Here is a 57,671-nt window from a genome sequence, read left to right as displayed (position 1 = left end):
GTTAGTTACGCGCTGAATCTGGCAGGTCTGCCACCAGGCGCAAAGAGATAGTGAGTTCGTCGAGCTGGAAGTGCGGCTTCAGAAACGCAACGGCACGGTAAGCTCCGGGCTTGCCAGGCACATCCGACACCTGGATTGCCGCTTCGCGCAAAGGAAGCTTCGCTTTTGCGGCCTGCGACGCCGAATCATCAGACAGGACGTACTGGCTTATCCAGCGGTTAAGAAATACTTCGCATTCATCGCGGCTCGTGAAGCTGCCGATCTTGTCGCGCATCATTGCCTTGAGATAGTGCGCGAATCGCGACATGGCAAAGATATAAGGCAACTGCGCCGAGAGACGTGCGTTCGCGTTCGCAGATTCCTGGTCATACAGTCGCGGTTTGTTTACAGACTGCACACTGAAGAAGGCCGCATAGTCGCTTCCTTTGCAATGCACGAGGGCTACTAAGCCCTGGTCAGCAAGCTCTTTTTCGCGACGGTCCGTAATCTGGACCTCCGTAGGACACTTGAGTGCGACATCGCCTTCGTCCGTCTGGAAGTTATGCGTCGGCAGATCTTCAACCAGGCCTCCGCCCTCGACGCCGCGGATGGCCGCGCACCAGGAATAGTTTGCAAAGGCATCGCTCAAACGGGCGCCCATCGCATATGCGGCATTGCTCCACAGGTATTTGGAGTGGTCCTTGCCATCGACATCTTCCTCGAAGTCAAATCCATCTACCTGATTCGTCTCTGAGCCGTAAGGCAAGCGTGCGAGAAAGCGCGGTAGCGCCAGACCGACATAACGGGAATCGTCCGACTGACGGAACGACTTCCATTTTGCGTACTCGGTTGAGTCGAAGATCTTGGCAATATCCCGGGGAGCGCTCAGTTGGGTGAAGCTTGTCAGGTTAAGCAACTCCGGAGAGGCAGCGGAGAGGAATGGCGCGTGAGCAGAGGCCGCAACCTGCGCCACTCTGCGAAGAAGGTCCATGTCCTCCGGTCCACGCCCAAACTCGTAGTCGCCGATGAGCGCAGCGAATGGCGCTCCACCGAAGACACCAAATTCTTCCTCGTACACTTTTTTGAAGAGAGCGCTTTGGTCGAACTCCGGTGCTCGCTGCAGATCGCGCAGCAACTCACGTTTGGAGACATTGAGAACCTTGAGTTTGAGCATGGTGCCGGTCTCGCTTTGATCGAGCAGGTAACGGACGCCACGCCATGAGCCTTCGAGTTGCTGAAACGATGCGTGGTGTAGCACCAGATTGAGTTGCTTCGAGATCAATTGGTCGATCTGCGCGATGCGTGCCTGGATCGATGACTCCGCATCGCGTGTGATGGCCATGTGGCCTTTCAATACCTGGTCGACAAACTCCTTCACCAGGTCACGTCCTCGCGCTTGCATGGAGGCGTCCCGCTGAAATCGCCCTTCGCTCACGATCTGATCGAGCAAGGGAGTTTCGCTCGGCGTTTCAACTGCCGCCGTCATGATTGCTGTTTCCTGTTGGACTGCCATCTAGTTTTCTCCGTGATTTCCGAGTTCTTGCAGCAACTTCTCGCGTGTGTCTGTATCACTCACCGCTGCGTACAACGCTTCGTCCAGCTTGTCGTTGCCCTGCAAGCTGCCTTGCAGGTCCGCCAGTCTGGTGCGAAGCTCGAGCAATTGCCGGAGGGGTTCGATCTGCGTCGCTAAGCGTGCTGGCGAGAAGTCCTCCAGCGACTCAAAGTTCAACTCCACGGCTAGCTGCCCCCGCTGCGGGTCGTCGCTCAGAACGTTTTCTGTCGAGAATGCGAGACGCGGCTTCAAATTCGCGAGAACCGCATCGAAGTTGTCCGGAGTAATTTCAGTGAACTTACGCTCTTTCAATGGAGCGAGAGGTTCACTAGCCTGGCCGGTAAGGTCGGCGAGCACTCCCATCACAAAAGGAAGCTCCTTCTGCTCAATGGCCTCACCTACTTCGACGTCATAAGTAATCTGCACGCGTGGGGGACGCACGCGGCTTAGTATGCGTTGTGTACTTTCCTTCGCCATATATCTTCTCCTCAAGAGAAAGGTGCCGCGAGATCTGCGGGCCGCCTTCACTGCTCTACTGGAATAAACACACCGCTATGCGTGTCTATTCCCATGTGTGCGGAATTTCCTGAGTGATTCTTTGGAGATTCTGCTTAAGGTAAGAAACGCTGCTAAATTGCGCGAATTCACAAAGCAGGGAGTACAGATATGCGGCACCTTCAATCTGTCGTTTGGTCCAAGGGAGTCTTTCTCACACCACAGCATCTACAGGCACAGGATCATTTCTTTGAGGAGTCGTTCCGTTTTCTACTGACTTCGCTCTCATCGTGCTCGTGGGGATTGAGTGTTCTGGCCTTTGATCTGGCGGGCCTGAACGATGGCAGGTTGCAGATCACGGACATGCAGGGCCTGTTCCCGGATGGCCTGGCGTTCGACACGACAGCGATTGACCTGCCACCTGGCTCACGGATGTTGGACGAGTGCTTCACGGTGGAACAGAAGTCCTGCATGTTCTACCTGGCGGTGCCACAACACCGTCATGGGGGAATCAACGTTGCGCTCAAGGGAGGCAATGGATCTGGCGCGCGCTTCCGTTCAGAGATACGCATGATGCGAGATGAGAGCGGCTCGGGGATAGAAAAACCCGTCGCTCTTGCACGCAAGAACTTTGAAATACTCGCTGAGGGAGAAGATCTGGAAGGCATGGTGACGCTGCCTGTTGCGCGTGTTGTCCGAACAGAGGCAGGAACGTTTGCGTTCGACCAGGACTTCATCCCTCCGATGCTGAATGTCCATGCCAATGAGCGCCTGCGCGGTGTGCTCCGCGGCCTGGTGGAAGTGATCTCGTCGCGTAGCGCTCAACTTGCCGGAAGCCGCCGGCAACGCAATCAGTCACTCGCGGATTTCAGCGCCTCGGATGTTGCAAGATTCTGGCTGCTGTACACCATGAATACGAATCTGCCTGTGCTGCTGGAGTTGTTCCGTGCGCCCTACGTTCATCCAGAGACTTTGTATGCCAGGATGCTCTCTCTTGGAGGCGCGCTCACGACCTTTTCGCATACGGCTGGCCCCCTTGACTTTCCACGGTATGAACACAAAGCGATGGGTGAATGTTTCCTGAAGCTGGGTTCACAGATCCTTGCTCTCCTGGACACAGTCATCCCGACGCGATTCATCGCTCTACCGTTACGCCGTGCCACGGACTCCGTCTATATCGCTGAGATTGAAAAGGACGAATATCTCAGCGGTGCAGCTTACGTTGCCATTGCTGCTGACATATCGAGTGCGGAACTCATTGAGCGAACCCCCGCGCTGGTAAAAGTGTGCTCCGCCACCCATCTTGAGACGCTGATCCGGCAAGCGCTGCCGGGCGTCCCACTGACTCACATGGCCGCGCCGCCGCAGGCGATCCCCGTCAAACTCAACTACCAATACTTCTCGCTCGATCGCTCAGGGGCTGCATGGGAGACGATTCTGCGGTCCCGCAACTTCGGCATGTATGTTCCAGGCGATATCGCCAACGCATCTATGGAGCTTATCCTTGTCCCAGCCGAAGCCTCGGCCAGTCGAGCAGGATGAGGTATCGAAGCTCAGGTGCTTGCCAAGCTTCAATGATGCGCAAGCATCACCATGAGCATGATTAACGCGACCGCGGTCAGGAATAGATTCGCGATCAATAGCAAGGGCAGGTAGCGCTGCAAGCTGTCGCCTTCAACTGGCTGCGAAGGTTGAATTCTGCTGGGCGTAGCCTGTGGAGCAATATTCGCTTCCGGCGCGATGGATGGCGCAGCAACAGCGGTACTGGATGCCACGGCAGAGAAGGTTGCCTCCGATAAAGAGCGTGCCTTGGACGCGTTCTCAACAGGTGCAGGGGTGGTCGCTCCTTCGGGGGGCGGCTGCACATGGCCTCGCAGGCTTGCCTCGCGCATAACGGACCGCGAGACAATCCGGGTGTACTCGCCCTGCTCCTGTGGCAGGAGCTGGGCTGCGGGGAGCGGCCGCACCTCCACGCGCGATTCAACTTCTTCTTCGCTCGAGAGTGTGCGCAAGAGCTGGGTAAAGCCGCCGATCATGGACGAAGGCTGAGGCGAAGCGGCAGGCCGTCCAAGCGAAATAGGCTGGCGCTCGACCACCCGTTGGGCCGGCTGCAGCGCTTCATACATCCGGGTAAATTCTCCCGGAAGAGGATTTGAGATGTTCTTTGGACGATCGCTGCCACCTGGATTCTCAGTAACCAGATCGGACGCTCTCCACTCAGGTTGCTTGTTTTCCTCGAAGGATGAAGGTGCCTGAGATAGATCTTGACTCTTTGGAGTCAGCGATTGAAACAACTGTGTGAACCCAGCCTGATCAGCTGCGGCGTTTGGCAGCCTATCTATTTGCGAGGCTGGGCCTATGGAGTTTCGACCAACCGGAACCTGGCGAAAGATCCCGCTTAGATCGACAGGTTGCCGCGTGCTCTGTAGGTTGTCTGAATCTGCATTTCCACGCAAGCTGCCAAATGGAGGTGTACTCAGGCGGTCCTTGTCTACTTGCTGCTCTATCGGCTCTTCACTCATCGAAGCCCTCCTTCTGCTTAATGTCTGCCTAAGGAATAAAACAGAATGCGTCTTGTTATTCCCATTAGTGGTGGAGAACTAAGTGAATCTCTCTTCCGCAGTAGGAAATGGCTGACTATGAAAATGTTGTCGCGCGTGGTGTGGTCAGAGGGCATGTACCTTGCTCCACATCATTTTCAAACCCAAAGCCGCCTCTTTGAAGACTCACTCTCGTTTGTCGCATCGAGTCTCTGGCGAGAACCCTGGGGCATGTTGCATCTGCTGATGGACCAGGAAAGTCTTGCGAACGGAACGATCGCCGTGCGGTACGCAGCGGGCATCTTTCCCGATGGACTTTGTTTCGATATGCCGGGAGCTGACGCTTTGCCTGCTCCCGTCGCTGTCTCGTCTATTGCTGAAGCTACAGACTCCGAATTGACGCTATATCTTGCCATTGCGCCTCGAAGAGACAACGGCGTTAACGTCACGTCTGACGAGAATGAACAGCGTGGCGCGCGATTCAGTGTGGTGGACCGCACACTGCGCGATGAGACAAACGGCGTGGACGAACAGCGGGTCGGCCTTGCGCAAAAAAATATACGCATCGTCTCCTCGCGTGAGGTGGCCGATGGCACTCTGACTATTCCAATCGCGCGGATCGCCCGCGACACAACGCGAGGTTTCCGTTACGATCCTGATTTCATCCCGTGCCTGTTGCACACCGATGCCAGCGAGGTGTTGCTCCTTGCAATCAAGCGGCTAATCGAAGTCGTAGCGGAAAAGAGCACCACCATCGCTCGGCCAGTGGAAGTCTCCCGGAAGCTCCAGACCGGAAGCCTTCCGATGGACATTGCGAACTATTGGTTTTTACATGCTCTGCATAGCGCGATTCCAGCGCTCCGTCACCTGGTGCTGCATTCTCATGCCCATCCATCGGAGTGTTTCCTCGAACTCTCTCGTCTTGCCGGCGCGCTCTGCACATTTGCATTGGACTCCGATCCGCGTGAGCTTCCGGTCTATGACCATGTCGATCCCGGACCAGGCTTTCGCGCCTTGTGTGCCCATATCTACAGGCATCTGGAAATCGTCGTTCCAACCAGCACAGTTGCGCTGAAGTTCCATGCAACGGCGCCCTATCTGTACAGCGCGGAGGTTGAAGATGAGCGTTGCCTGCGACGCTCGCGATGGATACTGGGTATCCGGTCTTCGCTCGGTGAATCCGAACAGCTTCGTCTTGTGCCGCGGCTCGTAAAAGTCTGCTCTACCCGTTTTGTTCAGGAGCTGGTCAAACGTGCGCTGCCCGGAATGACGCTCACCCATCTGCAAGTTCCTCCCGCGGCTCTGCGGGCGGCGGCGGATATGCAGTACTACGCAATCGACACGGCAGGCCCATGCTGGCAACACATTCTCAACTCTCGCTCGGTGGGCGTATACATCCCGGGCGAAATCGCAGATCCGGATTTCACTTTGTCCGTAGTCACTGAACCTACTTCATGATCACGACGCGCAGTAACAGTCTCGCATTCGTCTTCCAGGAGGCACTCACAGCGATCGTGCGTGTGCGATTCCGCTTGCAGACCGTAGCCGATGCCGACATCTTTCGCAGGCAGATGCGCCAGCTCTTACAGGCTCCCATGCAAGAGGCGCGCAACCTCGGGTATGACAATCAGAAGATCCAGGGCTGCGTGTTTGCAGTCGTTGCGCTGTTGGACGAAAGCGTCCTGAACCTGCAGGATCCAGTTTTTGCGCAATGGGCAAGGCGGCCGCTTCAGGAGGAACTCTTCGGTGGACATCTTGCTGGGGAGACGTTCTTTCAAAATCTTCGCAGCTACTTGTCTGAGCAGGATTCACAACAGCTTGCCGATGTGCTCGAGCTTCACTGCATCTGCCTCCATCTCGGATATCGCGGCCGCTATGCGCTCGGTGATAGCGGTGAGCTCTATGACATGCTGCGTCAGGCCCGCGCCCGCATTCAGCGAATTCGCGGCGATGCAAGGATTGGTGCAGGCGTAATAGTCCTGCAGGCCAACCAGGCCGGAGGGCGAGCGGATACCTTGACGCGATCATTGTGGTGGGCAACTGGTGCCTTGGCCTTCGTTCTGTTGATTGCTTTCTGTGTTTACTCCATCCTTCTCACCTCGGGCGCGGCTGCCCTCCACAGCGCCGTCGCTGGCGCCATGTAAGGGGCTTGTGTGACTAATTTTCTTGTGCCCGGATTATTTTTTGTCTTTGCGATTGTTGTCGGCTGGCTTGCCGGCCCGCTCTTTCATCTTGCAGGAACAACGCTTCTGGCGTTGAGGGCGGGGCTCGCCCTGTTCGGTCTGCTTGCCGCATACCTTGTCTACTGGCTTTGGTCACGGCACCAGGGCGCTGCAACCCGCACTGCAACTGCTCGCGAGGCCTCCGAATTCTCGATACTGATCCGCTCTGGGGTCCAGCGTTTGCAGATGGCACAGCGCACCAGCGGCAGCGCGCTGACCACCATGCCCCTGCTGTACGTCCTGGGAGCGCCCAACAGCGGCAAGACCACGGCGATCAGCAAGTCCGGCCTCGACCCCGAGCTGCTCGCGGGGCAGGTCTTTCAGGACGGCGCTGTCGTGCCGACACAGCAGTTGAATCTCTGGTATGCAGGAGACAGCGTATTCGTTGATGCGGGCGAGCCACTGACGCGCGAGTCAAACCTGTGGAGCACGCTGGTACGTCGCACAAGTCCGGGACTCATGGCCTCTTTGACAAACAGGCAGAGACCGCTCCGTGCGGCGGTCGTCTGTGTCAGCAGCGAGGCATTCTTTGGAGAAGATGCGGCGGAGAAGATCGTCACCCTTGCGCGCGAAACCAACGCCAACCTGCGCGAAATCGCACGCCAGCTCGGAGTGGACCTTCCCGTTCACGTCATACTGACTAAGCTGGATCGCATTGCGGGATTCTCCGAATATGTTCTGCACCTGTCGCAGGCAGAAGCATCGGAACGTCTCGGTATCACGTTTCCACAAAACAGCATCGGCGATGGCGTGTATGCCGAACGGTCCTCGGCGCTGGTGTCCTCTTCACTCGACCAGCTACTGTTTTCGCTCTCAGAGTTTCGCCTTGAAATGTTGGGGCGCGAGAGCAACCCATCAAGCATCCCGGGCATCTACGAGTTCCCGCGCGAGATGCAGAAGCTGCGCCATCCCCTGACGAACTATCTCGTCGAACTGGTGCGTCCAAGCCATCTGAACGCAAACCCAGTGCTACGCAGCTTCTCCTGCATCGGGGTGCGTGCGCAGGTCTTTGAACGTCCCGTTGTGGAGCCGGCGCAGACCCCACGGGCGGCATTCGCCGACGCGGACGCGACCGGCATCTTCTCGTTACGTGAGATGCAGGCGGAACAGACGCCCCTGCGCGCAGGGGCCACGCGCAGAGTCGCACAATGGTGCTTTCTGCCGAAGTTGTTTCCTCTGGTGTTCCTGGCAAAAAGCGAGCAGGAGAGTGCGATGGCCGCGAGCAGCCGTGTGGTTCTAGTGCGGCGTATTGCACTCGCATCGGTTTCGCTTGCTCTCTTAGTGTGGAGCGTCGGTCTTACCGTGTCCTACATCAACAACGCGGCGCTTGAACGGAATATCCGCGATGCCGCTGCATCGCTGCCTGGTGCTGGCGCGACGACGGACTTTGCAGACACTCAGCAGCTCGCCTCGTTGGATCGCCTTCGCCTCGCGCTATTGCAGCTTCGAGACTTCGATCGAAATGGCGCGCCCTGGCGCTTTCGCTGGGGACTCTATCGTGGTCAGGCATTGATTCCGACCACGCGCGCGCTTTACTTTGAGCGCTTCCGCTGGCTTCTGCTCGATGCGACACAAACACGCCTTCGCCACAACCTGGATGCTCTGCCGACGACCGCGCCCAGTGATGCGGATTATCTTGCCACTTACAATCCGCTTCGCGCCTACCTGATCACAACGTCGTTTCCACAGTATAGCAGTGGAGACTTTCTCGCCCCGGTGCTCACTCGGGCGTGGCTTGCGGACCGCACTGGGCAAGGGGATAAGGAGCAGCTTGCCAGCGAGCAGTTCCACTTCTTCGGCGACGAACTCCGGCTTGGTCCCATCTACCAGATCTCGCCCAGCCAGCCGACGGTGATGCAGGCTAGGACCTTCCTGAACAGCTTTGGCAGCGTCGACCGCGTGTATCAAAACATGCTCGCCGCGGCGAACCGCAGTGCGCCTTCGATTGACTTCAACCGCCTGTTCTCCGGCTCGGCCGCCACCGTGGTTGAGACTCACGTGGTGCCAGGAGCCTTTACCCGCGCAGGTTATACCTTCATGCAAACCGCGATGAAAAGTCCTGACAGTTTCTTCACGGGCGAGTCCTGGGTGCTTGGCGATCAGGCACCGCTGTCGGCTTCGAGCAATGGGCTGGCATCCCAGCTCGCGGATCGCTATCTCACGGACTTCAACGCCCAGTGGCAGAGCTATCTGCGATCGGCATCCGTGGTGCGATTCCACAGTCTTTCCGAGGCAGCGCAGAAACTTGGCAGTCTCTCGTCACCGTCCTCAGCTTTGCTTGCGCTCGTGTTCACAGCGTCGCGCAACACGGCTGTCGCGGATGCATCGGTGGGCAAGGAGTTTCAGCCAACCCAGGCGCTTGTACCTCCGGATTTGAGTGACCGCTTCATCGCACCGTCCAACACGGCATACATCAATGGTCTGGTAGCGCTTCAGGGAGCTGTATCGCAGCTTGCACAAGACCCGAATGCTGCGGGCAATCCGACCGCGGCCCAGAGCGTGATCGCCGCTGCGATCAGCGCGCACGGTACAGTTAGTCAGACCGCCCAGGCCTTCAACGTGGACCCCCAGGCGCACGTGGAGCAAACGCTGACACGTCTGCTCCAGGAACCAATCACGTCTGTGGAGGATGTAGCTCATGGCGCGGTGCCGGCCCAGATCAACGTATCTGGGCGGCAGTTCTGCTCGACGCTTGCGCCCGTGCTCACAAAGTATCCCTTCAATCGCACTGCGACGATTGAAGCGACTCCAGCCGAGGTCACAGCAACGCTGCAACCTGGGACTGGGACCTTATGGCAGTTTTACGCGAACAACCTTAAATCGCTTGTCGTGCAGCAGGGCACGCAGTGGGTCGCCCAACCTATGGCGAACCCGAAGCCTACGCCACAGTTTCTACAATTCTTCAACGAGCTTGCCGCATTTTCGAATGCCATGTTTCCCGCAGGCGCTACCACACCGAGCCTACAGTTCACCGTGCATATACCGCAGTCGCCTGGAATTCAGAGTGTGACGCTTGTCTTGGACAAGCAAAAGACCTCCGGAGCCGACGTCACGCATGCGTTCAACTGGTCTCCGCAGAACTCACAGCAGGCGCAGCTGATTGCGAGCTACGGCAACAACAACCTACCGCTTCAATTCTCCGGTGCCTGGGCGCTCTTTCATCTGGCGGATCGTGGACGAGTAGAACAGGCTGCGAACCCTACGCGTCTTGCTTACCCGCTTGAGATCTCCGGAGCGCCGATCGTCGTCAACGGCATCTCTCTGACTGAAAGAATCGAGTTGTCTGGAGCGGGCGCGATCTTGCTGTCTCCCAGCGCCAGGTCTGGCCTGCGATGCACGCCACAGATGGTTCGCTAACAGCAGCAGGAAGCACCAATCGAGGCCTTCCGAGTGGAAGGCCTCTTCGTGATGACTGCTTCGGTTCTATCGTGCTTCTGGTACCGAGGAGTCGCTTAGTGTATGCGAATCAGCAAGCAGGTGACGTTATCTGCGGCTCCTGCCGTGTGCGCTATCCCGATGAGCCCGTTGCATACTTCTTGCGCCGCATCGGAAGACTCGATTGCATGACGGATCTGTTGCTCATCGACATAGCGAGTGAGACCGTCGGTGGCCAGAAGAATAGAGTCGCCCGTCTGAAGCTCGGCAGCAAAATAGTCTGGGCGCACTTCCGGCCCCGCGCCTATGGCCCTCGTGATGAACTCGGGTGCGAGCGCCAGGTTGGCTGGCTCTCCGGTGTCCCGCTGCCGCCGGATCTCCTCGGCACGGAGTGAATGATCTTCGGTAATTTGCATGCAGCAGCCGGCCCGAAGGAAGTAGCCACGACTGTCCCCGACATTGCCGATAACGATACGACGATCCTCGATGCAGGCGGCAACCAGGGTGGTTCCCATGCCTTTCAAGGTCGGAGTTTCGTCGGCGGTGGACCACACGATATCGTTAGCTGCCGCAATCGCGGCGTGCAGTCGATCCTCCGGTTGCATAGGACTAGGGATAAGTGCCCCGTAGGTGTCCAGCACGCGTTCGACAGCAAGGCTGCTTGCAAGTGCTCCTCCGGCCATCCCGCCCATGCCATCGCAGACGACGAAAAGACGTGCGTTCAGATCGTAGCCGAAACAGTCTTCGTTGTTGCTGCGGTGGCGGCCTACATCAGACATAGCGCCAACTTCAATGTGCAGAGAGCTTTGGGGTTGTTCTTCATTTTGTGTATAAGTCATTGCGTGTCGCCCGTCTGCTCCCACTGGTCCAGAATCTTTGGCGAGATTGCATTCTTTACTGGCTCGAACTTGAGTTTGCGAGCTGCTTTGAAATGCTCCTGCGCCTGCTGGCGAAGCTCGTCGTTATGCGCTGTGTCTTGAGGATCAGCAACAATCTGCATTCCCGTGAGCGTCGCTCCCATGTAGAACTGTGCTGCGCCCTGGTGCGGCTTGCCACCTTTGGAGAGATAGGATCCGATCATGTCGCTGGCCTGGATATACTGCGCCGCATAAAACTGCGTGACACCTTGCTGGAGCAGGGCCTCCAGCGCCTTGGGGTCGCCCGTTTGCCTGGCCTCTATACGCTTGCGGCCCGCGATCGCATCCTTCTGAGTCGGATCGAGCAATAGGGCCGCCGCGTATGCTTTGGATGCGCCTCGAAAATCGCCGCGCGCCTCGTCCTTGCTCCCGGATTCGAGCAAGCCCTGTAGCTTCGCGGCGTTGGCATTCGCTTGGCTAGCGGCAACTTGTTGTGTGTTGAGCGGTGCTGTCGGATGCTGCATCGCGGACATCTGTGCCTGAATCTGTTGGAGCTGTCCCTTGGGATCTCCCGGGCCGTTGGGAACGATCCCGGCGGCGAACTTAAACTTCTGGGAAGCGCCGTTCAGATCGTGCCGCGTAAGCAGTTGATTCGCAACCTGCATGGTCTCGCGATACACGCGGATATCTGTCTCCATCTGGTGCCGGTCCGTCTGCATCGCAGGCACCGCGACATATTTCAACCAGCTTTCTGCGTCATCGAGTTTGCCCGCGGCATAGAAAGTGTTTGCCAACTGTAGTGCTGAGCGGCTGATCTCTTCGGGAGAACCTATGTGCGCCTCCACCCGCAGCGGGGGCAAGAGAGCTTGCGCGGCATCATGGCGAGGGCCGAATGTGATCTTGCTTAAGTCGCGCACAGCTCCAGCCCAATCCTTGTGCTGAGCTTCAAAGACGGCCTGGCTATAGTCAGCGTCGTATTGGGCCAAAGCCTTTGAGAGTTCTTCCTTGGCCTTCTCGCACCGCTTCTCAAACTTGGAATCCAGCGTGGCCGCGCGGCATAGATCGTCTGCCTGCCTGGGCAGATCTCCGGCGTCGCGTGCATGCTTGGCTGAGTTGGCAAGCTGACTTGCACTCGCGTTGTTTTGCCCTTGCGTCGCCACCGTCATCGATGTCGCGAAGATTGCCGCGCTCCACCATATGGCTTTCATGGCTACTCTCCTTTCAGGAGCTGCTGTATATCGAGCAGTCCCATATCGGTTGTGCAAGGTTGTCGAGCCTCCGAGACGGCGCATTGAATCGTCTTCTGCCGGTTGTCCGCTCCACGCAACTGCACGGTGTAAGTACCCGCTGCAAGAGCTGCCAACCGCAATGGAGTGACATCTTGATCTGAGGGGAGCGAAATGCTTTTGCCTGCCGCGTCACGGACGTCGACGACCGTGGCCCAGGGAGAAGCGTCTAACAGCAGATCGAATCGCGGTGCCACTGCGGCGGCCGGCTCCTTGGCTGGCGTTGGGGCAGAAACGGCTTTCTGTGCGACTGCCTGAGGGGCATCCATCGACGGACGCTTGTGGTGGAACACATGGCCAGCTACCAGAAGGACCGCGGCAATAATCAGCCCTCCTCCAGCATAGAAATAGATGCGGGACGAGCGTTGGAACCACCCATGCTTCGCGCTCGGCTGAGCGGATATAGAAGCCGGAGAAGCAACAACCTTTGCGGCAGAGTAACTGCCTGCATCGTGCGCCTCGTTCGACATCTCTAGCGGCTCTGTGTCAGCCTCATCCGGCTCTCCCTTGAGAGCAGAGCTCCCCGATGAGACAGGGGCGACTGGAGCATCCACCAGATGCTGCTGCAAACGCTCACGCGCCTGGAGGAGCGTGGGGTCTCCATCAGCCTTTGCCAGGCCGGCTTCAATTGCTTCCATCGCTTGGATGGGATCGTCCGCGAATAGATCCTGTGACAACAGCATCGCCGCTCGTACAGTCTCAGTCCGCTCGTGCTCTGCCCTACTATTCAGTAGTTCTTCTTGCAGGCGAAGCAATGCAGCCTCGCCTGGAAGCTTATCCAGGGCTCGAGTAACCCTATCTTCGGCGAGCGAAAAGTCTTCGCTATCCAGGGATTCCTGGATCTCCAGAACGAGCCGATCCAGCAGGTGCTGCCTTCGCTCGTCTCTCTGCTTCGTCGATGCGGTGAACAAGAGCTCCTGCACCTCAGGATTTGAGGGATCGATCTCTGTCGCCGTGCGCAGATTTTCGATGGCCTCGGTATAGCGCCGCATGGTGTAGCTTTCTCTTGCACCCCGCAACAGCTCCTCGACCTTGGTCGCTTCCTGCTTACGGCGTATCTCACGGACGACGACCGAGTAGGCATTCCGCAGATCGGTGCTGCGTGCGTCGATGCGTAACGCTTCGCTAAGGAACCACTGGGCCCCGGGGAGATCGCCGCGCCTGCGAGCCTCGTTTGCCTGCTCCCAAAGACCCACCAAAGCCTGCTGTTGAGCTCTCAGCTCCTCCACATTCTGCAAACGCATGGGGATACTAAAGGCCCCTTCCGTGTCGAGCGTCTGCGCCTGCTGCAGGAAGAGAACTGCATCCTCCCACCGTTTTGCCTCCTGAGCGGTTTGCGCCTGTTCAACAAGTTGCCGTAGCTGTTCGCCGCGCTGCAACTCATTCAGGGAGTTCTGTACCTCCAGGACCAACGCCTTTGCATCTGTATTGCGGGGATCGATGCGCTGCGCCTGTAGCAACACCGCCCGAGCATTTGCATACTCGCGATCCTCCGCAAGCTTTCTTGCCGATTGCAATAGGGCATCAACACGGTCCTGCTTCAGACTTTCCGCAATCATCTGCAGGTCGAACGCCATCTCCTCTGCTGTCGCGTAACGGTGCTGCAGTTCCTTGGCAAGGGCGCGCTCCAGCACCTGCTCTAAGCCATGAGGCAGAGACTGCACATACTCCTGTAACGGCACGAAGCGCTCGTTAATGACACGATAGAGCGAAGAGACATCTTTTCCCTTGAACGGTAACTCGCCCGACAGCATCTCGTACAACATCACCCCAACGGACCATATGTCCGCACGCCCATCGCTGGGCTCACCTTTCAAGCGCTCCGGAGCGATATAGTGAAACGTTCCGAGCAGAGCGTCGGTCTTGGTCAATTGGCGCGTCTGGTCCGCCAGGCGTGCAATTCCGAAATCGACAATCGTTACACGGCCATCGGGACGCACAAGAACATTCGCGGGCTTCACATCGCGGTGTACGACTCCATGATTATGAGCATGTCCAAGGCCGGCACAAAGCTGCTCCACGATCGATAGCCCTTCGAGCAGGGGGATTCGCTTACGGGTACGAAGCATCTTTTCGAGCGAGTCCCCAGCGACAAGTTCCATGGCGATAAAGGGCCTTCCATCCTGCTCTCCAAGCTCATAGACCGTCACGATGTTCGGATGGCTCAAAATGCCGGAACGCGCTTCCAGATAAAAGCGTTCACGCAACTCCGGCGTGACTTCGTTCAGCGTTTTGACCGCGACCTCACGCCCAATCAGCCGGTCTTCTCCGCGATACACGACGCCCATGCCGCCTCGGCCTAGCTCACCAAGAATTAGAAATCTGCCGATTTGCTTTGCTTCGCTGACTGGATCGCCCATCTACCTAACCTCGCAACAGGTCCCCTCAGCTTCGCGCGACTGAGACCTCTCTAGGAAATAACTCCATCCGGGATGGATTTATTCCTCGTCATCCTCGCTTGATTTAAGAGGCTGAATTGCCGTCGGGAATATTCTTCCGCGCACGGGGTTTCTCTCATTGACAGCTCATGCAGCACGGCGCGCTGGATCCAGGCGGCCGATTTAAAGCCCTTGGGGAAGATTCACTATGGCCAAAACATTTCTGCAGATGGACTACATGACAGGCGATACCTTTACGCTGACTGCGGCGTTATTGCTGGATCCAACCGTGACGGTCGTCTATGTGTATGAGGAGGGCACCCAGGAAAGAAGCAGTCTCTATCGCACAACCAGCCAGATCTATCAAGCCGTGGGGCTCTGGGATAATCGCAGGGTCGTCCTGCGGGCCACAAAAAGTGGGCTCAAGACGAAGGCAGTCTATACCGCGTTCAAAGGGATGGGCGGCACAAAGGACTCGACGGACTTTGTCTCGCAACTTCGTCAAGAGTTTTCAGGAATCGAAGGTGTCGACAGCGTCACAGCGTACATGGCCTCTCGCTATACGGAATTTGAGGCCCAGGATGCTCGGAGCAGAACAAGCAACACGAACTACGAAAGCGTCGCCATCGCAAGTCAAAAGCTGTACCGCGCGTGGAAGCTCGACGATGCGCGAGGGAAGCAGCGCGAGAAGCTCCGCGGTTATGTCTCTTCACTTGTTGGGGGAGCGCGAGAGGTGCTCGTCCTTTGGAGCCGTCAAAGCGGAAAGGGGTCAGGGGCACATCCGGAACTTGACTCGGGCTATGAGCAATTGCGTCAGCTTGTCCAGCTATTTGGGAGGGAGCACCAGCGCTCTATTCTTCTTGTTGGCGATGACCGAGTTCTTGGTGGCTTCTCGAAGCTGCAACAGATCGCAAAAGACTTCAGCACGCCAAGTATCAGACAGCCGATGCCTCTAAAGATATGCGCGATGGGGGAGTTCTGGAAGCAGGCTGAGTTCAGAAATATCTGGGAAGACCTCAGGGCTGAAAATGGATCGAGCCACGACGCCATGCTTCGCTTCTATCAGCTTCTTGTTTGGAAGGAACTCAGCGATGGCAGGAGCGTGGTGCATCTCGGCACGCGGAGTGGCGGTCTGGAGGCGATCTCGCTGTTGGGCGAAGACGTTCTTTACATGGAGGTGCAGGGTTCAATAACAGGTGCGCGAATGCTCGAGTTTGCGAAGAACGGCATCTCCTATCAAAGGCACGAGATTGAGTACTCCCCCGGTGTCCGCGGCCGCATCGCGACGGCCATTGGGAGAGATAAAAAAGGTAATCCGGTAAATCATGGAGTTGGCAGAACCAATATCGATGACGCCATGAGAACCCGGCTGGGGGAACTGGCCGAGCAGCATTGGAATGCGAGGAATGAGGGGTATGATGCCCGCCGCAAGGAAGCTCACCTTAGAGGTGAACAAAAGCCAGTACCGGCACTTGCCAGCAATGCGAAGGCCTTCAAAAAACAGATTATGGATCAACAGAACGATGCCGTTAGCGGACATCGGAGACATCTTCAATCGAAGATAAAGCCGCTCTTTTCTTCTGGCACATTCAACAAAAACACCGAAACCGGTGAACTCGACTATCGCCAGTACGACTATGAAACTACCCGCGGCAGGGGCATGAGCTATACGGACCTCTACGCGCTAGATCTCCTTGTCGAACAAAGGTTCTCAGGCCAGAGAGGGTAGAGTATCCACTGAGGGCATAGAGAGGTTTCAGGATAATTTCTCCTCTATCCTCGCCGAGACTAGGGCGGTCGGCCCGGTGCTATCCACCAAGAAGACGTTATTTCCAGTCAGCCGCCTTGAACGCGAGCAAACGATCTATCGCGTTCTTCAAATCTTATTGAAACTACGTCATATAGGAGCATTTGTGCAGAACTTAACATCTTCTCCTCAATCACAAATTATGTCCTTAGAGCTCCGTTTCTGGCAGGCAAGAACCCTTGCACTGGCTACGGAGCTAGGCGTCGCCGATCACCTCGCGGAAGGTCCGCTGGATGTGACCGAATTGGCGAATAGAACCAAAACCAACGCTTCCGCTCTGTTTCGGCTGCTGCGCGCCCTGGAAAGTATCGGGATTTTCCTCCAGGTCTCGCCGCGCGTGTTTGTGAATACAGAGATAAGCGAATACCTTCGGCAGGATGTAAAGCGTTCACAGCGGCCGTGGATCATGCATGCCCTGTCAATGGGGCACGGGCCATGTGAGGCATGGAATTATCTGGACTACTCGGTAAGAACCGCAGAGGCCTCTCTACAAGAAGTCTATGGATTCGATATTTGGGAACTTTTTCGGCGCAAGCCGGAATCGAATATGTATTTCAATGATGCAATGCGTGCCGCAACGCAAGCGATGACGTCGGCAGTTACGGTAGCCTACGATTGGAGCAGGTTTGCAGTGATCGCTGATATCGGTGGCGGCATTGGCACTCAACTAGTCTCGATCCTCGAGGCTTCGCCGTCATCGACAGGGATTCTCTTCGACCAGGCCCATGTTGTATCTATACCGGCCATAGATGCCCGGATCGAGGTCATCAATGGTGACTTCTTTAAGGCTGTGCCGGAGGGTGCGGACGCTTATCTATTACGTTTCGTTCTTCATGACTGGGATGACTCCAAAGCTCTAGCGATTCTAGCGTGACCACCCTAGCCGATGCGTCCGGCGTCATTAATAAAATCGGAAACGTGTAGTGGATCGGAGATGGACGTTGCTTCATGGCGTTGGAGCAACCGACGGTTTAAGCAGAAGACGACCGATCTGTTCTTTCGCACCCGCATACCGAGTGGCCATATCTCCACTGAACAGGCCCTGTATCCCTCCCGCACGATCGAGAATCAAGATGTAGGCGTCATCTGGCGTCGAATAATGGACCAGTTGCTTGAAGATGGCCTCAGACTCGAAGATGGGAATAACCTCGTCTCGATCCTGTCCCGCGGATTTCTCGACGCCCGATTTGGCGAGCCCGCGGAATAGTTTTGGGACGTCCTCCAAGAAGGGTAGCCGCAGCACAACTAGTTCTCCGTTATGGCTGAAGTCTGTTTTGAATCGATTTGCCCATGCCCCGGCCGGTTCTGAAGAACCACGAGTGAAGCCGACGATTAGCACTGCTACCTTTCCTTTCAGCTCGTCCGGCAGAACGTGTGCGTGGCCGCTCACGGCAGTGCCGTGAACTTGAGGCAGTGTTTGCGCTTGCAGCATTATGCAAGAGAGGCAGAGAACCATCACAGCCGCGAATCTCATCAGGGTTCCTTTCGGTACGCACTTTCGTGAAACTAGAAATTGCTACTGTGAGGGCACTTACCAGGCCTCGGTCTCGATCAATGGTTATCGAAATGCTCTAATCGACGCGGCCTCGCCTGCACATTGGCGTCCCGCGACCACGGGATCCGATGTCAGGGAAGTCGATCATGGATCATGGGGCTTGAAAGCCTGACGGTCGTCTGAAATTCTAATCGAGTATTGTGAGGGAACGTGACCTCTTTGCCGCGCCGGATGATGCGTTCATAGATCGATACTGCTGCCGAATAGTAGCCGATCCCGGCGGCGATATTTCTTTGACCGGCTGCGGTGCCGACAATGAATCCGATAAGCCCAAGCCCGCCGGAAGCTGCACCGTTCTTAACAAGCGCGCCTCCATCGCCGTCAAATGGCCGAGAGGCAAGAGCAGCCAAAATGATTGGTATCACCACCTTGTTCTGGGGCTTTGGCTTTACTTCGCCTTCCGAATTCATGATCATTGCCGAGCTTTGGGAAGAATCAATTCCGTTCACGACTGCATCGACGTTCAATGGCGTTTGGCCGTGAATTTCGAGTTGATGAAATCTAAATCGAAGAACTCCGGCCCGGCCCCAGGAGCGCGCCGGCTTTGCTTGTGTGACCGCGCCCAAAATGACTGAGCCTTGAGGAACAACCACGCTACCTTCAGAATCAAGAATCGGCTCTGCCACCCTTGCGCTTATCGCTTGACCACTTTTCGAGGTCAACGATGAAATGTCGTCGCTGAGGTAGGCACGTATAAGCCACGTTGGCTCGTGCTTTCCAGCAGTTATTTCTGTTGGTATGGGTGGACGACCTGTGACGATTCCAGCCTCATCGGAGGATTGCGTCTGAGGTTGAGTTGGAATAATGAGGGGAGCGCTCGTCTCGACGGTCCAGGCCGTCTCGCGCTCGATGCGTTCAGGATGCCATGGGATCTGACTGTATATGAACTGCTTGAAGCGGTCCTCCTTGTCGGGCTCTGTAAATGTTGCAATAAAACTCTTGGATACCTGCTTAGGGTCCGACAATTGTCGAGACAGGAAACTTCCGGTGCGCGGTGGAGTAGGAACGACCCGGTAAATCTTGGCCCCGTTGGTCGCGGCGTAGGTCGTGACGGCAATGATTGACCCGTCAACTGCAACAAGTTGGTCAAACCGAACCACAGGCGTGTGAAACGGGGTAGAGTCGCCGCGTAATCGAGCATGAATGCGTCGGCTGCGGTCTGCATCTAGAGCGGTAATGGTTCCGTTGAGCGGTGTGTTTTCTGGTAGTACCAGTTCGTCGTTCACATATACAGGGTACATAAGCTCGGCTCGCACCTGCTCGCCGATTCTCATCGCGGAAGGGGACACGGCCTTGATGGGTAGAGGTGTCCCGATCGGGATCGTTATCGACAGCGACTGGCAGTGAGCGCATGGCCAAATGAAAATCCCAAGTACCATTCCGAACGACAGGCGGATGCCGACGATGAGGGCAATCGTTTCAACTCTGTTGATCGGCACTATAAATTCCCTTCATTTCCCGGTTGGAGCTGGCTTCCGCGCGATCTGTATTTTGCAGTCAGGCAGAAGACGAAACGACACGGGGCGTTCCGGACAAAGACCTGCCTCTTCTTGCCAGGCTCGAATGTCGCTTAGCTCCCAAAGTTGCGCTCCACTAACCGCGCCGAAATACAGATCCATCAGAGTGGTAATTTGGCCTCCCGATGCACTGGAAGGACGACGAACCAGATCCATTGCAACTAGAATTCCGCCGGGCTTCAGTGCGCCCGCTACTCGCTGAACCAGGCAGCGGTTCGTCTTTTCATCGAAATGGTGCATGAGGTTGGCAATCAGAACCACGTCAGCCGAGCTTGGAGCCAGCACAATCGAGCGGGCGTCAGCCACTACAAAGGTCACTTGATTCCATGCCGGGACCTTAGTGCGCTCCAAGCTACCGCTTAGCGGTATCGCAAGGTCGAGTACCCGCGCATGAAGGTGGGGATAGTGGGTACATAACGCCAGGGAATACAGGCCGTGGCCGCCCCCAATGTCCAACATTTCGGTCGCTCCAGACGGAAGGCGGAGGTTACTAACTAACTCACCCGCAATCAGTCGTGCCTGGTCAGCTTGCCCCTGATGGTATACATACCAGTCTTCCGGCTGCATCTCGCTGTGGAAGTCTTGGCCCCGCCCAGTGCGGACATACTGCCCAAACTCCATGAATCGCATGTCAAGCTCACGGTGCAACATCGCGTAGTGCAACGACTTATCGGCCCCTGCCAGCAGCCACCGTCGAGATGCCCGGGTTAATCGGTAGAGTGACGGTCGTGGAGAAGGAGCGTAGCTTTCGTGCAAGTACTTACTCGCGCTCAAAGCTCGCAGGAGCCGCTCCGTTGCGTCGGGATCGGTCTCACAGCGGGAGGCGACTCCCCCTGCCGCGAGCGGCCCTTGTTCTAGGGCATCGAAAATGCCGAGCGACGAAGCGGCGATAACCGCTTTGGCCAGCATCGGCCCAATAATCACATCGCACAGCGGCGTAGGCACCTGCCCAAACATTAGAGCGACCCACTCGGCGGGATTTTCTGGAACTGTGGAGAGTCTCATCGGTATCCTGCCTGCGTTGAGTTGGTTAGCCAATGAAGACGGCTTTACGGACGTACTCGTTCTTTCGCAACTCCGAGGTGATGAAATGCGCCACCGTCGCGCAAGGCACGGACATCGTTCCGGGGATGATGCCCTCGGTGGAAAGACGGTAATCCACGAATGTCTGGGAATTGGTAAGACGAGAAGGTCGAACGATCGTCCAGTCCAGCTCTGTACCGGTGACGAGCTTCTCTACTGCCCTGTGTTCCTTGCGAATGTTTCGGAAAAGCGTGGCAAGAAGAATGCGGAAGATCGTTGCAGGTATGACCCCCAGTGGCAAAACGCGCGTGTCCACCATCCCCGCTGACATTCCGATATAGCGGCGAATGGAGGTCTTCTGAATCGTGCGTAAAATTACACTAGTCGTCTCGGATTCGATCGAGTTCCTCCGGAGCGTTCCGGCACCGATCGCGTTCACTACCGCATCTTGGCCCTCAAGCGCCGCTGCCACTGCGCCAGTGTTCATCGCATCGCCTACCGCGACCTTAACGCCGACGGGTGCCCGGTATGAAGACAGATTGCGGACAGACGCCGTAACCGAAAAGCCTTCTCGCAACAGGGCCGCCACGATTGCTCTTCCCAGCTTTCCGCCCGCACCAAAGACGAGGACGTTGTTCATCGTGTGTTCCCCCATTGAAAGAACACGTAGCCTGCTACAGCCAATATGCATCGAATCGTATCGGCACGATTCCACCGATCAATGATTTTTGCGGCATCCACTGGCGGATTGTCGGACCACGCCAATATTTGAAGATTGATCGGTCGATGTACAGCCAGAGTCATTATGAACACAGATAAGGAAAGAAGGGATGCGGCCCAGTCGCAAATGCGGTTGGCCGGACCGCCGTAAAATAGCGTGAGCCCGGACAATACTATGGAGAGGATCATCAGCAGAGGCATCGCCTTACTAATACGATGGATAAGGAGAGGGCGTAATCTCAGCTGCAAATCCAATGGGAGTTTACCCACAGCGGGCCGCAACCCTAAGGTCCCAAATACGAAGGACCCAGCAAGCAAACCGTACACCACTGCGGCAGCGCAGGAGAGGAAGGGGTGCGGCGGGATTGGACTAGTTGCACCGTAAATGAGCATTCGCTCAATAATGCCGCAGAGCAGTTGGCTTGTCAAGATGCCAGTAGGGACCGAGTGTTTGCCCCTCAACGTGGAGCGGTATAGTTGTCAGTGTAGAAAATGCTCCAATAGTGCGAGTCCGCTCGCAAGGACACGAATTGAGACCTCAATCGATTACAAAGGAAATGATCGTTGACGCCGCTTTGTCGGTGATCCACGCGAAGGGCGTTGCAGGGGCTACGACCCGTGCGATCGTCAAGGCAGTGCCGTGTTCCGAGGGAAGCCTCTATGTTCACTTCACAGACCGGACCCAGTTGCTCGTCGCCGTCATCCGCAAGGTAGTGGGTGGTTTCTCAAAATCTCTGTCTCTCTTGGACGGTCAAGAGGGGAATGGACATGATCCTTATGAGAGGCTTGTAGCGCTGATGCTCGAAGGACTGCAGTTTTACCGCGCTGCGCTGCCCGTTTTGGCCGGCGTAATTTCTGACCCGCAAGTCCTTCTAGCGCAACAAGAAGCCTTTTCTGCTTTAGATCGTGGGCCGAAGACCTCACGAGGAACGATTGCGGCGTTTATCAGCAAGGAAATCAAGCAACACAGACTCTCTGCGTCAATCAATCCAGATAGCGCAGCAGCGATGATGCTCTATGTTCCGTTGGGAAGAGCATTCGAAGAGCGATTTACCGGGAGACGCGCGGTTGGCAGCGACGTTAGTTTCTGCAAGCAATCTGTCGCTACCATTTTGCAAATCGGCTGAGATGGATCTCCTTGACGCGGGAAAACGCCGTTTGCGCAGGAGAAGCTCGCCGCTTGTCCAAGGTTCGCCTTGGACAGCAAATTGCCACCCCCTCCTTCGACACTGGACGCCATAGGTCGATCAGCGATGCATTGACAAACTAAGCCGATTGAGAGTTAATGAGCGTATGCTCAATTAAGGCTTTGGCTGCCAAATTGCGCCCGCTGTCCGTATGCCCAGTGGAACTTTACTGAGTAGTGCAATCGCCGAAAAGGCATTCCTCTGACGATTGCCATAGGGAGTGCAGAGATTGTTGATGTTTCTCGCCAATTGTCGCTGGACACCTGCAGTGCCCGAACAATCACAGCAAAACATGAGGGAATTATAGAATGCCCAAACTGAATCGGTTCGCGAAGTCATTACTTCTCACGATAACGGCGCTCGGTGCAGTGCCATCCGCGTTTTGCCAACTTATCATTCCGGCCGATCGGAGACTCCCGCCGCCGGTCGGGTTCTCCTTCGACGGCACATGGGCTTGCGGATCGGGAGATTCAGTTGCCAATCTTAGGATTGGAAGTCAAGACCGCAGCCGAAGTGCCCATTTGACTTCACGATACTGGACGGGACTGCAGGAATCGCAGGAGTGGTTTCACGGGAGCTATCTCGTGGGGTACGACCGCGACCGGAGCAGCTTCATTTTGATCGATCTAAGGGACCCCGCCGCAATGGTATACAAAACTGACGGATGGCAAGGCAACCAATTGTTTCGACCCAAGCAAGCGACGGAGGTGACCCTGTTTCCACTTACCGCGTCCTCTTCCAGATCAAAGATCGTTAACATTTCGACGTGACATGGGAGGAATCTGAAGCGGGCGTGTGGCACAAAGATCCACCGACAGGGGCCGGAAATTGGGGCAGAGAATGAGATCGACACACAATCAGGGGCTCGTGCGAGACACGTTTGAAGTCACAACCACGAGCCCAATTGAAGCGAGGAGTTTCCGCGCGGGCGGTTTCCTATCAGCAAAAGCAACGTTGCCAAATCAAGCAGCCGGACATTGAAAAGCATGGATGATGTGAAGGACAAAGCGGCTCGGAAGCCAAACAGGATGCAGAGAGATCCCAATCAAAGGATTGGTGCGCAGAACCTCGACTCGGGATACAACCGGCGCGCAAGCCTTTCGATCGATGTGCTGTTCCAAAGCAAGTGGAGAGTGCAAATCCTCTGTGCTATGCGCCCCGGACCCGTCCGGTTCGGCCAGCTCGCACGACTTATTCCGGGGCCTCAAAGAAGATGCTCACTCAAAATCTTAGAGCGCGTTTCATAAACACCGTCTGAGTGTGATCCAGAGGCAAGCGAGATAGAAGAAGGCTCTGTAGGTGGAGAGGAGGACTCGTGGCGAACAAGCAGCCTGCGGAACTGCCCGAGCCAGGCGTTAGTTCGTTCGATGATCCAGCGTCGTTTGTAGCGCCGGAGTTTCCTGCCGTCTTGGTGCTTTCTCTTCTTGTTGTTCTCCCGGTACGGGACGATGAGGTCGATGCCCCGCTTCTTCAGTCGTTCTCGCAGCGGATCGGAGTCGTAGGCGCGGTCGGCGATCACGCGCTTGGGCTTCTGTCGCGGCCTACCTTTTGGACGAGGGACTTTGACTTCGGCGAGCGTGGCTTCCGCAAGCGTAACTTCTCCTGGAGAGGCACTTTCAAGCCAAACTCCCAGCGGAAGACCGCCACCGTCGACCAGTACCATCCACTTTGTGCCCTTGCCACGCTTGGTTCTGCCGACTGCGGAGCCCCTTTTTTGGCCGGAGCGAAGCTACCGTCCAGGAACGTCTCCTCCCATTTCAACAGGCCTTCACCGTCCAACGTACCCAGCAGCGCCCGCCATGCATCGAGCCACACGCCTTGCTCTTCCCAACGCTTCAGACGTCGCCAGCAAGTTGCGGGCGAAGGGTATTTGTCGGGCAAAAACCTCCAGGCAGCACCGGTCTGCAGCGCCCACAGGATGCCCTCCAAACATGCCCGGTTAGAAGCCCAGGGACGACCACGCTTGTCCTTGCGGGTCTTCGGCTGAGGCAGCAGCGGAGCGATCAACTCCACTGGGCATCGGTTAGCAACTCAAATCGCTTCTTGCTCATGCAAGAAGAGAATCAACCAACCCTCCTCTCCCGAAAGTCTCCAGCTTGAGGCCGGACCTATTTATGAAACACGCTCTAGGAAACTGGAGGTTGACGGGATCATCCTCCGCGAGGACTTGAGTGAAATTGTGCTTCATATCGAATACGGTTTGAAGGACAGAGTAAGAGATTCCGTCTGCGCACTGCTGGATCACCTTGCAGAGTGGGGCGGAAGTTATCTTAGCCAGTCGAGAACCGACAAGGAATAGGGAAAGCGTCACAATGCCTTCAATATATCCGCAGCCGCCGAATTGGGCTTGCAGCGGCTTCACCTGACATTGGTTGCTCTAGCCCGTGCGGCATCCAGTGCGACTGGCAGCACTTTTTCACAACATAGCGACGACCGTTGAACGCACTCGCGAAGTTCATGCTCATCATCCGCTGAATCGCACGGATAACCGGATACCTGTATAACCCGGTGTCGTTCTAGATAGGGTTACAACACCGCATATCAAAAACCGTATGTTTGGGATTTTGACCACTTGATTGAAGCTGCGAAGGCTTGCAGGAGCCCCATAGAGCCTTCGTGGAGGCGTCCTGCAGCTTGCCAGGCGTAGTCCGCTGCTCAGGTGAGGAATAGGCGGGAGCTTGGAGGTCGGTTATGATGCTGTCCTCGCGCAAATCGGCGATGACGGTTCTAGGTAGCTGCGCTAGTCCTGTTGACATATGGAAACCATTTGGTTACATTAAGCGTAACCAAATGGTTCCCAAACGATACAAGCAACGTGACGCTGTTTTTAGGGCAATATCGGATCCGACTCGCAGGGAAATACTGAGCATTCTTCGTAACGGCCAACAAACGGTGGGCCAAATCGCGGAGAATTTTCGGATGAGCCGTCCTGCAATCTCAAAGCACCTGCGTTTACTGCATTCGGCAGGCCTAGTCTCGACTCGCAAACGCGGCACCGCGAACCTGTGCAGTTTAGACGCGGAACCGTTGCGCGTCGTGGATGAATGGGTTCAGGACTATGAGACGTTCTGGAGCGATTCTTTACAAGCTCTCAAGAGACATATGGAGGAGAAGCAATGAATTCGATAAACGTGATCGGCGATGCTATTGTTCAGGAGGTTCAGATCAAGGCTTCGCCGGGGCGAATTTTTGATGCTCTGACGAATCCCTCCGAACTCTTAAAATGGTGGGTAGTCAAGGAGCGATTCAAGACTACAGATGTAGAGGTGGACTTGCGGCCCGGTGGCAAATGGATGATGCGCGTAGAGGGCGGCTGCGGACCCGGGACAACCTCAAGCATTGTCCATGGTGAGTATCGGAAGATCGAACCGCCGCACTTATTGGCCTTCACGTGGATGCGCGATGGTGAAAATGCTCCGGAAACACTCGTGTGCTGGGAGCTTCATGAGGGTGACACCGCCACGACGGTTAGGGTGACACACTCAGGTCTAACGAGCGAAAGTTTACGGCTCCGCAACAGCGGCTGGCCACTCATCCAGAGCCTGCTGCAAACCTACCTTGAGCAAAACCTTTAAGAACTCCGACCATCCTGCTGTGAAATGGCGATTTCAACGTCCCACTAACACTCCAGTGCGCGGGGTGGGGCTGTGATGCTCTTATCGATTGCTCGACTCAGCAACTACAACAATGCTCGTCAGAGCCTAACCTTCAGGAGTAATGGGAGTGATTCACAATGGCAAAACGCGAAATCTGGCATGAGATTCTCATCAACGCTTCTTCCTGTGAACTGTACGAAGCTGTGACCGACGTGAACAAGCTTGCGCATTGGTGGACCACCGATGTTCGCGGAGAGTCCGCTATCGGCGAGAAACTGGAGTTCTGGTTTAGCGGCTTTCGCGCAGCGGTGATGGAGGTAACCACGCTCAAGCCCGGTGAGCTTGTGCAATGGCATGTGATTGACGGAGGTGCGGAGGACTGGATTGACACTAATGTTGAATTCAGGATCTTTTGCGATCAGGGCAAAACTCTCCTCCATTTCCAGCACTCTCTATGGCAAGAAGATGCAAAAGCGTTTCCTCACTGTTCAATGGGATGGGCAATTTTTCTGTTAAGCCTCAAGGAATTTGTAGAGACCGGGAAAGGCCGCCCCCATCCGTATGACATGCCGATCAACATGTGGAGTCCACCCCAGTAAGAGGATGAGAAACCAGGGATTAGCGGGGCAACCGTTCGCATCGTTTTGAAGCCACACCTCCGGCGGTAAATCTCCCGGATATGACCAAGGTTGACGATAGACGACCGATGTATGCGGACGAACTCACGCGGGTCTAGCTTGTCACTGAAATCTGTAATCGTCTCCCGCAGCATATACCTGCGTCCACTTGAATCAAGGCAGCAGTAGTACGAGCTGCTTCAATCCAGCTAATCTTATCCGCTGGCAGGAGGATCTCTCTTTCGCCATCCTTCACCAGAAAGCGAGCTGAATACGGCTTCGATTCTCCCGAAGAATTACGAATCCCCTTGAGCACCGACGCCAGTTGTTCCTGGGGCAGTAGTGCGCCTTAGAGGCAATCTTCTCGTGGACGCGCTCTACGCCGTACCGACGCGCTCTCCGTCTAAAGGCTTCGTCAGGTAGTCCACGGCATTCACATCGAAGGCTTGACTGGATCGATCAAAACGCTAAGACTGCGATGAGCAGGTAAGGATGCCTACTCCCTGTGGCTTTGCCAAGTCCGTTCGTCACTGAATTGCGTCAGAAACCACTCTGTCCAAAAGCAATGTTCCGCTCAACTGCCGTGAAGGATGGCGGCTTGTTGCCGTCGGTTGACAGCAGAAGACAAATGCGACGCCGGAAGTCCGTCAACATTTGTGCCTCGCTGTTGGTTGCTTCCCAGTACGCTGTACTAAGAAAAGGCGAACTCTCATTATGAAATCGTTGTTTGTTGCCTTCGCCGCCTTATCGCTCACATCCGGAGCCAATTGCGGACAGCACGCCACGACACAGGTAGGTCAGTCAAAAAGCTTGATACGGAGGTGTTATCAAAATAGCTCCCGTCCAGTCGAGCGAGTTGTCTATTTCAATGACTTCAACACGACGCCAGGTTCTAACTTTCCGGAATGGTCGTCGCCAGGGTATTCCTACGTCGGCGCAGGGATTTCGGGTTCAGGTCCCCAGAGAGTCACCAACGTGCGCTCGCCAAATCGGTCGCAAACATTTCTCGGTGAGTTTGGAGGCCCCTACGTGCTCCCGCAGGGATCCAAGCCGGTGATGAAAGTGTCCGAGATCATCAAACTTTCGTTGGATCATCTTCCTCGGCACAAGATCATGACTATCCAATTCGATCTATATGTCCTGAAATCATGGGACGGCGATAGCACGCAATACGGGCCGGACCGGTTCGGACTCAGTGTCGATTCGGGGCCGTTCCTGATCAATACGACCTTCTCCAACAACCCCAAGATAATTACCGACGGGAGCACGCAAAATTACCCAACTCCCGTCAGCGCACCGCAAGCTGGAGCGCTTTCGATAGGCACATTAGGTTACAGTGATTTTTTCAAAGACAGCGTTTATCGTTTTGCGTTTAGCTTCGCGCACTCGTCTGAGTCTGTCCGGCTCGCGTTTTCAAGCGATTTATTCGAGGGGAAGGGCACCGACGACGAGAGTTGGGGACTGGACAACGTCTGCGTTAGGATCAGTGATGCGGCTGACCGTTAACAGGCTGTGCTGCAATGCGGATCAGGATTCACGCCCCTCCACCCACCCGCGGTCAGAAATCGCAAGACTGGTGAGTCTTCTCTTCGGCACCATGAGGTTTATGTGATGAAGTTTCGCAATGAATTGTGCAATTTGATCTTGGCATCGCTGGCCTCGTTTGCGTGTTTACCTTTCCTGGGTCTCGGCCGATCGCAGAGTTCGATTCGTCCCAAGCCAGCCTGACGAGAAACAGCTTGTTCGAGGAACAAATCGCAAGCATCAAACAACAAATATCGCACCTGCCGGATCGCGGTGTCGCCCTCTATCTTCTTTCAGCTTTGAATCAGCAACTTGGAGACTCGGGGGAGGCACTCAAGTTGCTGAAGGAGTGTGTTTCGCTTCGCGAGGGTTTCGATCCGGTCGGAAGCCGGAACCTGGGAGTTAAGGGGTTGCGAGACCCTGTGGAGAGCCAATGCTTTGCCGATTATCCTTATCAATACGCCCGCACTGCTTAGAGATCGCTAGCGTACGATCGTTGACGTTTGGTGTAGTGATCCCTACTACAACATAAAGGACGTTCTGAACCTGTCTCCGGAGTGATTCATTGCTTCGGTGTGTTGACTGAAGCGGTTGGGGCCGTCCTGCTGCTGGGGCTTGAATAAACTATCGAGCTGAGCGACATAAACTGTTTCGTCGCCACACTAACCCCAGCACAGTAGAGTGGTGAGACGGTTTAAAGCGCTCGAGCACATATCGTTATGCGACGTGCTCGGCTTTCCGCAGTGTCACCTTGAGGTTGACCCGCAAGTTGGCGGGTCGATTCTCTAAAACGCATTTCTCGTCAGCCAACAACGGCACCCCCCGACTTATGGGTATACCCCAAATCTCCATCATTACAGGACATGAGTGCATATGCGTTTCAATGCCCACGTTTCATATAACGGCGAGTGCCAAGCTGCGTTCGAGCTGTACAAAGAATGCCTCCTAAAGAGCGGTTTGCCGCGCTCCGGAAACTTCGCTACCTGGTTGGAGTCGGGCTGTTGCAAGCCGCGAATGCTTTGAATATCAAGCTCCAGCCAAAGTCCTGGTTGCATCCGCGGCGGATCGTCGCTTACCGCCCTACCAATACGCCGGTCCGATCCTATACTCCGATAGCGACACTGGCGGTCCCAGAAAGATTCTGAGTGACGTAGGCCCCTTTCGTTGGAATTCTGCAGCCGAGCCGGTTGCGAATAATTCGTTGTGAGACTTCCAAGTCAGTGGAGCATTCTTTCCAGCCTAGCTCCTGAGCGCGATAAATAGCACCTCAGAATCCTCAACAGTCATCTCGACGCGGTCCTTCTCTGATCGGAAGCGGACGCGAACGGCATGCGCTCCGGCTGGATAGAATACCTTGTCGCCAAGGTGGTAAAGGGGCCGGCCTGTCGTGCCCCGACGCGTCCAGGTTAACTCCTTTGTGTTGAGGAAGCGATTGTCTTCGAGGCTTACGTCGACAAACTCGCTAGCGCCCACACCAATTGGGTAGGAACCGATGATGCTAGCGATCTCTTCCGGAGAAATCGGGACTAGCGCGTCTATCTTCGCCGTTCCCAGTGAAGATAGAAACTCCAAGACTGCCTTAGCCTGCGGGCCTCCCGATTTTGCGTGGGCGAGCAGGGTTATGCTGTGCGGTCCCGGGATGTTAACCGCTTCGGGATAGGCTGCGATGTGTGCCCTCACTACTTCCAATTCCCCGAGCATCGCTGCCGAGAACAACGTCGGTCGAGCGCCGTTGGCGATGAGGTACTCAGCGATGGCCCTGTTCCCGGTGTGGGAGGCAGCCCCTAAAGCGTCCTCCCAGTCGCCAAAGCCCCAATCCCAGGCGGCTCTCGCCAAGGATGGCTGGGCTCCGACCAGTTCTTGGACTCGCTGTAGACTGAAGTGCGATACCGTTACCATCTCCCTTGCGAGCTCTGGCGATTGAGTCGGGAAGTGGTCGGTGACGGAAATGTGCTTTTGTATGTTGCTCCCAGCACCGATGAGCCCAAGGTGCATCGCTAACGCCTTTAGGGGCGCAAGACCAATACTGAGTGACGCGAGCGTCACAACCTGTCGTCTTGTAAGGGGGTAAACCATCTGGATCTCCTAATTTCGTTATGACAGCCGATGTCACGGATGTTCGCAACCTATATGAGCGCGGACCGATATTAGAAGAAGGTGAGATGATATGTGAAACAGAGAGAGTGACTTAGCCACTCTTGTTAGGAGCCCGAAGGCTGGGTCGGGACGATTCTTAGCGAAAATTCCTCTGCGATGGCGGCGGCAGCGGCGGATTCTGCGTCACGTACGTCGCTACGAGCGCTCTCACGTCTCACCACCCAGACGTGGGTCTGATCTGGCATACGGATGAGATGTGCGAGAACGCGGGTGCCGGACCCGACTGTTTGAACCTGACCGAGAATGACATAGTTTGCGTGAAGTGCGGTGGCAATATCTGTAAGGTTGCGCTGTTCTCTGGGCACGCGCAGAACTTCGCTGTTCCCAATAATCTTGTACTTCTCAGCCCCACTCGCCGCCAACCGCGTTATGACGTCATCCGTGAGCGTGTCGCTGAATCGATCCAGGCTCGGATCTCCGGTTTCGTTGTCGAAACGCAAAATGGCGACGATCGGCGAATGAAGAACCGCCCGTGTCCTTCGAAGGTGTCGCAGCAGCCCTAAACCCGCCATGCTCACAAGAAGGAACAATGCAGCCGCAACAGGGAGGGTGCTGGAACGCACAGGGCGTTCCAGCGGCGACGCCGATTGCGGGAATTTATTTTCGGGCTCGGGTATTATTGCGGTTCTAGTAAATGGCGCTATAAACTGGTACCCCTGCTTGGGTATAGTCCTAATGTACAGGGGTTGAGCGGCATCATCCTGCAAGGCGCTTCGCAGTTGTGAGATGCAAAAGTTTAGGCCACGCTCGAAATCAACATGGGTGCCCTCCTCCCAAATTGCCGAGGATAGCTCTTGACGAGAAACAACTTCGCCCGCCTTCTCAAGGAGAGCGGCAAGCACTCGTGCCGGCTGACGTTGCAGAGGCACTTCTACTCCGGCTCGCTGCAGAATTCCAGTTGTGGGGTCGAAGGAGAAGAGACCAAAACGCAATTTAGAAACTCCTTCGGAAACACTTGAAGCGCTATCAACCATGCACTCTCCATCCGATATGGAAGCCCGAATTCGGGAAATCTTCACAGGCCTTCCACAAACATATCAGTGCTTCGCGGCATTAGAGAGTCCTTACACTATGGGTTTAGAACTTCCGAGATCTCCGATAGGATCAACGACCGCTCCTTCTTATATGCCGCATCAGTACTCGATACGCCACACCAGTCAAAATACGGTCTTTAAAACGAGTCGAGCAACCTTATTGCGGAGAATGCCCGGGATCTGGACCGGGGCGTATGGGGTCGAGCGAGGGGCGGTGAAGCGTGGATTGACAGGGACGTTGAATCAGGACCCTTTGCTATCAGGGGAAAACACTCATGCATTTCCTGCACTCTCAATGACAAGAAGATGCAGAGGCGTTTCCCACCGCTCCATTAGGATGGGCAAGTCTTCTGTTGAACCTCAAGGATGCCGTGGCTCTCAGGATAATCAGAGCCCGGTCCCTAACGAAGTACGATCTTCGAGGCCGCGGCATGATCGAAGCGGTGCAATGGCGAGCTGTAACCAACACTATCGATGCAAACAGCGCTCTTTAAGGCTCAATGGGAAGAGTCTCAATACGAAGCAGAGGCCGAGTGCTACTATTCAGCCACTTATGTTGACCAAGCGTGCAGGCCTCCAACAGGCTCTTCTTGCCCTTACAGCGCTCTTTGCGCTCACACATTTTTATCTTGGTGCAGGGAACAGCTTTGAGAACCTCAACCAAGGTCAGTCACGCGCCCGTCCGCCATTCTACGTCGGAGTTTCTGGTCACGCTATCTACCTCTCGGGGCCACAAGCCAATGAAGCTGGCCTGCGGGCGGGCGATGCGATTCCTGCCATTACGCTCGTGCAACCAGAAGCTGCGCAGGCTGGGCTCCATGTCGGCGACGTCGTTCTTTCCATCAATCGGCGGCCTTTTACAGGTACAGCAGGTCTGTTGAGAGAACTTCGTAACAGCCGAGCTGGCCAAGTGATGGTATTGTCCCTGCTCCACTCCACGAACCTGCAAACCCTACCGTCGACAGTTGCAATCATACTTGCTCCCGAGCGTATCTTGAAGCCTCCACTGTGGGCGAAGATACTGCAAATTACGTTTCTGTTCCTTCCATGTTTCTGCCTATTGACAGGTCTCTATGTGGTCTTCATGCAGCCTCGCAACGCGCACGCATGGCTCATCCTGGGAATACTTTCCAGTTTTGATTCGTTCTTTATACCGAGCGACCAGCTCTACGGGAGGATGACCCTCGTCGCGCTTATCTGGTCGACAATAGCTCTTACCGCTATGCCGGTTTGCCTGATGCTCTTAGGGATCTACTTCCCAGAACGCTCCCGTCTCGATACCCGCTTTCCGTGGATCAAGTGGCTTCTTATTATTCCCAATCTCCTGCTCCTCCCGATTGATCTTCTCTATGACTTTGGGCACACCTACGATTTCAACGCCTATTCCTTCCTGTTCCCATGGCTCGCGTGGATCAGCTCGTTCGAGACTGTCGTGAGGGCACTTGCTATCAGCTATTTCTTTCCTAACTTATTTTCCAACCTAGCTATCAGTGGTCCGGACGCCCGGCGCCGTTTGCGCGTTCTCTATGTCGGCGCTTTAACAGGCCTCACGCCCTTCTTCATCCTGCTTGTCGTCTCCCTGATCCGTGGCCTTGACATTGGCCAGGATGTCTCTCAGTGGATCACGATCCCTGCTTTCCTGATCCTTCTTCTCTTTCCGCTTTCTCTCGCCTACGTGGTGGTGGTGCAGCGCGCGATGGACGTTCGCCTCCTCATTCGGCAAGGCACCAAATACCTTTTCGCACGTGGCACCCTCCGCATCCTTACTCTTATTCTTCTCGTTGTGATGTTATATTTCATCAGCGCATTTGTCTCGACTCCAAGCCATCGCCGGCCCGTCGACGCGATTCGGATCTTCGCTCTCGCTGGTTTTTTCGTCGCTTTCAACATGTTGGCGGTCAAGCGCCTCCAAGCTGCCATCGACCGTCGCTTTTTCCGCGATGCATATTCCGCCGAGCAGGTACTCTCCGACCTATCGGGGGAGGCTCGCAACTTCATCGAGACGCGGCCGCTGCTGGAGACCATCAGCCAACGTATTAGAGTCACGCTTCACGTCCAAAGCATTGCGTTTTTCCTTCAAGTCGGAGACACCTTCCGCCTCGAGATGGCAGGTTATCGAGCGGCCAACGCTGGAATTTCGAAGGATCTTGCCCTCTCTGCCGACTCCCGATCCATAACGACACTCACCGGCACTGGACTGCCGGCCTTCGTGTATCGGGACGACCCCTCTTCCTGGTTCGTCGACGCTACAGATGCTGAGCGCGCAGTTCTTACGGAGCTTTCGACCGAGCTTCTAGTTCCACTTCCTGGACGCAACCGCCTGATCGGCATTATGGCCTTGGGTCCGAAGCAATCCCAAGAACCATACTCTCGCTCAGACCAACAATTGCTTCGGAGCGTCGCTTCGCAGACCGGACTTGCGCTCGAGAACGCCGAACTCCTTGAGAGTCTTACCACAGAGGTCGCCCAGCGCGAGCGAGCTGCGAACGATCTTGAAATCGCCCGCGAGGTCCAGGAGCGTCTTTTCCCCCAGGGGCACCCTAGCCTGCCGGGCGTAGACCTCGCCGGCTTCTGCCGCCCGGCTCAGGCAGTAGGAGGCGATTATTACGATTTCTTTGAGCTTCCCATGTCGAGTCATGGCCAGTCCTCTCTCGGAATCGCTATCGGAGACATCTCTGGCAAGGGCATACCCGCCGCACTGCTGATGGCATCTCTTCGCGCTAGCCTCCGCAGCGCCGCCTCCCTTGAGCCCAATGCCTACCATCACGATCTTGCTCGCCTCGTAGGCCACGTGAATCGTATGGTCTTTGAGTCCTCAAGTTCAAATCGCTATGCTACCTTCTTCTACGCCCAGTACGATCCGTCCATCCGCACCCTGACATATGTCAACGCGGGGCATAACTCGCCTTGTATTCTTCGCGCTATGAATGGGAGCAGCGAGGTCATTCGGCTCGAACCTACAGGAACCGTCATCGGACTTATGCACGATGCCACATACGCGCAATCGTCCTTGAACTTACAATCTGGCGACATATTCCTGGCTTTTACAGACGGCATTTCTGAGGCGATGACAAGGGATGAAGAGGAATGGGGCGAAGAACGCATGCTAGCTTGTGTGCAAAGGATAATCAGCGATAGGGATTTCACTACAACCGCGCACCAACTCGTTAGTTCTATTCTCGGCGCAACGGACACCTTCACTGCGGGTGCAGCCCAGCACGATGATATGACTCTTCTCGTGGGACGATTCGGCTGACACAACTCCCACTACTGCTGCCTCGGCGACGCTCCCCGCGCTTAGCATGGAGTGCTCGGCGAGGGATCGCGGCTTCCTGGAGAAGTACTCAGCCCCGGGCGGCCTCACCCGCGCCATTGATCGGCCTCGGTATTTTGCACCAATTGAAATGTTCGCTTCGACCAAACCTGACCTGAACTGAAAGGATGGACGCTTTGGGATGAAGAAGCGTTTTTCTGGGGAGCAGATGGTTGGAAATTTGAAGCAAGCTGAAGTGGGTGTTCCTGGCCGAGGTGATCCGTAAGGAGGGGTCGGCGAGCGAGCCATTTACCGTTGGAAGGCAAAGTACGCGGGTTGGAAGTCGACCAAGTATGCCATATGGCTCAGTTGCAGGAAGAGAACATGAGGCTGAAGCGGTTGGTGGCGGATCTAACGATGCCGGCAGCAGCTTCTTCATACCGGGCGGTAAGGAATTCCAGCCTACTTTCCAAGAAATCAATTTCCTGGACTGGTAAAACTCAAGGGCGATGTAGAAGCCCGCGAACTCCTGCGTTTCGCTTACGGGGTGGAGCTTCCAGCGGAGAGTTAGACATCGACCATCTGACGATTTGGCGAAGGTCAGAAGCATCTTTGTTAGACACGGATAGTTGGAAGAGCCGCCCTGCGCTCTCTATCTATTTGATCACGCTCAACCACCGGCGATCGCTCCGATGATCAGAAACGGTTCCTTTCCCTCGCTCACCTTTACTGGTAATGGCTCATCGGGCGACAGATGGGAAACATCTTTTTCACACGCGAAGAAGCGAAGGAACGGTCGACGAAGCTTACTGGTGTGATCACGAATCGTTCCCTCAAGCATCGGGTAGGCTAGTTCAAGCGCATCAAGAACTGCCCGCTGAGTTACAGTCCCATCTAGTAAGACATGCACTTCGCGGGAGGTACTGGCTAACCTGCAAAGGTGGGCTGGAAGCTCGACCCGCACTGTTGCCGTCATGAGAGCGTCTGGACCTCGACCGAAAGCACCGATGGAAGATTGTGAACGATTGCCTGCCACGTCTCGCCTGCATCGGGCGATGCATAAACTTGGCCACCTGTTGTACCGAAGTACACGCCACACGAGTCGAGCGAATCTATTGCCATCGCATCTCGAAGTACATTCACATAACAGTTGGTCTGCGGGAGGCCCCGCGTCAAAGGTTCCCATTCATGGCCGCCAGAACGGCTTCGATAGACCCGGAGCTGGCCATCAATCGGAAAATGTTCCGAATCGCTCTTGATGGGTACGACATAGAGCGTGTCGGGCTCATGTGCGTGGACATCAATTACAAAGCCGAAGTCGGTCGGAAGATTGCCGCTGATCTCCTTCCAGGACTCCCCGGCATCATCGGACCGCATGACATCCCAGTGTTTCTGCATAAAGAGGGTGTCTGGACGTGCGGGATGCATGGCGATGTGATGCACGCAGTGTCCGACTTCGGCATTGGGATCGGGGATGTACTGAGAATGAAGCCCGCGATTGATGGGCTTCCAAGACAGGCCACCGTCATCCGTACGAAACGCTCCCGCAGCCGAAATCGCGATGAAGATCCGTTGGGGATTGGCACGGTCCAGCAATATTGTGTGAAGGCACATTCCCCCTGCGCCCGGCTGCCATGCTGGCCCGGTGCCGTGCTTTCGCAGCCCGGCGAGCTCCTGCCAAGAGTCGCCTCCGTCAATCGAGCGAAATAACGCCGCATCCTCCGCTCCGGCGAACACAGTGTCTGGGCAGGTTAGAGAGGGTTCCAAATGCCAAACCCGTTTGAATTCCCACGGATGCGGTGTGCCGTCATACCACTGATGCGTTCCGGCATCGCCGTCGTAAACGAACTTGTTTCCGACGGCATTCCAGGTGACTCCGCCATCATCCGATCGTTGGACTACCTGGCCGAACCAGCCCGAGGTCTGGGAGGCGTAGAGACGATCGGGAGCAACTGGCGATCCCTTGAGATGATAGATCTCCCACCCTGCGAAGTGCGGACCGGACACCGACCAGTCCTTCCTTATCCCGTCCGACGTGAGAACAAAGGCGCCTTTGCGGGTTCCAACAAGAAGTCGTATTCGGCTCATATCAGCTCCAGATCACTAGTTGGCGAGGCAGATTATTCGCGTCCAGTGTACGGCAACAGCCGCTGTCGAGAGCAACGTCCTCACACGGTCGTGGCGTTTTGAAGGACAGGCACGCGGCGTATCTCATCATGGCCAGGAGAGTAAATCTCCATCCTAAGGCCGGATACATTGACGCAGACTTTCTTCATCGAATCACTTTTCCCTTGCAGTCGGGCGGCGGACCATACATTTGGGAAGCCGGCTTGCCGGAGTGACCCATCGCCGACGTTGTTGTTAGGAGCGCAGACTTCTCGGGATTGGAACGGTAAGGTCTCGCACAAGCTTCGTAACACAGTTGGAACTCGTTTAGGACGACAATGATCGCTTGTTGCAAGAACGGCTCTCGGCAACTTACCACCGCACTATGTCATTCTTCAGCAGGGAATTGAGAGCTAAAATGCGGTCCAGGGGGAGAGAAGCATGATCACGGCGAGTGTCATGGGAACAGCGGAACGATCGGTTGGAAGTGGTCGGCGAAGGAAAAGCTGGTCGCCCGCAGAGCTTTCAACCTGGCTTTGGACAGGGAATTGGCAGCCGTCACCCAGGAGGTCAAGCAACGGGCCGAGCAAATCAAGGAGGCATCGGATTTATGGGGGATGGAAACGTGGCTTACCGAGCAGCGAGAACGGATCGACCGTACCTTCGACTTCCGCTACTCTGTTTTAGATCGAGTCTTTGCCACCCTATGCACGAGCGTCGACTTAGTCTAGATGAGTTGCACGGTCTCGCTCAGGAGAAGTTAGACACAATCGAGCGATTGGCCCAGACCGAAGACCACTTGCGCAGCTCTCAACTTTAGAGCAACTGAAACGGAAACTCCTTGAGTTATCGATCATTTGCGCGACCTTGCTCAGCGCTCTAAGGGTGAAGGGGTCGCCCGAGTGTCTCGGTGGTGGTGTTGCGGATACCGAAACGCTTTGCCACCTCCCGTGGCAGTTGTACCCCGAGTTTTGCTCGGGTCATGGCGACATACAGCAGTCTCGCTTCTGATGCGGTGGCCTTGGCAACCTCCGCCGACCCGAGGCGTTTCGCCCTCAGAAAGCCGGCTTCAAAATCAGGGTCGAGATACACGTAATCCCACTCTCTTCCTTTGGATCGATGAGCAGTCGAACAGATGACCTGGGCTGTCGACTCAGTGGACTCACATTTAGAGAGCGCTCCTAGAATACGAGTCTCGTCGTGTTCCTGAACGAGATTGACCAGCGGTCGCAAACCCTCACCTTCGGGCCGGTTGCTGAAGCTCATCACGTCCTTCCATCCTTGGAACCCGACTAGTTCCGGGGATTGCCCAGGTTGATTTTGCTTCACTCGCTGCACATCTGTAAGGACACGCTCCAAGTCCTTTGTTCCGCCAACCACGGCACATCGCAAGTTGCGAGCAAGGCACCTAAGGACATTCGACATCACTGCTGCATTGCTGCGAGCAAGTATGGCGTCTGGCTTCACGCGACCAATGTGAGAGGGAACAGATGTAGAGCCACGAAGCGGCTCTCGCGAACCCAGCGTGCGAAGTACGATAGTCGCCGCAGCAGCGATCTCAGGACCAAAACGAAAGGACTGTGATAGTAAGCAGCGATGGCGTGTTTGAACCTGGTCCATTGCGTTCACAGCCCCGCGCCATTCATAGATCTGCTGGTTCGCGTCGCCCACGTAGACAATCTGGCACTCTGATCGATTTAGCACTTCTAATAGAACCGGGTTGAGGTCCTGGGCCTCATCGACCATGATGTAGTCAGCCTGTGCGCGAGGATTCGACAGCGCCCAGAGTTTCAGATAGCCATCATGCCCGAGCGGCAGACCCTTTGATCTATCGAGCATGCTCGACCAAAGATATCCAAGGTGCTCGGCGACCTGTTTTGCAAAGCTTTCGAACTGTTCAGAGCCTAGCCGCTCAAAGGACCCATAACGGGGGACATGCAACGTCGAGGGAGCCGCATCGCGACTCTGGAGGAACAGCTTCAACCCGTCGCGGAGGACGGCAGCGTAAGACTTCTGCTCAAGCACGACTCCTGAATGGAAGGTGATCTCTCCGGGCAGACGAAATGCCTGGAGGATCAGGTTTGGTGTCAGGCTTTCCGTGAGCTTCCACTCTGGATAGCCTAAGCTCCTTCGAACTGCCCGGAACGCGATCGAGTGCGTCGTCGCACATTTCACATGCGCCGGGAAGCGCCCTCGGGCTTCGGAGGCAATCGAGCGATTGAAGGCTAAGTAGAGAGCCGAAGAGGGCTTGCTGCCAGCCAGCATCTTCAACGTAGTTGTTTTGCCCGCTCCCGCATAGGCGTCGATCCGAAGATTCCCGCCAGCAAGAAAGAGCTCGACTGCTAGGCGCTGCTCAGCGACGGGCTGAAACGAGGGAGTATCTGATTGCAGCATTCATGACTGATCCTAATCGTTCCATCGCGGAGACGGCCTCGATCACTGGGCTTACGTACGCCCCAGCGATTCCAGTGCCACACAAGATGATCATCACGACGATTGGTGAAGCTAAGGAGGGATTGTGGTCCCTGTAAATACTATGTCCGATAACATTCCAAGAGAATCACTGGTCGTCAAAGCTCATACTATGAATCAGTTACAACGTCTGATAATTCTGTACAGTTGCTCTCTTTGATCATGCCCAAGCAAGCAGACCTCCACACACTGACTCCAAATGGACCGCCGATAGTGACGGTTTCAAGGCTGAGGCGCGTCGCTTGGAACGCTCCGGCCTCAGCCGTCATGCAACCTCCATCGCGATGCTAGAGGCTCACGCTCAGGCGATCGAACGCTGCATTCTCGAGGTGCAGTTTCTGGGCAAATCTGATTGAATCTCGGACTTGATCAAAGGCAGGTCACCTTGAACTGTCATCGCCTACTGCTGCGTCTTCAACTGCTCCTCTGCACGTAACCAGTCCCGGGCATCGTCGCCGTGATGATGGCCCCTGTCGGCCCACAGTCGATATGCAAGCAGTTCGACGTCTTGGTGCGTTGGAGGAACGTTGGATGGCTCTGCCGGCGCCGTCTTTTTCTTGGCTGCGGTTTTCCTTGGTGCTGTCTTTTTCCTGAGTGTCTCGGACATAGAATCTCCTGATCGTGGGGTGGGCTCTCGGGTTGGGTTCAAAGGAAAGATCCCCCGGAAGCCTCCGAGGGACCATGATGTTTCATACAGCGGGTGATTTACTTCGTTGGAGCGATCGCGTCCTTCGCCGCTTTTGCGATACGGAACTTGACGAACGTCTTTGCCTTGATCTTGATCGATTCCCCGGTCTGGGGATTGCGGCCGATACGCGCGGCTCGCTGCGCCTTTACCAGCTTGCCGAGACCAGGGATAGTGAACTCGCCGTTCTTCTTCGCTTCCTGAATCGCGGTTGTGGCCAGCAGCTCTGTAAAGGCAGCTGATTGTTTGGTTGTAAGTTCGAGCTTCTCCGCAGCGAACCGGACCCATTCAGCTTTTGTCATCTTCTTTGCGGCGGATGTCTTCTTTGCTGAAACTGCGGTTACCTTTTTTGCGACCGGAGCAACTGTCTTTGCTGGAGCTTTCTTCGTTGCCATGGATCCTCTTTTCGAGCGGGTTGTTGGTTAAGAGCGTTTCGCAGCAGACTTCTTCGCAGGCGCCTTCTTGGCAGCTAGAGGAGGGGTGTCTTTCGGCGGAGACAAGTGAGCCACAACCGACGCTCCGAGCTCTCGCGTCTCTTCTGTGGTAAGCATGCTCGGGGATTTCAAGGCCTTTGCGCGAGCTTGCTAACTTTGGGCGACGTGGTTGCTGCTGGAGCTTTAGCCATTCCACCAGTCTACGTGGCGAGACCCGCAGATTATCGACGATAAGCCTCAGCGGAACCTAGCTGTGTATTGGGGTGCGTCGTCACAGAATGGCACACTGACGAATCTGGCCGACCCTTCCCTCTTCTTGAAGCCGCCAACCAGTTTGTCGCTGAAAGTCCAGTCTGATATGGAGTGACCGTGTCAACTCCGCACAACTGTGGGGTTGTTCTTGTCGTTGTCGGTGCTTTGGTCCTTTCCCGAAGACAGAGCGAGCAGCAGTCGGAGCAGTTTTGAGCGACGATTGATCAGTCTGATATTCGCGGGTCGAAACCGCATAATCATGATCCGTCGGGAGCTGCCTCTGACTGTTATCGCGAGTCCGGTTGAGCCTGTCGCATAGGCCGAGCGAGGGTTCTCCTTCGTGCTTGCCCTGGCTGCTGCTGGCTCTGTGTTCGAGACGGATGTCAGCGTTCATCGATTGAGTTCTTATCTTTCCTTCTTAGGAGGTTTTTGTTTTGCGTTGTTGTCAGACTGCAACGTGCTGCCTGGAGACAGTCTCTGCTCTGGTTCCAATAGCCCAGATAAAGCCCAGCAGCTCTCGAGCTACAGCTGTGACGATCTTCCTCTGGTCCTTGCCGGCTGCGCTCAGCTTCACATATCGCTTGTGCAGCCTGTGTTGCGCCTTCCATGCAATCTCCTTAGTCTCTTCCGAGATGCTCTCCTGTCGTCTTCGCAGACCGTACCAGATACCTGGCGGACGACGATAGCTCCATGCGGCTTCGACAACGATGCGTCGCAGGTGCGCGTTGCCAGTCTTGGTGATGCTTCCGCGTCTCGTTCTCTTGCCACTGGAGTCCTCGCTAGGTACAACGCCGCAGTACCCCATCAGTTGGCGAGCACTCGCAAAGCGAGACACCTGGCCCAACTCGCTCGCAATGGTCACAGCCGAGATGTCTGCGATACCGCGCAGTGCCTGTAGATCGTTAATGACTTGTTGCAGCGCGGGCGATGCCAGCTTCACCGCTTCCATGATGGCTTGCTCCAGACGCTCTACGCGTCCCCGCATGTGCTCGACTTCGTGTAGATAATCCTGGCGAGTGGACTCTTGAGCTATCTGCGTGAAACGCAGCTGCGCGACCCAGATCAAATAAGGTCGTGTCCAAGGCCTGACTCCGGTCGGTGGCCGCTGTCCGGAGCGCAGAAGGAACTTGCTCAAGCGATGCCGCGCTCGTGTCTGATCCTGCTTGGCTGCTTCGCGGGCTCGCACCAGGTCGCGTAACGCTTCTGAACCCTCATCCGGAACCCACACCGCCGTCAGATCCCCGGACCGATGGCAACGTGCTAGCTTCTCGGCATCTCGCCGATCGGTCTTCACTCGATCGCCAGCCTTGACGGGTACCAGCGTGGGTGCCACAACTTCGCACTCGACGCCCAACTCCGCCAGTTGCCAGTACACGACGTAGCCCGTCGGTCCGGCTTCATAACAGGCTCTCAGCTTGGCTGCAGGACCAAGCTTCTTGATCAACTTGCGAATAGACTCAGCGCGGTTCGGAATCGTTCCAAGACTCCGCACTTCACCTTCTGGCTCCGCGACCGCTACGGCGATCGTCTCAGCATGGACATCCAATCCTAGAAATCGTAACTTCTCCTTCATGACCGGCTCTCTTCCGCTTGTGGCTCTGAACTGTGCGTCCTTCGGACGCTCACAGCTTAACCCACGATCGGCGGCATCGGCGCCGGTCACTCCATACTGACTGTTAGCGTTAGTTGAGAATACCCTCGATGCTATGTGTCTACAAGAATTCAATCTCTCTTTTCGCAGGACCATGGGTCGCGTGCTAGTCCACACAACTCGGCGCGTCGCTATTGTGGATCGGCTGTGGTTCTATACGAAGCGGTGTATGCGAATCGGGATCGTGATGCTCCTTTGCAGCGTTTTGGGCTGTCGTCGACCTGTAGCGGTGCCCCCTTTTGTAACTTTCCTTGGGGCATGGTGGCTGCAGCCGGACGATCAGCCACAGGCAGAACGCGAATTTCAAGAGTTCACCCGAAAAACAGGAATCGCAATTCAGCAGTCTCCCATTCCCAACACACTATTCTCTTCGCTTGATCCTCCAGCGCAACTAGACCTTTTGCGAAAGGTTCTCCATAAGGGCGAATCCGCTCCGGACATCCTGGGGATTGACGTCATTTGGCCGGCAAGTTTAGCCGACGACTTGGTCGATCTTCGGCCCTACCTTTCCTCTGAAATATCCTCGCAGGATTCGAATCTAGTCGCGAACTATACAGTCCAGGGCAAGGTCGTAGCTATACCCTTTCGCACCCACGTGGGTGTTCTTGCGTACCGCATCGACCTCCTGCAGCGCTACGGCTACAGCCATCCTCCGAAGACATGGGACGAGCTGGAAAGCATGGCCGCACGGATCCAGGCAGGCGAGCGAGCAAGGGGCCGAAAGAACTTCTGGGGCTACGTGTGGCAAGGCGCTGCTACGGAGGGCCTCACGTGCAACGCATTGGAATGGCAAGCTGCCGAAGGTGGAGGCCGTGTCGTCGAAGACGACCAATCAATTAGCATCAACAATACTCATGCCGTTCGCGCATGGGAACGAGCCGCACATTGGGTCGGTAGGATATCGCCGCCCGGGGTCGTTTCTTATCGAGAGACTGACTCGCTGAACGTCTGGAACTCAGGCAACGCCGCGTTCCTGCGCAGCTGGGAATGGGCGGACCATATGGCTCGTTCAGGCAAATCGCCAATGCAGCAATACACCGGCCTCACAAGCATGCCGGGAGATGGACGAGGGCAAGTCAGTGCGCTGGGGGGCTACGGTTTAGCTGTTCCTCGTTCTTCGGCCCATCTGCAGGAGGCGATTGCTCTCATCCGTTTTCTTCTCTCCATGGACCTGCAAGGCGCAAGGGTTCCAGCAAATCAACTACCCCGTCACTTCGAAAACCTTCCCAGGGTATTGCAGCCTCCTGATCCTTCCGGTCTGAGGAGCCAACAAATTCGGCTGGTCAGCCGGCCTGCGGATCTCACCGGTGACCGCTATCAGACGGTGACCGAGGCCTATAGCCAAGCGGTACACTCTGTCTTGACGGGGCAAAAGACTGCGCCAGACGCAGCAGCGGAGTTGGAGAAACGACTGGTCCAGGTCACAGGCCTGCGTACTGCTCCGCCGCCGGCAAGGAAGTAGAGGTTGAATGAAACCGTCAGATTATTCCAAGATCGGGACTCGGCTGACGCTCGCCTTTGCACTGTTGATCGCGCTGATCCTTGCCGGAAACTCGATCGTTATATGGCAGTTTCATCTTGCGCGTGTTGAAACAGATCGTCTCACCAGCGCGAACCGACAGTTGAACGCGATCCTCCAGCTCCAGGTTGGCCTTCTCGCGTTCCACCAGCGCCTGGATGATCTCGCCCGATCAGGCAATGCGCAACACTTGACCACAGAAGTGGGTCCGCTGCGTCTAGCGTTCCTTAACCAGATTAATCAAACAAGAGAGGTCGCCGCCCGGCCTCCTACAGCCAATGCGGATCGGGACATCCTTCCCGTACTGGATACGATTGAGGTCGCCTTGCCGGGTCAGCTTGATGCCATTAGTGGTTTGGCAGAGGCGGGAGACTGGGAGAGCGTACAGCGTCGGTTGGACAAAGAGCTAAAGCCAATCGAAACGCAGACCTCAGTTCTCGTCGAACGTATTCAGCATCAGGCCAGTCGCGAACGTACTGAGTCGGCGTCGAAAATGTCGGGCTTACAACAGCGAACCATCGTCATTGTGCCTATCATGGCTATCTCTACCTTTTGCTTCGCCGCCTTTTTCGGATGGGCCGTCGCGCGGCGGATAGTGGAACTCCGCCTCGAGGAGCGTACTGGTGAGCGCACACGCATCGCGCGTGAACTGCATGATAGCTTACTTCAAAGCCTTCACGGCCTCATGTTCGAGTTCCAGGCCGCTCGCAACATGTTCCAAAAACGGCCCGACGAAGCGCTGCAGGCCCTCGATAACGCAATCATGGGAACAGAACAGGCAATCGTCGAAAGCCAGGACGCCATCGTGGATCTGCGCAGCACAGCGATGTGTGAAGACGATCTCCCACAACTTCTGCGGCTCACGGGGGAGAGCCTTGCCACCGCAGGGACCGGAGAACACAAGTCTCCCAGCTTTGGACTTATCGTTGAGGGCCAGCAGCGCGTCTTGACTGCGGCCATCCAGGATGAGGTTTACCGGATCGCGCGTGAGGTCTTACGGAATGCGTTTCGGCACGCGCAGGCGACCAGGGTGCAGGCCGAAATTTGCTACGGCAAAGACCAACTGCAACTCCGTGTATGGGACGATGGACGAGGCATGGATCACCGCGTGATGGAGAGGGGCATCCGTCCCGGCCATTGGGGCCTGCCGGGTGTCAGGGAACGGGCTCACCAGATCGGTGCGAAGCTGGATGTCCGCAGTGAAGCGGGAACGGGGACCGAGATTCAACTTAACGTCACCGCGTCGGTGGCCTATCAAAAAAATCTCAACCGCTCCAGATCCGGCGCGACGTAAAGGTCTTGAAAATGACTGTAGAAACCAGTCTGATTCGTATTCTTACGGTGGACGACCATCCTCTTCTTCGCAGGGGGATTGCTGCCCTCGTCAACGTTGAAGACGACATGAAGCTTGTCGCGGAAGCTTCAACCGGAGAGGAGGCCATTGAAAAGTTTCGGCTCCACAGGCCCGACGTCACTTTGATGGATATTCAACTCCCCGGCCTGAATGGTATCCAATCGATCAGCCAGATTCATAAAGAGTTCCCAGGCGCAAAGATCATTGTTTTGACGACGTACAGTGGTGATGCCCAGGTGGTGCGGGCAATCAAAGCGGGTGCGCGAGCCTATCTGCTCAAGAGGCAGGTTCATCGCGAACTTCTCGAGACGATCAGGGCGGTCCACGCAGGACATCGCCGGATACCCCAGGAGCTTGCGGTCGAGATCATCAATTCACTCAGAGAAGACCTCACACCCCGCGAGGTCGACGTTTTGCGACTCATAGCCGATGGCAACGCCAACAAGGCCATCGCCAGCCAGTTGTCGATCGGTGAGGCGAGCGTGAAGAGCCACGTCGCGAACATCCTCGCAAAGCTGGATGCGAAAGACCGTGCCCACGCCGTCACGATCGGCCTGAGGCGCGGAATTATCGAACTGTAATTCCCCCAAATGGGGGAGATGCAGATCGCCGTCCGGCGCTCTGCGCACCTCAGGAAAATGCCGGCTTTGGGGCGAGTTACCTTCGCAGAGCTCTTGATCCCTCCATAAATCACCGCCGTGAGAGTGCCGTTCTCGTAAGGCCACCTTGAGGATCATTGCGAGTAGGGAATTGTTTCTGCTCCGCGAAGGCAGCTGCCCTCCTCTCCGTCATATGGCCATCAGATAGTCGTCATTCAGTCGTTGTTCGTTAGCGCTGCTCGCTCGACACTCGCGACATGGGAACGAGCACGAACCGAACGCGCGCCGGTAATGCAAGTCTGGAACAAGCGGTCGAAGACTACGACCTGGTGATCCTGGGCGGCGGCACCGGGTCGACCGTTGCCGCATGGACCTTTGCCAGTCAGGGGCAACGCGTCGCCGTCATCGATCGCAAGTACATCGGTGGATCGTGCCCGAACATCGCCTGCCTTCCCAGTAAGAATGTCCTCCACGGTGCCAGGGTGGCGTCCTACATCCGGCGAAGCGAAGAGTTTGGTTTATTCACGGATGGCCTTCGTGTCGAGATGCCTGCTGTGCGTGCTCGAAAGCGCGCAATGGTGATGGGCCTCAACGAGATGTATCTCGATCAATACAAGCGCACCGGCGCGGAGTTTATCTGCGGATCAGGCCGCTTCGTGGGCCCAAAAACTCTGGAAGTGACCCTGAGCGACGGCTCCACGCGACTCCTCCGCGGAAGCAACGTAATCGTCAGCACAGGCACCCGCGCCGCATTGAGCGCGATCCCCGGCTTGACGGAAGCCCGGCCGCTCACCCATGTCGAAGCGCTTGAACTGGATCATGTCCCGGCTCATCTGATCGTGCTTGGCGCTGGCTACGTTGGCCTGGAGCTGGCACAGGCGATGCGCCGCTTCGGCAGCAGGGTAACCGTCATAGACCACAACGATCGCCTGCTGCACCGCGAAGACGACGATGTAACCGGTGCCCTCGCCGATCTCTTCGGAGATGAGGGCATCGAAACCGCTCTGAATGCCAGTGTGAAAAAGGTCTCTGGAAGGTCTGGTGAATCGGTGATGCTTGACTTCGAGCAGGACGGTCGAACGACAACCATCGAGGGCACCCATCTGCTTGTTGCAACAGGGCGACAGCCCAACACCGAAGATATCGGTCTCGAGCTTGCTGGTGTCCAGCTGACCAGCGACGGCTACCTCAAGGTCAACGAGCGCCTCCAGACCACCGCAACCGGTGTGTGGGCGATCGGTGAAGTCGCTGGAACTCCTCAATTCACCCACGTCAGCGTGGATGATTTCCGCGTGGTCCGCGACAACCTCATGGGCATTCACCGGACAACAACCGGCAGGCAAATCCCGTACACGCTCTTCACCGATCCCGAACTAGCCCGCATCGGTCTTACGGAGAAGGAAGCCCAGGCGCAAGGAATCGCATACCGGTTGTTCAAACTCCCGATGGAGGGAGTGCTTCGCGCTCGCACTTTGTCGGAAACGAGAGGATTTCTCAAGGCTCTTGTCGCAATCGACAGCGATTTCATCCTCGGCTTCACCGCCTTCGCAGTAGAAGCGGGGGAGATCATGGCGTCCGTCCAGACCGCCATGATAGCCACATTGCCCTACACAACACTTCGCGACGCCATATGGGCTCACCCCACGCTCGTCGAAGGTCTGATCCCACTGTTCTCATCCACCCCATCCTCATCGACCGATATTCCCGCGCAAGTCCTCGAAGCAGTCTCCGTCAACAGTTGAACAGTTGGCCGTCCAGGCCGGAGGAGCCCTATGAGTGCCAGTTCCACTCTTTCCCATGCTGTCATCCCTCAAACGTCGCTTCATAAGGTTGAGGCCGATGGAGTCGAAGTCTTCTACCGAACTGCAGGCGACCCCGGGGCACCGGTAATCCTTCTGCTGCATGGATTTCCCGCGTCATCCTTCATGTTCCGCGAGCTGATGCCCCGCCTCGCGGATGAGTTTCATCTGATCGCCCCGGACCTGCCCGGCTTCGGGTTCACTCAGGTACCCGAGAAGCGAAACTACACCTACTCCTTCGACTCGTTGGCGCACACTATCGCATCGTTCACCGATGCATTGGGCCTCACCCGCCATGCAATCTATGTATTCGACTACGGTGCTCCCACCGGCTTTCGCCTCGCGATGGCGCGGCCCGAGCGCATCACCGCGATCATCTCACAGAACGGCAACGCCTATGAAGAAGGACTTGGCGACTCGTGGGCACCGATCAGACGATACTGGGCAGAACCTACCCAGGAAAACAGGGAGGTGCTGCGCACGAACATCCTCACCCTGGAAGGAACCCGCTGGCAATACACCCACGGCGTCGAGCACTCGGACAGCATCGCGCCTGAGTCGTACACGTTAGACACTGCGCTCCTCGACCGGCCGGGAAACAAAGAGATCCAGCTCGACCTGTTCCTCAACTACGCGTCGAACATCGAGCTTTACCCAAAGTTTCAGGACTACTTTCGTACGTCAAAACCACCGCTACTCGCGATCTGGGGCAAGAACGATCCCTTCTTTCTCCCAGCCGGAGCGCAGGCGTTCAAGAGAGACCTGCCCAGCGCCCGTGTGGAGTTTCTAGACACCGGCCACTTCGCGCTTGAGACCCATGCTTCAGCGATCGCCGAAGCAATCAAAGATTTTCTCAACGGTAAATCGGCGGTCATAGCGTGATCAGCGAAGGATCATCGACCACCGGTTCGGTCGCCGTCGTCACCGGCGCAAGTCAAGGGATCGGCCGTGCCACTGCGTTGAGGTTGGCGCATGACTTTTCTGCAATCGTGCTTGCTGCAAGAAACGAAGACGAACTGCGAAGCACCGCCGACGCTGTAACTTCAGTTGGCGCAAGGGCACTGGTCTCTGCAACTGATCTACGCGAGACCGACGCGGCCGCGACCCTCATCCAAACGACCCTCGAGCGCTTCGGAAGAATCGATGCGTTGCTCAACATCGCCGGCGCGGTCCCGCAGATCGATCTCTTCGAGATGACGGACGACCAGTGGCACGATGGCCTGGCTCTAAAGTTTCACGGTGCCCGTCGTCTTACGCTCTCAGCCTGGGACGCGCTGAAGGCCTCAGGCGGATCGGTCATCTTCATCTCCGGCTCAGCCGCGCTCGACCCCAAGCCTGGCTTCGCCGCCGTCGCCGCGATCAATGCCGCGATCATCGCACTCGCTAAAGCCTTCGCGGAACAAGGCATCAAGGACGGCGTGCAGGTCAATAGCGTCGTTCCCGGGGCGGTCATGACAGGCCGCCGCGAATCCTTCTTCAAAAAGTGGGCACCCGAGCACAACCTGAGCGTTGAAGAGGCAATGAGGAAGTTCCCCGAAGCAGTCGGTATCGCGCGCTTCGGCAGACCGGAAGAGATAGCCGACCTGATGGCCTATCTCGTGTCACCCTCGGCGAAGTGGCTGACCGGATCGTGTGTGCGCATGGATGGCGGAGAGATCAAAGGTATCTGAGGGAGCAATCATCATGAGTCGAACAATGATAGGCGAAACTTTCACCAGAAATGAGTCGGTGCCGAAACACGGCGATACACCATTTCCCCAAACATATCTGGAGAAACTGGCCGCGTGGGTAAGCGATCGCGATCTCCCTTTCCTCGTCCTGAGTATCGGAATGGCCGTGATGCTTCTCTGGGCAGGCACCTACAAGATGACTGCCCCAGGTGCGGAAGGCATCATCCCGCTCGTCTCGCACAGTCCTTTGATCAGCTGGCACTTCAAACTCTTCGGCCCGTATGTAGGCTCGGATCTGATCGGCACAACCGAAGTCATTGCGGCCCTGCTCATTCTTACCGGCTACTTCAAGCCAGCAGTGGGGATCGTGGGCGGCGTGATCGCGTCTGTCATGTTCTTCACAACCAGCACGATGCTCCTGAGCACTCCTGACACCACCGTGAGCGTTCACGGAATGAGATACATGAATTTTCTCGGTCTTTTTCTCTACAAGGACGTGATCTCCTTTGGCGCGTCCCTCCTTCTCATCAGCGCCTTCGGCAAGCGAGCCATCGGCACCAGGTAACCGCAATATCAGAACAGACAGGAGAGATCAACATGCTTGAGACAACAGAGAAAGTCAGACCAATCTCCGCAACATCCCGATATCCTAAGCGGAGACGAAAGGTCCTTGACCGTGAGATGGCGTACGTAGAAGTAGGCGAGGGCGATCCGATCGTGTTTCTGCACGGCAACCCCACATCTTCCTTCCTCTGGCGCAATGTAATACCGCACCTGGAATCGTTTGGTCGCTGTATCGCTCCCGATCTGATCGGGATGGGAGACTCCGACAAGCTGCCTGACAGCGACTCGTCCACATACCGATTCGTAGAACATCGCTGCTATCTCGACGCTTTACTGGAAGCGCTGGATGTCCGGCAACGGGTCACTCTTGTCATCCATGATTGGGGCTCGGGGTTGGGCTTCGATTGGGCCAATCGCCATCGCGATGCAGTGCGCGGCATCGCATATATGGAGGCGATCGTAGGCCCGCAAGGCTGGGATCACTGGGACAACATGAACATGCGTCCCCTCTTGCAGGCGCTTCGTTCCGATGCTGGAGAAGCGATGGTCTTGCAGGACAACTTCTTTATCGAAAAGATCCTTCCGGGTGCCATCCTGCGCACTCTCAGCGCGGAGGAAATGGCAGAGTACCGCCGTCCGTTCACGGAACCAGGCGAAGGAAGGCGACCTACGCTGACATTTCCACGGGAGATTCCCATTGAAGGCCAGCCTGCTGATGTAAGTGAGATCGTCTCCGCTTATGGTGCCTGGTTGGCGGAAAGCAACGTGCCCAAGCTCTTCATAAAGGCCGAGCCTGGCGCTCTTCTTGCAGTCGGTGAGAATCTCGCTACGGCTCGCTCGTGGCCATCGCAACGAGAGGTGACCGTCAAAGGCGTCCATTTCGTCCAGGAAGATTCGCCAAACGAGATCGGACAAGCGATCGCTGAGTGGATGCGATCTCTGGAATAACAGGTCTTCTCCGATGCCTCCACGGAGAAGGCAGGTTCTTTACTGAACACATAGACGAATTTAGGAGATCCATAATGCAATTTCTAGAGACCTCAACTGTCATATTTGTCCACGGAGCCTGGGCCGACGGGTCGAGTTGGGGTACGGTTATCAACCGCGTCGCGGAGGCTGGTCTCGGCGTCGTATGCGCTCCAATTCCCCTAACCTCCCTGAGCGACGACATCGCTATGGTGCGCAGGGTGGTTCAACGAATCGATGGACCGGTTGTTATGGTGGCCCATGCCTATGCCGGTGCAGTAATCGGCGGAGTAGAAGACGATAAGGTCAAAGGGCTGATATATATCACTGCCCTTGCTCCTGACGAAGATGAAACGACCGTCGAGGTCTTTACGCGAGAGGCTCCTCATCCCGATGCCCCAGCTATGGCCCCCGACAAAGACGGTTTCATATGGATGCCCCACGAGGCGATCGCGAAGGCCTTTGCGCCACACGCTACCATCGAGGAGCAGATTCGCTTGGAGGCGATCCAACGTCCAATAAACGTAGCCTGCATTACGGAGAAGGCACCCCGACCTTCCTGGAAAACGAAGCCGTCCTGGTACCTGATAGCGGAAGAAGACCACATGATTTTGGAAAAGACGCAGCTGTTTATGGCCGAGCGAATGAGAGCCACAATCAGGAAAGTTGTCGCAGATCACATTCCTTCACTGACTAAGCCAGGAGCCGTAGTCAACATCATTCTGGAGGCATCGCAGTCGGTGCTCGGAAGCTAACCTCACAAGTTGGGATATTAGCGGTCAAATCAATATTGTCAGTTGACGCCAAATCGCCGATGCACTCACCGAGGCGCTTCTCATGCGGTGTCGCACAAACGAACACCCTCACGAAACATCTGGTGAGCAGCGCCTCGCAGTCGACCTCTTTCTTGCAGGCTGGAATCTTCGGATCGATGCCTATCGAGAACAGAAAAACCTCTTCGTTCTATTGCTAGCTGGTAGTGGGGTCTGAGTAGCAACGGAACAGAAAACCTACATAAGGGATTTCCGACTTGATCAGGGCTCGTCCGACACGGGACTACAGGCGCATTCGGCTATCATAGTGTTCAAGCATGATTGCTCCTTTCACCCTTAAAGAAGTCTTTGCCGCCCCTGTCGCCGACCTGGATGTAGAGCAAGATTACCCGCTCTGCGCCGTGTGTCAGGGAGATGCCACATACTTGCTGTGCGGTTTGTGGCCCGCAAAGCCACTGGGGGTTTCCTCGACAGAACCACCTTACCCTCCGTTTCTCATACAAACACACGCCGAGCTCGGCACCAACTTTGATTTCTATGCATGCGAGCATCACGTGGGAGGATGGGGCCGCCCTGGTAGTGTCAAGAGGTTGGTGTCTATCTCAGCTTCCTCACAGGGAGTTGCCACACTGATCTTCACCAAACTGATCCGCGACTGACAATTAGCAAACTTGGTCGACTTCACCGATCGGTCAACGCGCCTCCATAGAGATTCGGTGGCTTTCCAATAAACCCCGGTTTGATGGAAAGCCGAGAGGTAGCGTTGCTCCCCCTCTGGGAGCATCATTTCTTCGCAGAAAGCCATATAAATATCTATGACCGCTAAACCCCTGCTCAATGTACATTGATGCAGAGGGTCGGTTCACATGCTCATCGGCTATATGCGTGTATCGACTGGCGAACAGAGCCTTGACCTGCAGCGGGATGCTTTGAAGCGATCAGGCTGCGAGCGAACCTACGAGGACATCTGTTCTGGCCGAGCGACCGAGCGGCCTGGACTGTCAAAGGCGCTCGACGCCGCGCGACAGGGCGACGCTCTGGTTGTGTGGAAGCTGGACCGGATCGGTCGTTCGCTGCCGCACGTTGTGGGGCTGGTCGGCGATCTGCAAAAGCGGGGCGTCGGTTTGAAGGTGCTGACCGGGGATGTGGATACGACGACTGTGACTGGTCGGCTCGTCTTCGGCATCTTTGCAACGCTTGCCGAGTTCGAGCGTGACCTGATCCATGAGCGAACAATGGCCGGGCTTGTGGCAGCTCGTGCGCGGGGACGCTCAGGAGGAAGACCGCGTGTCATGACGAAGGCGAAGCTCAAAACGGCGATGACCATGATGACTGATCGGGAGAACGCAGCTCGGGACGTTGCAGCTCAGCTTGGAATTTCTCTGTCGACGCTTTACGCCTATGTCGATGCTCAAGGGCAACCGCGCGCCCGTTCAGCCGAGTTGCTCGGCAAGCGCGCCCGCATCCCCGGTGTCAATTTGAAGCCGGCCTGAGGGTGCCCGTCGGCTTTCTTACCGAAGATCAGGCTGGACGATACGGGCGCTTCTCTGGCGAACCCACGCACGATCAGCTCGCAAGGCATTTCCATCTCGACGATTCCGACCGCGCCTTCATCACCGAACACCGTGGCGATCACAACCGCTTGGGAGTTGCTGTTCAGCTTGGCACTGTTCGTCTGCTTGGGACTTTCCTCGAAGATCCGACGGAGACGCCCTCGTCTGCTGTCCGCTTTACAGCGGATCAACTGCTTATCGCGAACTTCTCCGAACTGATGACGCTGTATGGCAACAGCGCTGGCCGTTGGCGGCACGGCGGTCGCATTCGGGAGCGCTACGGCTACCGCGTGTTCACCGACTTCGGCGTGGCCTTTCGGCTCAACCGCTTTCTCTATGCCCTGAGCTGGACAGGGACGGAGAGACCGACGGCCTTGTTCGAGCGAGCAATCGCGTGGCTTGCGACCGGCAAGGTTCTGTTGCCGGGTCTTTCTGTTCTGGAACGGGCGGTAGCTCGGGTGCGCTTACGCTCGGCTTCTCATCTGCATCGCCGGCTAGCGGAAGGAATAAACGCCGAAGCTCGCTTACGGCTGGATCGCCTTGTTGCTGTTCCTGAAGGCGAGCGTCAAAGCCCTCTCGACCGGCTCCGCGATGGCCCTTTCATCCAGAGCGGACCTGAGATCAGCCGGTCTTTGCTCCGTCTCGGAGAGGTTCATTCGCTCGTTCAGGAACTTCCAAAGATCGACCACATTCCACCTCGCAAGATTACCGCGCTTTGGAAATTTGCCTCGGCCGCAAGAGCGCAGGCCGTAGCGCGTCTTCCAGAGGAGAGACGTACCGCGACACTGCTCGCCTTCATCCATACCCTCAAAGCATCCGCCGCAGACGATGTCATCGATGTGTTCGACGCCGTAAGCACGGCAATGTTCTCGGAGGCGGAAGCCGCCGCGAAGCAGGCGCGGCTGGGCTCGCTTCGCGATTTTGACGATGCGGCGTTGAAGCTCCGCGATATGGGGATCGTGGTCTTCGATGACGCAACTCCCGACGACCAGGTAAGAGCCACGATCTTTGAACTGCTCGGACGCGATGCCTTGCTTGCCGCCGTGGAACGGGTAGGGATGCTCGTAGAGCCACAGGATGAGACCTATTTCAAGGAACTGAGGAAGTTCCACCGCAAGATACGATACGTTCCGGCGCTTCTGGCCGGACTCGAACTGGACGCCGCTCCAGCGGGCAGACCGCTTCTGGATGCTGTCGAATACCTCCGTGCGGTTCATGCCGGGGTTAAGAGACCCGGTCCAATGCCTACCGCCTTCGCTTCCGCCGACTGGCTTCCGCAGATCAAAAGCGATGAAGGCTCTATCGATCTCACCGGTTACCGCCTCTGCGTACTCGACGGTCTCCGTCGCGGGTTCCGTCGCCGCGACATATTTCCAGTCCGTTCGATCCGCTACGCCGATCCCCGCAAAGGCCTTCTGACAGGAGCGGCATGGGAGACGGCACGACCTCTGATTTGCCGCACCGTGGGTGCGTCGGCTTCGGCGGAAGAGGAACTTGCAGGTCTGACGCACCGTCTCGATCTTGCCTACCGCGAGACCGCCGCTCGGGTGCCGACGAACGCCGCCGTGGAGATCGTCGGCGTCGGCGAGAAAGTCGACTTGTCCGTCGACGCACTCGATAAAGTGGAGGAACCCGCCAGTCTCACGGCCCTGCGGGCAGCCTTGGACGCTCGCCTGCCCAAACCGGACCTGCCTGAACTCATCCTCGAAATGCACGCCCGGACAGGCTTCGCGGCCCTCTTCACTCATGCAAGCGAGAGCGCCTCAAGAGCGGAGGATATTGCGACGACTGTTTGCGCGGTGTTGCTTGCCGAGGCCACCAACACAGGCTTCGAACCCCTGGTTCGAGGCGATGTCCCGGCGCTTCGCCGCTCCCGGCTGAGCTGGGTCAAGCAGAACTTCGTTCGTGCCGAGACCCTGACGGCGGCCAATGCGGCGCTCGTCGCCGCCCAAAACGCCGTACCGCTCGCCCGTAGCTGGGGAGGAGGAGAGGTCGCCTCCGCCGACGGGCTTCGATTCGTCGTGCCCGTGCGCACGATACACTCGGGGCCGAATCCACGCTACTTCGGTCGTGAGCGGGGCGTCACCTGGTACAACCTGGCTTCCGATCAGTTCACCGGCTTGAACGCAATCACAGTACCCGGAACTCTGCGCGACAGCCTCGATCTGCTTGCCGTCGTCCTTGAGCAGGAGACGGAACTCCAGCCCACCGAGATCATGTCCGACACGGCGGGGTATACCGACACCATCTTCGGCATTTTCCACCTTCTCGGTTATCAATTCTCCCCGCGCATCGCAGACATCGGCGGCTCCCGTTTGTGGCGGGTAGACCGGAAGGCCGATTATGGCGTCCTCAATGACCTGGCATCGAACAAGATCAACGTGAAATTGATCGCCGAGCAATGGGACGACCTGCTTCGGCTCGCCGGTTCACTGAAGCTGGGGGTGGTTCAGGCGGCGGGGCTTACACGGACCCTTCAAACCAACGATCGGCCAACCCGGCTGGCGAGGGGGCTTCAGGAACTCGGCCGCATCGTCAAGACGCTCTATCTGCTGCGCTATATCGACGACGAACAATATCGTCGGCGCATCTTGGTTCAACTCAACCGTGGAGAGGGACGCCATCAACTCGCCCGCATCGTCTTCCATGGCAAGCGGGGCGAACTCAGGCAGCGATACCGCGAAGGGCAAGAAGATCAACTCGGCGCACTAGGTATCGTGGTCAACCTCGTGGTTCTCTGGAACACCATCTATATGGACGCCGCACTCGATCAACTCCGCGGAGAAGGCTACGAAGTTCTTCCCGAGGATATCGCGCGCCTCTCGCCGCTCAGCTTCAAGCACATCAATATGCTTGGCAGATACGCCTTCACCCTGCCGGAAGCCGTCACCCGAGGAGAACTCAGGCCTCTGCGGAACCCCGCCACCGCCGCCATCGACGAGCCGTAAGCCCGACGCGCCAATCCCTTATGTAGGTTTTCTGTTCCGTTGCTACTCAGACCCCAGCTCCTTCTGCTGTTTGTCTGACAGCTTGGGCTGTTTGCCCCGGAGTCTGCCTTTTGCGCGAGCGATCTTCATGCCTTCCCGGGTGCGCAGCCGAATCAGGTCAGCTTCGAACTCCGCAAAGGTAGCCAGGATGTTGAAGAACATCTTGCCCATGGGATCGGCTGGGTCGTAGCGGCTTTGGCCGAGTGCCAGCGTCACGCCTCGTGCTGCCAGTTCATCAGCAATCGATCGCGCATCGGGTACCGACCGGGCGAGGCGATCCAGCTTCGGCACCACCAACGTATCGCCCTTACGAACAGCGGCAAGCGCCTGATTGAGTCCTGGCCTAGCCCGGTTCGTTCCCGTCAATCCGTGATCGACGTAGATTCGATCTGCGGTGACGCCTAATTCAACCAGTGCTTCCCGCTGCGCGGTGAGTCTTGCTTGTCTGTAGAGCATCGTGCGTAGCCGATGAGAGTTTCTGGCATAAAGTCGTAACGTTTAAGGGGCCTTATGTGAGAATATCACCGTACCAGGTTAGTGAGACGATCTTTGCTGTGCTTTTGACGCTCCGGAGACCTTCAGCAAAGCGTCCGTTGGAGGATCGTCTGACGGACACAGGAGCAATGCGTAAAGCGGGATGGGGTCCATTGGTCATTCGTCGAGCCGTTCCTTCTTATTTCGAGAGATCACTCGCTCCATCCACTGGCCTTCAAGACTCCCTCAGACGAATTCACCTTTCGATGCGTTGGCCAAAACTAGCCTTATACCCATAGAGGATCAAGTTCGGCTACTCGAGACCAAAAACCTGTCTTGCGTGCATGACTACCTTTGATTCGTGCCAGGAAGGCACGATGCGGCTCAAGGTCGTTATAACTTCCGATCTTCGCCATAAGCGACTTGCATTCGAACAGATGCCGCGCAGCATGTCCATAGCGTGTTGATTTGGCTCTATCAAGTGTGTGCTCGATCATTGCCCGATAGATCAGCGTTGCCGCTTGCGGATGCTTACCTTCGAGCGCTTTGGCCGCCGGATCCAGGACGAAGTAGAGGTTGCCGTCAAGCTCAACACGGCGGTCCAGTACAAGATGAGCCGCTCCCAAGGGATCGGGCCAATCGGTGAAGAAACGAAGGGCTGTTGCGAAGTGTGAGTAAGCCAAAGCATACCTGAGAGCCTTCTGCTCCGACGCAGCCCTGTCGGATTCCGGTAGCGCATCAAGAAACGCGCGCAGGCTCGAGGCGTCGAGGTAACGTTCGAGCCGGACCCACCGAAATTCTTGTGCCTCTTTCAAACGATCGTTCGCGAGCAGTGCTTCCACCCATGCCTCGTTCCACTCGCTCGAGCCGTACTCCCCATGGTCGTCAGCTAAATCCTCATCAAGATCATCTGCCGACGGGGTTCGCTGCTTTGGCGCAGCGCTCTTCAGAACATCGAGCGCCTCTATCTTTCTTCCCTCAGCAAGGAGACGCCTCCCAATAGCGGCTGCTACGTCTGGCCTCTCTCGGTCCTCCTTGCTTGTCTGCTCGATGAAGGCATCCACATCGCCTTCGGCATCGGCAATCTCCTGCAACGCACGCTTCAAGGCAGCGGCATGGTAGCCGTTGGGATCCTTGCG

The 57,671-nt window shown here is 56.4% G+C and carries 46 protein-coding genes and 3 pseudogenes; 26 read left to right on the top strand and 23 right to left on the bottom strand.

Features of this window, described 5'->3' with window-relative positions; genetic code table 11:
* Position 1: 1 nt before the first annotated feature.
* Together tssC and tssB are read right to left on the bottom strand one after the other, a co-directional pair.
* Entirely contained in the window at positions 2–1,492 is a 1,491-nt protein-coding gene (tssC, locus tag HDF16_RS24580; RefSeq protein ID WP_184222618.1) for a type VI secretion system contractile sheath large subunit, read from the bottom strand.
* Positions 1,493–2,008: a type VI secretion system contractile sheath small subunit gene (gene tssB, locus HDF16_RS24575; RefSeq protein ID WP_184222616.1), complete on the bottom strand. Its 516-nt coding sequence runs from the start codon at positions 2,006–2,008 to the stop codon at positions 1,493–1,495.
* A gap of 189 nt (positions 2,009–2,197) precedes the next feature.
* On the opposite strand from tssB, the gene tssK (HDF16_RS24570) reads away from it, so the two are divergent.
* Positions 2,198–3,568, top strand: a complete 1,371-nt coding sequence (gene tssK, locus HDF16_RS24570) for a type VI secretion system baseplate subunit TssK (protein WP_184222614.1) — start codon at positions 2,198–2,200, stop codon at positions 3,566–3,568.
* A gap of 29 nt (positions 3,569–3,597) precedes the next feature.
* On the opposite strand, the gene HDF16_RS24565 is transcribed toward tssK (HDF16_RS24570), so the two are convergent.
* Positions 3,598–4,152, bottom strand: a complete 555-nt coding sequence (locus HDF16_RS24565; RefSeq protein WP_184222612.1) for a hypothetical protein — start codon at positions 4,150–4,152, stop codon at positions 3,598–3,600.
* A gap of 513 nt (positions 4,153–4,665) precedes the next feature.
* On the opposite strand from HDF16_RS24565, the gene tssK (HDF16_RS24560) reads away from it, so the two are divergent.
* Genes tssK (HDF16_RS24560) through HDF16_RS24550 form a run of 3 tightly spaced genes read left to right on the top strand, consistent with a single transcriptional unit; the run spans position 4,666 to position 10,145 of the window.
* Positions 4,666–6,024, top strand: coding sequence for a type VI secretion system baseplate subunit TssK (gene tssK, locus HDF16_RS24560; RefSeq protein WP_184222610.1), 1,359 nt, complete (start codon positions 4,666–4,668; stop codon positions 6,022–6,024).
* Positions 6,021–6,710, top strand: a complete 690-nt coding sequence (locus HDF16_RS24555; RefSeq protein WP_184222608.1) for a DotU family type IV/VI secretion system protein — start codon at positions 6,021–6,023, stop codon at positions 6,708–6,710. The genes tssK (HDF16_RS24560) and HDF16_RS24555 overlap by 4 nt, the downstream gene beginning before the upstream one ends.
* A gap of 9 nt (positions 6,711–6,719) precedes the next feature.
* Positions 6,720–10,145 (top strand): ImcF-related family protein, encoded by a 3,426-nt coding sequence (locus tag HDF16_RS24550; protein WP_184222606.1) that lies wholly within the window; start codon positions 6,720–6,722, stop codon positions 10,143–10,145.
* A gap of 95 nt (positions 10,146–10,240) precedes the next feature.
* On the opposite strand, the gene HDF16_RS24545 is transcribed toward HDF16_RS24550, so the two are convergent.
* From HDF16_RS24545 to HDF16_RS24535, 3 genes are read right to left on the bottom strand one after another with little or no spacing between them, the layout of a single operon-like run.
* Positions 10,241–10,942 (bottom strand): PP2C family protein-serine/threonine phosphatase, encoded by a 702-nt coding sequence (locus HDF16_RS24545; RefSeq protein ID WP_184222604.1) that lies wholly within the window; start codon positions 10,940–10,942, stop codon positions 10,241–10,243.
* A gap of 56 nt (positions 10,943–10,998) precedes the next feature.
* A complete protein-coding gene (locus HDF16_RS24540; RefSeq protein WP_184222602.1) occupies positions 10,999–12,228 on the bottom strand; it encodes a hypothetical protein in 1,230 nt (409 codons plus the stop codon).
* Between the two features lie 2 nt (positions 12,229–12,230).
* The gene (locus HDF16_RS24535; RefSeq protein ID WP_184222600.1) at positions 12,231–14,666 is read right to left on the bottom strand and encodes a serine/threonine-protein kinase; all 2,436 of its coding nucleotides are present in this window, start codon (positions 14,664–14,666) and stop codon (positions 12,231–12,233) included.
* 226 nt (positions 14,667–14,892) lie between these two features.
* On the opposite strand from HDF16_RS24535, the gene HDF16_RS24530 reads away from it, so the two are divergent.
* Both HDF16_RS24530 and HDF16_RS24525 read left to right on the top strand, forming a co-directional pair.
* Positions 14,893–16,413, top strand: a complete 1,521-nt coding sequence (locus HDF16_RS24530; RefSeq protein WP_184222598.1) for a hypothetical protein — start codon at positions 14,893–14,895, stop codon at positions 16,411–16,413.
* A gap of 76 nt (positions 16,414–16,489) precedes the next feature.
* A complete protein-coding gene (locus tag HDF16_RS24525) occupies positions 16,490–17,365 on the top strand; it encodes a methyltransferase (protein ID WP_184222596.1) in 876 nt (291 codons plus the stop codon).
* 72 nt (positions 17,366–17,437) lie between these two features.
* Here HDF16_RS24525 and HDF16_RS24520 read toward each other — a convergent pair whose 3' ends face one another.
* The 5 genes from HDF16_RS24520 to HDF16_RS32105 form a co-directional block, all read right to left on the bottom strand.
* Positions 17,438–17,965, bottom strand: a complete 528-nt coding sequence (locus HDF16_RS24520; protein WP_221313106.1) for a hypothetical protein — start codon at positions 17,963–17,965, stop codon at positions 17,438–17,440.
* A 152-nt stretch (positions 17,966–18,117) separates the two neighbouring features.
* The gene (locus HDF16_RS24515) at positions 18,118–19,485 is read right to left on the bottom strand and encodes a hypothetical protein (protein ID WP_184222592.1); all 1,368 of its coding nucleotides are present in this window, start codon (positions 19,483–19,485) and stop codon (positions 18,118–18,120) included.
* Between the two features lie 12 nt (positions 19,486–19,497).
* The gene (locus HDF16_RS24510) at positions 19,498–20,568 is read right to left on the bottom strand and encodes a methyltransferase (protein ID WP_184222590.1); all 1,071 of its coding nucleotides are present in this window, start codon (positions 20,566–20,568) and stop codon (positions 19,498–19,500) included.
* 25 nt (positions 20,569–20,593) lie between these two features.
* The gene (locus tag HDF16_RS24505) at positions 20,594–21,226 is read right to left on the bottom strand and encodes an NAD(P)-dependent oxidoreductase (RefSeq protein ID WP_184222588.1); all 633 of its coding nucleotides are present in this window, start codon (positions 21,224–21,226) and stop codon (positions 20,594–20,596) included.
* Positions 21,223–21,699 carry a DUF1772 domain-containing protein gene (locus HDF16_RS32105; RefSeq protein ID WP_221313104.1) on the bottom strand — a complete coding sequence of 159 codons (477 nt, stop codon included), beginning with the start codon at positions 21,697–21,699 and terminating at the stop codon, positions 21,223–21,225. The genes HDF16_RS24505 and HDF16_RS32105 overlap by 4 nt, the downstream gene beginning before the upstream one ends.
* 137 nt (positions 21,700–21,836) lie before the next feature.
* Between HDF16_RS32105 and HDF16_RS24495 the strand changes: the two genes are divergently transcribed.
* Positions 21,837–22,433 (top strand): TetR/AcrR family transcriptional regulator, encoded by a 597-nt coding sequence (locus HDF16_RS24495; RefSeq protein WP_221313103.1) that lies wholly within the window; start codon positions 21,837–21,839, stop codon positions 22,431–22,433.
* Positions 22,434–23,734: 1,301 nt separating this feature from the next.
* Here HDF16_RS24495 and HDF16_RS32100 read toward each other — a convergent pair.
* A pseudogene (locus tag HDF16_RS32100) lies at positions 23,735–24,544 on the bottom strand (IS5 family transposase).
* Between HDF16_RS32100 and HDF16_RS32095 the strand changes: the two are divergent.
* The 4 genes from HDF16_RS32095 (at position 24,529) to HDF16_RS24470 (ending at position 26,688) form a co-directional block, all read left to right on the top strand.
* Positions 24,529–24,792: a winged helix-turn-helix transcriptional regulator gene (locus tag HDF16_RS32095; RefSeq protein ID WP_184222660.1), complete on the top strand. Its 264-nt coding sequence runs from the start codon at positions 24,529–24,531 to the stop codon at positions 24,790–24,792. The pseudogene HDF16_RS32100 and the gene HDF16_RS32095 overlap by 16 nt on opposite strands.
* A 392-nt stretch (positions 24,793–25,184) precedes the next feature.
* Positions 25,185–25,613 carry a metalloregulator ArsR/SmtB family transcription factor gene (locus tag HDF16_RS32090; RefSeq protein WP_221313097.1) on the top strand — a complete coding sequence of 143 codons (429 nt, stop codon included), beginning with the start codon at positions 25,185–25,187 and terminating at the stop codon, positions 25,611–25,613.
* The gene (locus HDF16_RS24475) at positions 25,610–26,068 is read left to right on the top strand and encodes an SRPBCC family protein (protein WP_184222582.1); all 459 of its coding nucleotides are present in this window, start codon (positions 25,610–25,612) and stop codon (positions 26,066–26,068) included. Before HDF16_RS32090 ends, HDF16_RS24475 begins: the two co-directional genes overlap by 4 nt.
* 158 nt (positions 26,069–26,226) lie before the next feature.
* Positions 26,227–26,688, top strand: coding sequence for an SRPBCC family protein (locus HDF16_RS24470; protein WP_184222580.1), 462 nt, complete (start codon positions 26,227–26,229; stop codon positions 26,686–26,688).
* Here HDF16_RS24470 and HDF16_RS32085 read toward each other — a convergent pair.
* A pseudogene (locus HDF16_RS32085) lies at positions 26,571–26,873 on the bottom strand (LytTR family transcriptional regulator DNA-binding domain-containing protein); the annotation flags it as partial. The gene HDF16_RS24470 and the pseudogene HDF16_RS32085 overlap by 118 nt on opposite strands.
* A 547-nt stretch (positions 26,874–27,420) precedes the next feature.
* Here HDF16_RS32085 and HDF16_RS24460 point away from each other — a divergent pair.
* Entirely contained in the window at positions 27,421–28,212 is a 792-nt protein-coding gene (locus HDF16_RS24460; protein ID WP_184222576.1) for a hypothetical protein, read from the top strand.
* A 233-nt stretch (positions 28,213–28,445) separates the two neighbouring features.
* Complete coding sequence (locus tag HDF16_RS24455; protein ID WP_184222574.1) at positions 28,446–28,706, top strand: hypothetical protein; 261 nt, start codon at positions 28,446–28,448, stop codon at positions 28,704–28,706.
* 763 nt (positions 28,707–29,469) lie between these two features.
* On the opposite strand, the gene HDF16_RS30325 is transcribed toward HDF16_RS24455, so the two are convergent.
* The 3 genes and pseudogenes from HDF16_RS30325 to HDF16_RS32080 form a co-directional block, all read right to left on the bottom strand.
* On the bottom strand, positions 29,470–30,306 hold the full coding sequence (locus HDF16_RS30325) for a hypothetical protein (protein ID WP_221313095.1): 837 nt from the start codon (positions 30,304–30,306) through the stop codon (positions 29,470–29,472).
* Positions 30,307–30,431: 125 nt separating this feature from the next.
* On the bottom strand, positions 30,432–30,950 hold the full coding sequence (locus HDF16_RS24445; RefSeq protein WP_246409977.1) for a hypothetical protein: 519 nt from the start codon (positions 30,948–30,950) through the stop codon (positions 30,432–30,434).
* A gap of 93 nt (positions 30,951–31,043) precedes the next feature.
* Positions 31,044–31,361: pseudogene (locus HDF16_RS32080) on the bottom strand (winged helix-turn-helix domain-containing protein); the annotation flags it as partial.
* On the opposite strand from HDF16_RS32080, the gene HDF16_RS31660 reads away from it, so the two are divergent.
* Entirely contained in the window at positions 31,288–34,677 is a 3,390-nt protein-coding gene (locus HDF16_RS31660) for a SpoIIE family protein phosphatase (protein ID WP_184222570.1), read from the top strand. The pseudogene HDF16_RS32080 and the gene HDF16_RS31660 overlap by 74 nt on opposite strands.
* Positions 34,678–35,646: 969 nt before the next feature.
* Here the strand turns inward: HDF16_RS31660 and HDF16_RS24435 are convergent.
* Entirely contained in the window at positions 35,647–36,762 is a 1,116-nt protein-coding gene (locus tag HDF16_RS24435; protein WP_184222568.1) for a WD40/YVTN/BNR-like repeat-containing protein, read from the bottom strand.
* Positions 36,763–37,256: 494 nt separating this feature from the next.
* Here HDF16_RS24435 and HDF16_RS32075 point away from each other — a divergent pair, with 494 nt between their 5' ends.
* On the top strand, positions 37,257–37,511 hold the full coding sequence (locus HDF16_RS32075) for a hypothetical protein (protein ID WP_184222642.1): 255 nt from the start codon (positions 37,257–37,259) through the stop codon (positions 37,509–37,511).
* A 148-nt stretch (positions 37,512–37,659) separates the two neighbouring features.
* Here HDF16_RS32075 and HDF16_RS24425 read toward each other — a convergent pair whose 3' ends face one another.
* The 4 genes from HDF16_RS24425 to HDF16_RS24410 all read right to left on the bottom strand — a co-directional run bounded on the left by HDF16_RS24425 (position 37,660) and on the right by HDF16_RS24410 (position 42,196).
* A complete protein-coding gene (locus tag HDF16_RS24425) occupies positions 37,660–39,174 on the bottom strand; it encodes a UvrD-helicase domain-containing protein (protein WP_184222566.1) in 1,515 nt (504 codons plus the stop codon).
* Positions 39,175–39,652: 478 nt separating this feature from the next.
* On the bottom strand, positions 39,653–39,859 hold the full coding sequence (locus tag HDF16_RS24420) for a DUF2934 domain-containing protein (protein WP_184222564.1): 207 nt from the start codon (positions 39,857–39,859) through the stop codon (positions 39,653–39,655).
* Positions 39,860–39,957: 98 nt separating this feature from the next.
* The gene (locus HDF16_RS24415) at positions 39,958–40,332 is read right to left on the bottom strand and encodes an HU family DNA-binding protein (RefSeq protein WP_184222561.1); all 375 of its coding nucleotides are present in this window, start codon (positions 40,330–40,332) and stop codon (positions 39,958–39,960) included.
* A 736-nt stretch (positions 40,333–41,068) separates the two neighbouring features.
* Positions 41,069–42,196 (bottom strand): IS110 family transposase, encoded by a 1,128-nt coding sequence (locus HDF16_RS24410; protein WP_184222559.1) that lies wholly within the window; start codon positions 42,194–42,196, stop codon positions 41,069–41,071.
* A gap of 133 nt (positions 42,197–42,329) precedes the next feature.
* On the opposite strand from HDF16_RS24410, the gene HDF16_RS24405 reads away from it, so the two are divergent.
* From HDF16_RS24405 to HDF16_RS24355, 11 genes are all read left to right on the top strand, one after another.
* Positions 42,330–43,736, top strand: a complete 1,407-nt coding sequence (locus HDF16_RS24405; protein WP_348641420.1) for an extracellular solute-binding protein — start codon at positions 42,330–42,332, stop codon at positions 43,734–43,736.
* A 7-nt stretch (positions 43,737–43,743) separates the two neighbouring features.
* A complete protein-coding gene (locus HDF16_RS24400; RefSeq protein WP_184222555.1) occupies positions 43,744–45,087 on the top strand; it encodes a sensor histidine kinase in 1,344 nt (447 codons plus the stop codon).
* Positions 45,088–45,098: 11 nt separating this feature from the next.
* Positions 45,099–45,728 carry a response regulator gene (locus HDF16_RS24395; RefSeq protein ID WP_184222553.1) on the top strand — a complete coding sequence of 210 codons (630 nt, stop codon included), beginning with the start codon at positions 45,099–45,101 and terminating at the stop codon, positions 45,726–45,728.
* 275 nt (positions 45,729–46,003) lie between these two features.
* The gene (locus HDF16_RS24390; RefSeq protein WP_184222551.1) at positions 46,004–47,488 is read left to right on the top strand and encodes a dihydrolipoyl dehydrogenase family protein; all 1,485 of its coding nucleotides are present in this window, start codon (positions 46,004–46,006) and stop codon (positions 47,486–47,488) included.
* Between the two features lie 30 nt (positions 47,489–47,518).
* A complete protein-coding gene (locus HDF16_RS24385; protein ID WP_184222549.1) occupies positions 47,519–48,427 on the top strand; it encodes an alpha/beta fold hydrolase in 909 nt (302 codons plus the stop codon).
* A complete protein-coding gene (locus HDF16_RS24380; RefSeq protein ID WP_348641419.1) occupies positions 48,424–49,215 on the top strand; it encodes an SDR family oxidoreductase in 792 nt (263 codons plus the stop codon). Before HDF16_RS24385 ends, HDF16_RS24380 begins: the two co-directional genes overlap by 4 nt.
* Positions 49,216–49,228: 13 nt before the next feature.
* On the top strand, positions 49,229–49,780 hold the full coding sequence (locus tag HDF16_RS24375; protein ID WP_184222547.1) for a DUF417 family protein: 552 nt from the start codon (positions 49,229–49,231) through the stop codon (positions 49,778–49,780).
* 32 nt (positions 49,781–49,812) lie between these two features.
* Complete coding sequence (locus HDF16_RS24370) at positions 49,813–50,727, top strand: haloalkane dehalogenase (protein ID WP_184222545.1); 915 nt, start codon at positions 49,813–49,815, stop codon at positions 50,725–50,727.
* 74 nt (positions 50,728–50,801) lie between these two features.
* The gene (locus HDF16_RS24365; RefSeq protein ID WP_184222638.1) at positions 50,802–51,500 is read left to right on the top strand and encodes an alpha/beta hydrolase; all 699 of its coding nucleotides are present in this window, start codon (positions 50,802–50,804) and stop codon (positions 51,498–51,500) included.
* Positions 51,501–52,384: 884 nt separating this feature from the next.
* Complete coding sequence (locus HDF16_RS24360) at positions 52,385–53,011, top strand: recombinase family protein (RefSeq protein ID WP_184222543.1); 627 nt, start codon at positions 52,385–52,387, stop codon at positions 53,009–53,011.
* Between the two features lie 2 nt (positions 53,012–53,013).
* Positions 53,014–56,019 carry a Tn3 family transposase gene (locus HDF16_RS24355; RefSeq protein ID WP_184222541.1) on the top strand — a complete coding sequence of 1,002 codons (3,006 nt, stop codon included), beginning with the start codon at positions 53,014–53,016 and terminating at the stop codon, positions 56,017–56,019.
* A 42-nt stretch (positions 56,020–56,061) separates the two neighbouring features.
* On the opposite strand, the gene HDF16_RS24350 is transcribed toward HDF16_RS24355, so the two are convergent.
* The gene (locus HDF16_RS24350; RefSeq protein WP_246409973.1) at positions 56,062–56,514 is read right to left on the bottom strand and encodes a recombinase family protein; all 453 of its coding nucleotides are present in this window, start codon (positions 56,512–56,514) and stop codon (positions 56,062–56,064) included.
* A gap of 305 nt (positions 56,515–56,819) precedes the next feature.
* Positions 56,820–57,671, bottom strand: an 852-nt coding sequence (locus HDF16_RS24345; RefSeq protein ID WP_221313092.1) for a DUF6880 family protein, incomplete at its 5' end; no start/stop codon positions are given.

Source organism: Granulicella aggregans (assembly GCF_014203275.1).
Taxonomy (GTDB): domain Bacteria; phylum Acidobacteriota; class Terriglobia; order Terriglobales; family Acidobacteriaceae; genus Edaphobacter.
The sequence above is the reverse complement of the archived record's forward strand: the minus strand, read 5'-3'. Positions and strand labels throughout refer to the sequence as shown.

Excerpts from the sequence above, each read along its gene's own strand:
- tssC (WP_184222618.1), bottom strand. The coding sequence starts at position 1,492 with ATGGCAGTCCAACAGGAAACAGCAATCATGACGGCGGCAGTTGAAACG.
- tssB (WP_184222616.1), bottom strand. The coding sequence starts at position 2,008 with ATGGCGAAGGAAAGTACACAACGCATACTAAGCCGCGTGCGTCCCCCA.
- tssK (WP_184222614.1), top strand. The coding sequence starts at position 2,198 with ATGCGGCACCTTCAATCTGTCGTTTGGTCCAAGGGAGTCTTTCTCACA.
- HDF16_RS24565 (WP_184222612.1), bottom strand. The coding sequence starts at position 4,152 with ATGTATGAAGCGCTGCAGCCGGCCCAACGGGTGGTCGAGCGCCAGCCT.
- tssK (WP_184222610.1), top strand. The coding sequence starts at position 4,666 with ATGAAAATGTTGTCGCGCGTGGTGTGGTCAGAGGGCATGTACCTTGCT.
- HDF16_RS24555 (WP_184222608.1), top strand. The coding sequence starts at position 6,021 with ATGATCACGACGCGCAGTAACAGTCTCGCATTCGTCTTCCAGGAGGCA.
- HDF16_RS24545 (WP_184222604.1), bottom strand. The coding sequence starts at position 10,942 with ATGTCTGATGTAGGCCGCCACCGCAGCAACAACGAAGACTGTTTCGGC.
- HDF16_RS24540 (WP_184222602.1), bottom strand. The coding sequence starts at position 12,228 with ATGAAAGCCATATGGTGGAGCGCGGCAATCTTCGCGACATCGATGACG.
- HDF16_RS24535 (WP_184222600.1), bottom strand. The coding sequence starts at position 14,666 with ATGGGCGATCCAGTCAGCGAAGCAAAGCAAATCGGCAGATTTCTAATT.
- HDF16_RS24530 (WP_184222598.1), top strand. The coding sequence starts at position 14,893 with ATGGCCAAAACATTTCTGCAGATGGACTACATGACAGGCGATACCTTT.
- HDF16_RS24520 (WP_221313106.1), bottom strand. The coding sequence starts at position 17,965 with ATGAGATTCGCGGCTGTGATGGTTCTCTGCCTCTCTTGCATAATGCTG.
- HDF16_RS24510 (WP_184222590.1), bottom strand. The coding sequence starts at position 20,568 with ATGAGACTCTCCACAGTTCCAGAAAATCCCGCCGAGTGGGTCGCTCTA.
- HDF16_RS24505 (WP_184222588.1), bottom strand. The coding sequence starts at position 21,226 with ATGAACAACGTCCTCGTCTTTGGTGCGGGCGGAAAGCTGGGAAGAGCA.
- HDF16_RS32105 (WP_221313104.1), bottom strand. The coding sequence starts at position 21,699 with ATGCTCATTTACGGTGCAACTAGTCCAATCCCGCCGCACCCCTTCCTC.
- HDF16_RS32090 (WP_221313097.1), top strand. The coding sequence starts at position 25,185 with ATGATGCTGTCCTCGCGCAAATCGGCGATGACGGTTCTAGGTAGCTGC.
- HDF16_RS24475 (WP_184222582.1), top strand. The coding sequence starts at position 25,610 with ATGAATTCGATAAACGTGATCGGCGATGCTATTGTTCAGGAGGTTCAG.
- HDF16_RS24470 (WP_184222580.1), top strand. The coding sequence starts at position 26,227 with ATGGCAAAACGCGAAATCTGGCATGAGATTCTCATCAACGCTTCTTCC.
- HDF16_RS24460 (WP_184222576.1), top strand. The coding sequence starts at position 27,421 with ATGAAATCGTTGTTTGTTGCCTTCGCCGCCTTATCGCTCACATCCGGA.
- HDF16_RS30325 (WP_221313095.1), bottom strand. The coding sequence starts at position 30,306 with ATGGTTTACCCCCTTACAAGACGACAGGTTGTGACGCTCGCGTCACTC.
- HDF16_RS24435 (WP_184222568.1), bottom strand. The coding sequence starts at position 36,762 with ATGAGCCGAATACGACTTCTTGTTGGAACCCGCAAAGGCGCCTTTGTT.
- HDF16_RS24425 (WP_184222566.1), bottom strand. The coding sequence starts at position 39,174 with ATGCTGCAATCAGATACTCCCTCGTTTCAGCCCGTCGCTGAGCAGCGC.
- HDF16_RS24420 (WP_184222564.1), bottom strand. The coding sequence starts at position 39,859 with ATGTCCGAGACACTCAGGAAAAAGACAGCACCAAGGAAAACCGCAGCC.
- HDF16_RS24415 (WP_184222561.1), bottom strand. The coding sequence starts at position 40,332 with ATGGCAACGAAGAAAGCTCCAGCAAAGACAGTTGCTCCGGTCGCAAAA.
- HDF16_RS24410 (WP_184222559.1), bottom strand. The coding sequence starts at position 42,196 with ATGAAGGAGAAGTTACGATTTCTAGGATTGGATGTCCATGCTGAGACG.
- HDF16_RS24405 (WP_348641420.1), top strand. The coding sequence starts at position 42,330 with ATGTGTCTACAAGAATTCAATCTCTCTTTTCGCAGGACCATGGGTCGC.
- HDF16_RS24400 (WP_184222555.1), top strand. The coding sequence starts at position 43,744 with ATGAAACCGTCAGATTATTCCAAGATCGGGACTCGGCTGACGCTCGCC.
- HDF16_RS24395 (WP_184222553.1), top strand. The coding sequence starts at position 45,099 with ATGACTGTAGAAACCAGTCTGATTCGTATTCTTACGGTGGACGACCAT.
- HDF16_RS24390 (WP_184222551.1), top strand. The coding sequence starts at position 46,004 with ATGGGAACGAGCACGAACCGAACGCGCGCCGGTAATGCAAGTCTGGAA.
- HDF16_RS24385 (WP_184222549.1), top strand. The coding sequence starts at position 47,519 with ATGAGTGCCAGTTCCACTCTTTCCCATGCTGTCATCCCTCAAACGTCG.
- HDF16_RS24375 (WP_184222547.1), top strand. The coding sequence starts at position 49,229 with ATGAGTCGAACAATGATAGGCGAAACTTTCACCAGAAATGAGTCGGTG.
- HDF16_RS24370 (WP_184222545.1), top strand. The coding sequence starts at position 49,813 with ATGCTTGAGACAACAGAGAAAGTCAGACCAATCTCCGCAACATCCCGA.
- HDF16_RS24365 (WP_184222638.1), top strand. The coding sequence starts at position 50,802 with ATGCAATTTCTAGAGACCTCAACTGTCATATTTGTCCACGGAGCCTGG.
- HDF16_RS24360 (WP_184222543.1), top strand. The coding sequence starts at position 52,385 with ATGCTCATCGGCTATATGCGTGTATCGACTGGCGAACAGAGCCTTGAC.
- HDF16_RS24350 (WP_246409973.1), bottom strand. The coding sequence starts at position 56,514 with ATGCTCTACAGACAAGCAAGACTCACCGCGCAGCGGGAAGCACTGGTT.